Source organism: Sphingobium agrisoli, from assembly GCF_041877245.1.
Taxonomy (GTDB): domain Bacteria; phylum Pseudomonadota; class Alphaproteobacteria; order Sphingomonadales; family Sphingomonadaceae; genus Sphingobium.
Genome location: NZ_JBHDJI010000012.1, coordinates 1 through 53,857 on the forward strand (window position 1 = coordinate 1; position 53,857 = coordinate 53,857).

Annotated in this window: 64 protein-coding genes, 1 tRNA gene and 1 pseudogene (1 of these 66 cut by a window edge); 43 read left to right on the plus strand and 23 right to left on the minus strand. The window is 62.4% G+C overall.

Features of this window, described 5'->3' with window-relative positions:
• Positions 1 to 133: 133 nt before the first annotated feature.
• A complete protein-coding gene (locus tag ACETPF_RS17020; RefSeq protein WP_373935749.1) occupies positions 134 to 895 on the minus strand; it encodes an SDR family oxidoreductase in 762 nt (253 codons plus the stop codon).
• 162 nt (positions 896 to 1,057) lie between these two features.
• The gene (locus tag ACETPF_RS17025; RefSeq protein ID WP_373935750.1) at positions 1,058 to 2,077 is read right to left on the minus strand and encodes an AraC family transcriptional regulator; all 1,020 of its coding nucleotides are present in this window, start codon (positions 2,075 to 2,077) and stop codon (positions 1,058 to 1,060) included.
• Positions 2,078 to 2,100: 23 nt separating this feature from the next.
• On the opposite strand from ACETPF_RS17025, the gene ACETPF_RS17030 reads away from it, so the two are divergent.
• A complete protein-coding gene (locus ACETPF_RS17030; RefSeq protein WP_373935751.1) occupies positions 2,101 to 3,099 on the plus strand; it encodes an oxidoreductase in 999 nt (332 codons plus the stop codon).
• 190 nt (positions 3,100 to 3,289) lie between these two features.
• Here the strand turns inward: ACETPF_RS17030 and ACETPF_RS17035 are convergent, their stop codons facing one another.
• Positions 3,290 to 3,736 (minus strand): carboxymuconolactone decarboxylase family protein, encoded by a 447-nt coding sequence (locus tag ACETPF_RS17035; RefSeq protein ID WP_373935752.1) that lies wholly within the window; start codon positions 3,734 to 3,736, stop codon positions 3,290 to 3,292.
• A gap of 502 nt (positions 3,737 to 4,238) precedes the next feature.
• Between ACETPF_RS17035 and ACETPF_RS17040 the strand changes: the two genes are divergently transcribed.
• Positions 4,239 to 7,277, plus strand: a complete 3,039-nt coding sequence (locus ACETPF_RS17040; protein WP_373935754.1) for a sensor histidine kinase — start codon at positions 4,239 to 4,241, stop codon at positions 7,275 to 7,277.
• On the opposite strand, the gene ACETPF_RS17045 is transcribed toward ACETPF_RS17040, so the two are convergent.
• Positions 7,257 to 7,913, minus strand: coding sequence for a response regulator (locus tag ACETPF_RS17045; protein ID WP_373935755.1), 657 nt, complete (start codon positions 7,911 to 7,913; stop codon positions 7,257 to 7,259). The two genes, ACETPF_RS17040 and ACETPF_RS17045, sit on opposite strands and share 21 nt — an antisense overlap.
• A gap of 185 nt (positions 7,914 to 8,098) precedes the next feature.
• Between ACETPF_RS17045 and ACETPF_RS17050 the strand changes: the two genes are divergently transcribed.
• Complete coding sequence (locus ACETPF_RS17050; RefSeq protein ID WP_373935757.1) at positions 8,099 to 8,272, plus strand: hypothetical protein; 174 nt, start codon at positions 8,099 to 8,101, stop codon at positions 8,270 to 8,272.
• 59 nt (positions 8,273 to 8,331) lie between these two features.
• Complete coding sequence (locus ACETPF_RS17055) at positions 8,332 to 8,490, plus strand: hypothetical protein (RefSeq protein ID WP_373935758.1); 159 nt, start codon at positions 8,332 to 8,334, stop codon at positions 8,488 to 8,490.
• Between the two features lie 122 nt (positions 8,491 to 8,612).
• On the opposite strand, the gene ACETPF_RS17060 is transcribed toward ACETPF_RS17055, so the two are convergent.
• Positions 8,613 to 8,876, minus strand: coding sequence for a LysR family transcriptional regulator (locus ACETPF_RS17060; RefSeq protein ID WP_373935759.1), 264 nt, complete (start codon positions 8,874 to 8,876; stop codon positions 8,613 to 8,615).
• A gap of 159 nt (positions 8,877 to 9,035) precedes the next feature.
• Positions 9,036 to 9,788, minus strand: coding sequence for an SDR family NAD(P)-dependent oxidoreductase (locus tag ACETPF_RS17065; protein ID WP_373935760.1), 753 nt, complete (start codon positions 9,786 to 9,788; stop codon positions 9,036 to 9,038).
• Between the two features lie 225 nt (positions 9,789 to 10,013).
• On the opposite strand from ACETPF_RS17065, the gene ACETPF_RS17070 reads away from it, so the two are divergent.
• From ACETPF_RS17070 to ACETPF_RS17080, 3 genes are read left to right on the plus strand one after another with little or no spacing between them, the layout of a single operon-like run.
• Entirely contained in the window at positions 10,014 to 10,655 is a 642-nt protein-coding gene (locus ACETPF_RS17070; protein WP_373935761.1) for a glutathione S-transferase family protein, read from the plus strand.
• Positions 10,656 to 10,696: 41 nt separating this feature from the next.
• A complete protein-coding gene (locus ACETPF_RS17075) occupies positions 10,697 to 11,140 on the plus strand; it encodes a DUF423 domain-containing protein (RefSeq protein WP_373935915.1) in 444 nt (147 codons plus the stop codon).
• Positions 11,137 to 12,273 (plus strand): alkene reductase, encoded by a 1,137-nt coding sequence (locus tag ACETPF_RS17080; RefSeq protein ID WP_373935762.1) that lies wholly within the window; start codon positions 11,137 to 11,139, stop codon positions 12,271 to 12,273. The genes ACETPF_RS17075 and ACETPF_RS17080 overlap by 4 nt, the downstream gene beginning before the upstream one ends.
• 63 nt (positions 12,274 to 12,336) lie before the next feature.
• Here ACETPF_RS17080 and ACETPF_RS17085 read toward each other — a convergent pair whose 3' ends face one another.
• The 3 genes from ACETPF_RS17085 to ACETPF_RS17095 are packed head-to-tail and all read right to left on the minus strand — an operon-like array spanning position 12,337 to position 14,358.
• Positions 12,337 to 13,089: an SDR family NAD(P)-dependent oxidoreductase gene (locus ACETPF_RS17085; protein ID WP_373935763.1), complete on the minus strand. Its 753-nt coding sequence runs from the start codon at positions 13,087 to 13,089 to the stop codon at positions 12,337 to 12,339.
• Between the two features lie 47 nt (positions 13,090 to 13,136).
• Positions 13,137 to 13,574, minus strand: coding sequence for a nuclear transport factor 2 family protein (locus ACETPF_RS17090; RefSeq protein WP_373935764.1), 438 nt, complete (start codon positions 13,572 to 13,574; stop codon positions 13,137 to 13,139).
• Positions 13,575 to 13,605: 31 nt separating this feature from the next.
• Entirely contained in the window at positions 13,606 to 14,358 is a 753-nt protein-coding gene (locus ACETPF_RS17095; protein WP_373935765.1) for an SDR family NAD(P)-dependent oxidoreductase, read from the minus strand.
• A 316-nt stretch (positions 14,359 to 14,674) separates the two neighbouring features.
• On the opposite strand from ACETPF_RS17095, the gene ACETPF_RS17100 reads away from it, so the two are divergent.
• The 8 genes from ACETPF_RS17100 (at position 14,675) to ACETPF_RS17135 (ending at position 23,315) form a co-directional block, all read left to right on the plus strand.
• A complete protein-coding gene (locus ACETPF_RS17100; protein WP_373935767.1) occupies positions 14,675 to 17,134 on the plus strand; it encodes a TonB-dependent receptor in 2,460 nt (819 codons plus the stop codon).
• Positions 17,135 to 17,276: 142 nt separating this feature from the next.
• Positions 17,277 to 18,059, plus strand: coding sequence for a coniferyl-alcohol dehydrogenase (locus ACETPF_RS17105; protein WP_373935768.1), 783 nt, complete (start codon positions 17,277 to 17,279; stop codon positions 18,057 to 18,059).
• Positions 18,056 to 18,913 carry an MBL fold metallo-hydrolase gene (locus ACETPF_RS17110; protein WP_373935770.1) on the plus strand — a complete coding sequence of 286 codons (858 nt, stop codon included), beginning with the start codon at positions 18,056 to 18,058 and terminating at the stop codon, positions 18,911 to 18,913. The genes ACETPF_RS17105 and ACETPF_RS17110 overlap by 4 nt, the downstream gene beginning before the upstream one ends.
• Before the next feature lie 17 nt (positions 18,914 to 18,930).
• On the plus strand, positions 18,931 to 19,671 hold the full coding sequence (locus ACETPF_RS17115) for a 2-oxo acid dehydrogenase subunit E2 (protein ID WP_373935771.1): 741 nt from the start codon (positions 18,931 to 18,933) through the stop codon (positions 19,669 to 19,671).
• Between the two features lie 25 nt (positions 19,672 to 19,696).
• Positions 19,697 to 20,905 (plus strand): FAD-dependent oxidoreductase, encoded by a 1,209-nt coding sequence (locus ACETPF_RS17120; protein WP_373935772.1) that lies wholly within the window; start codon positions 19,697 to 19,699, stop codon positions 20,903 to 20,905.
• A 34-nt stretch (positions 20,906 to 20,939) separates the two neighbouring features.
• The gene (locus tag ACETPF_RS17125) at positions 20,940 to 21,689 is read left to right on the plus strand and encodes an SDR family NAD(P)-dependent oxidoreductase (protein ID WP_373935773.1); all 750 of its coding nucleotides are present in this window, start codon (positions 20,940 to 20,942) and stop codon (positions 21,687 to 21,689) included.
• A 66-nt stretch (positions 21,690 to 21,755) separates the two neighbouring features.
• Positions 21,756 to 22,121, plus strand: coding sequence for a DUF1330 domain-containing protein (locus tag ACETPF_RS17130; protein ID WP_373935774.1), 366 nt, complete (start codon positions 21,756 to 21,758; stop codon positions 22,119 to 22,121).
• A 33-nt stretch (positions 22,122 to 22,154) separates the two neighbouring features.
• Positions 22,155 to 23,315: an epoxide hydrolase family protein gene (locus ACETPF_RS17135; RefSeq protein WP_373935775.1), complete on the plus strand. Its 1,161-nt coding sequence runs from the start codon at positions 22,155 to 22,157 to the stop codon at positions 23,313 to 23,315.
• Between the two features lie 43 nt (positions 23,316 to 23,358).
• Here the strand turns inward: ACETPF_RS17135 and ACETPF_RS17140 are convergent, their stop codons facing one another.
• Complete coding sequence (locus ACETPF_RS17140; protein WP_373935777.1) at positions 23,359 to 24,267, minus strand: LysR family transcriptional regulator; 909 nt, start codon at positions 24,265 to 24,267, stop codon at positions 23,359 to 23,361.
• Between the two features lie 129 nt (positions 24,268 to 24,396).
• Here ACETPF_RS17140 and ACETPF_RS17145 point away from each other — a divergent pair, with 129 nt between their 5' ends.
• The 4 genes from ACETPF_RS17145 to ACETPF_RS17160 all read left to right on the plus strand — a co-directional run bounded on the left by ACETPF_RS17145 (position 24,397) and on the right by ACETPF_RS17160 (position 28,363).
• On the plus strand, positions 24,397 to 25,275 hold the full coding sequence (locus ACETPF_RS17145) for a sugar phosphate isomerase/epimerase family protein (RefSeq protein WP_373935778.1): 879 nt from the start codon (positions 24,397 to 24,399) through the stop codon (positions 25,273 to 25,275).
• Positions 25,276 to 25,322: 47 nt separating this feature from the next.
• Complete coding sequence (locus tag ACETPF_RS17150) at positions 25,323 to 26,387, plus strand: maleylacetate reductase (RefSeq protein WP_373935780.1); 1,065 nt, start codon at positions 25,323 to 25,325, stop codon at positions 26,385 to 26,387.
• A gap of 20 nt (positions 26,388 to 26,407) precedes the next feature.
• Positions 26,408 to 27,289 carry a dioxygenase family protein gene (locus tag ACETPF_RS17155; protein WP_373935781.1) on the plus strand — a complete coding sequence of 294 codons (882 nt, stop codon included), beginning with the start codon at positions 26,408 to 26,410 and terminating at the stop codon, positions 27,287 to 27,289.
• Between the two features lie 69 nt (positions 27,290 to 27,358).
• Positions 27,359 to 28,363 carry a helix-turn-helix domain-containing protein gene (locus ACETPF_RS17160; protein WP_373935783.1) on the plus strand — a complete coding sequence of 335 codons (1,005 nt, stop codon included), beginning with the start codon at positions 27,359 to 27,361 and terminating at the stop codon, positions 28,361 to 28,363.
• Between the two features lie 152 nt (positions 28,364 to 28,515).
• Here ACETPF_RS17160 and pcaF read toward each other — a convergent pair whose 3' ends face one another.
• The 3 genes from pcaF to ACETPF_RS17175 are packed head-to-tail and all read right to left on the minus strand — an operon-like array spanning position 28,516 to position 31,101.
• A complete protein-coding gene (pcaF, locus tag ACETPF_RS17165; protein WP_373935784.1) occupies positions 28,516 to 29,724 on the minus strand; it encodes a 3-oxoadipyl-CoA thiolase in 1,209 nt (402 codons plus the stop codon).
• 4 nt (positions 29,725 to 29,728) lie between these two features.
• Entirely contained in the window at positions 29,729 to 30,397 is a 669-nt protein-coding gene (locus tag ACETPF_RS17170; RefSeq protein ID WP_373935785.1) for a 3-oxoacid CoA-transferase subunit B, read from the minus strand.
• A gap of 14 nt (positions 30,398 to 30,411) precedes the next feature.
• Positions 30,412 to 31,101, minus strand: a complete 690-nt coding sequence (locus ACETPF_RS17175) for a 3-oxoacid CoA-transferase subunit A (protein WP_483475729.1) — start codon at positions 31,099 to 31,101, stop codon at positions 30,412 to 30,414.
• A gap of 120 nt (positions 31,102 to 31,221) precedes the next feature.
• On the opposite strand from ACETPF_RS17175, the gene ACETPF_RS17180 reads away from it, so the two are divergent.
• The 20 genes and pseudogenes from ACETPF_RS17180 (at position 31,222) to ACETPF_RS17275 (ending at position 44,295) form a co-directional block, all read left to right on the plus strand.
• On the plus strand, positions 31,222 to 31,980 hold the full coding sequence (locus ACETPF_RS17180) for an IclR family transcriptional regulator domain-containing protein (RefSeq protein WP_373935786.1): 759 nt from the start codon (positions 31,222 to 31,224) through the stop codon (positions 31,978 to 31,980).
• 408 nt (positions 31,981 to 32,388) lie between these two features.
• Positions 32,389 to 33,618 (plus strand): tyrosine-type recombinase/integrase, encoded by a 1,230-nt coding sequence (locus ACETPF_RS17185; protein WP_373935787.1) that lies wholly within the window; start codon positions 32,389 to 32,391, stop codon positions 33,616 to 33,618.
• Positions 33,611 to 34,111, plus strand: a complete 501-nt coding sequence (locus tag ACETPF_RS17190; RefSeq protein ID WP_373935788.1) for a hypothetical protein — start codon at positions 33,611 to 33,613, stop codon at positions 34,109 to 34,111. The genes ACETPF_RS17185 and ACETPF_RS17190 overlap by 8 nt, the downstream gene beginning before the upstream one ends.
• Positions 34,112 to 34,178: 67 nt before the next feature.
• Entirely contained in the window at positions 34,179 to 34,367 is a 189-nt protein-coding gene (locus ACETPF_RS17195; protein WP_373935789.1) for a helix-turn-helix transcriptional regulator, read from the plus strand.
• Between the two features lie 4 nt (positions 34,368 to 34,371).
• The gene (locus tag ACETPF_RS17200) at positions 34,372 to 34,548 is read left to right on the plus strand and encodes a hypothetical protein (protein ID WP_373935791.1); all 177 of its coding nucleotides are present in this window, start codon (positions 34,372 to 34,374) and stop codon (positions 34,546 to 34,548) included.
• Positions 34,541 to 34,729: a hypothetical protein gene (locus tag ACETPF_RS17205; protein ID WP_373935792.1), complete on the plus strand. Its 189-nt coding sequence runs from the start codon at positions 34,541 to 34,543 to the stop codon at positions 34,727 to 34,729. Before ACETPF_RS17200 ends, ACETPF_RS17205 begins: the two co-directional genes overlap by 8 nt.
• Positions 34,722 to 34,952 (plus strand): hypothetical protein, encoded by a 231-nt coding sequence (locus ACETPF_RS17210; RefSeq protein ID WP_373935793.1) that lies wholly within the window; start codon positions 34,722 to 34,724, stop codon positions 34,950 to 34,952. Before ACETPF_RS17205 ends, ACETPF_RS17210 begins: the two co-directional genes overlap by 8 nt.
• Complete coding sequence (locus tag ACETPF_RS17215) at positions 34,949 to 37,033, plus strand: AAA family ATPase (protein WP_373935794.1); 2,085 nt, start codon at positions 34,949 to 34,951, stop codon at positions 37,031 to 37,033. The genes ACETPF_RS17210 and ACETPF_RS17215 overlap by 4 nt, the downstream gene beginning before the upstream one ends.
• Complete coding sequence (locus ACETPF_RS17220) at positions 37,030 to 37,332, plus strand: HNH endonuclease (protein ID WP_373935795.1); 303 nt, start codon at positions 37,030 to 37,032, stop codon at positions 37,330 to 37,332. The genes ACETPF_RS17215 and ACETPF_RS17220 overlap by 4 nt, the downstream gene beginning before the upstream one ends.
• A gap of 113 nt (positions 37,333 to 37,445) precedes the next feature.
• Positions 37,446 to 37,808 carry a P27 family phage terminase small subunit gene (locus tag ACETPF_RS17225; RefSeq protein ID WP_373935796.1) on the plus strand — a complete coding sequence of 121 codons (363 nt, stop codon included), beginning with the start codon at positions 37,446 to 37,448 and terminating at the stop codon, positions 37,806 to 37,808.
• Positions 37,798 to 38,043: a hypothetical protein gene (locus ACETPF_RS17230; RefSeq protein WP_373935798.1), complete on the plus strand. Its 246-nt coding sequence runs from the start codon at positions 37,798 to 37,800 to the stop codon at positions 38,041 to 38,043. The genes ACETPF_RS17225 and ACETPF_RS17230 overlap by 11 nt, the downstream gene beginning before the upstream one ends.
• The gene (locus ACETPF_RS17235; protein WP_373935799.1) at positions 38,033 to 38,353 is read left to right on the plus strand and encodes a hypothetical protein; all 321 of its coding nucleotides are present in this window, start codon (positions 38,033 to 38,035) and stop codon (positions 38,351 to 38,353) included. Before ACETPF_RS17230 ends, ACETPF_RS17235 begins: the two co-directional genes overlap by 11 nt.
• 2 nt (positions 38,354 to 38,355) lie before the next feature.
• Positions 38,356 to 38,859, plus strand: a complete 504-nt coding sequence (locus tag ACETPF_RS17240) for a hypothetical protein (RefSeq protein ID WP_373935800.1) — start codon at positions 38,356 to 38,358, stop codon at positions 38,857 to 38,859.
• On the plus strand, positions 38,825 to 39,394 hold the full coding sequence (locus ACETPF_RS17245) for a hypothetical protein (RefSeq protein ID WP_373935801.1): 570 nt from the start codon (positions 38,825 to 38,827) through the stop codon (positions 39,392 to 39,394). The genes ACETPF_RS17240 and ACETPF_RS17245 overlap by 35 nt, the downstream gene beginning before the upstream one ends.
• Entirely contained in the window at positions 39,391 to 40,041 is a 651-nt protein-coding gene (locus tag ACETPF_RS17250; protein ID WP_373935802.1) for an HK97 family phage prohead protease, read from the plus strand. Before ACETPF_RS17245 ends, ACETPF_RS17250 begins: the two co-directional genes overlap by 4 nt.
• Positions 40,042 to 40,055: 14 nt before the next feature.
• The gene (locus tag ACETPF_RS17255; RefSeq protein WP_373935803.1) at positions 40,056 to 40,463 is read left to right on the plus strand and encodes a hypothetical protein; all 408 of its coding nucleotides are present in this window, start codon (positions 40,056 to 40,058) and stop codon (positions 40,461 to 40,463) included.
• Positions 40,460 to 40,912 carry an HK97-gp10 family putative phage morphogenesis protein gene (locus ACETPF_RS17260; protein ID WP_373935804.1) on the plus strand — a complete coding sequence of 151 codons (453 nt, stop codon included), beginning with the start codon at positions 40,460 to 40,462 and terminating at the stop codon, positions 40,910 to 40,912. Before ACETPF_RS17255 ends, ACETPF_RS17260 begins: the two co-directional genes overlap by 4 nt.
• 1 nt (position 40,913) lies before the next feature.
• Positions 40,914 to 43,043: a phage tail tape measure protein gene (locus ACETPF_RS17265; protein ID WP_373935806.1), complete on the plus strand. Its 2,130-nt coding sequence runs from the start codon at positions 40,914 to 40,916 to the stop codon at positions 43,041 to 43,043.
• Positions 43,044 to 43,327: 284 nt separating this feature from the next.
• A pseudogene (locus ACETPF_RS17270) lies at positions 43,328 to 43,501 on the plus strand (IS1595 family transposase); the annotation flags it as partial.
• Between the two features lie 185 nt (positions 43,502 to 43,686).
• The gene (locus tag ACETPF_RS17275; protein WP_373935807.1) at positions 43,687 to 44,295 is read left to right on the plus strand and encodes a hypothetical protein; all 609 of its coding nucleotides are present in this window, start codon (positions 43,687 to 43,689) and stop codon (positions 44,293 to 44,295) included.
• A 208-nt stretch (positions 44,296 to 44,503) separates the two neighbouring features.
• Here ACETPF_RS17275 and ACETPF_RS17280 read toward each other — a convergent pair whose 3' ends face one another.
• Positions 44,504 to 44,764, minus strand: coding sequence for a hypothetical protein (locus ACETPF_RS17280; protein WP_373935808.1), 261 nt, complete (start codon positions 44,762 to 44,764; stop codon positions 44,504 to 44,506).
• A 124-nt stretch (positions 44,765 to 44,888) separates the two neighbouring features.
• On the opposite strand from ACETPF_RS17280, the gene ACETPF_RS17285 reads away from it, so the two are divergent.
• From ACETPF_RS17285 to ACETPF_RS17295, 3 genes are read left to right on the plus strand one after another with little or no spacing between them, the layout of a single operon-like run.
• On the plus strand, positions 44,889 to 45,515 hold the full coding sequence (locus tag ACETPF_RS17285) for a hypothetical protein (RefSeq protein WP_373935809.1): 627 nt from the start codon (positions 44,889 to 44,891) through the stop codon (positions 45,513 to 45,515).
• A complete protein-coding gene (locus ACETPF_RS17290) occupies positions 45,512 to 45,889 on the plus strand; it encodes a hypothetical protein (RefSeq protein ID WP_373935810.1) in 378 nt (125 codons plus the stop codon). The genes ACETPF_RS17285 and ACETPF_RS17290 overlap by 4 nt, the downstream gene beginning before the upstream one ends.
• Entirely contained in the window at positions 45,886 to 46,479 is a 594-nt protein-coding gene (locus ACETPF_RS17295; protein WP_373935811.1) for a hypothetical protein, read from the plus strand. Before ACETPF_RS17290 ends, ACETPF_RS17295 begins: the two co-directional genes overlap by 4 nt.
• A 147-nt stretch (positions 46,480 to 46,626) precedes the next feature.
• Here ACETPF_RS17295 and ACETPF_RS17300 read toward each other — a convergent pair.
• Positions 46,627 to 46,702 (minus strand) — tRNA-Lys (locus tag ACETPF_RS17300).
• A gap of 43 nt (positions 46,703 to 46,745) precedes the next feature.
• The gene (folK, locus tag ACETPF_RS17305) at positions 46,746 to 47,240 is read right to left on the minus strand and encodes a 2-amino-4-hydroxy-6-hydroxymethyldihydropteridine diphosphokinase (RefSeq protein WP_373935812.1); all 495 of its coding nucleotides are present in this window, start codon (positions 47,238 to 47,240) and stop codon (positions 46,746 to 46,748) included.
• Between the two features lie 104 nt (positions 47,241 to 47,344).
• Here folK and ACETPF_RS17310 point away from each other — a divergent pair, with 104 nt between their 5' ends.
• Positions 47,345 to 47,947, plus strand: a complete 603-nt coding sequence (locus tag ACETPF_RS17310) for a uracil-DNA glycosylase (protein ID WP_373935918.1) — start codon at positions 47,345 to 47,347, stop codon at positions 47,945 to 47,947.
• Positions 47,948 to 47,993: 46 nt separating this feature from the next.
• Here ACETPF_RS17310 and mazG read toward each other — a convergent pair whose 3' ends face one another.
• From mazG to tmk, 7 genes are all read right to left on the minus strand, one after another.
• Entirely contained in the window at positions 47,994 to 48,782 is a 789-nt protein-coding gene (mazG, locus tag ACETPF_RS17315; RefSeq protein WP_373935813.1) for a nucleoside triphosphate pyrophosphohydrolase, read from the minus strand.
• Between the two features lie 164 nt (positions 48,783 to 48,946).
• Complete coding sequence (locus ACETPF_RS17320; protein WP_373935814.1) at positions 48,947 to 49,576, minus strand: retropepsin-like aspartic protease family protein; 630 nt, start codon at positions 49,574 to 49,576, stop codon at positions 48,947 to 48,949.
• Complete coding sequence (locus tag ACETPF_RS17325; protein WP_373935815.1) at positions 49,576 to 50,358, minus strand: MBL fold metallo-hydrolase; 783 nt, start codon at positions 50,356 to 50,358, stop codon at positions 49,576 to 49,578. Before ACETPF_RS17325 ends, ACETPF_RS17320 begins: the two co-directional genes overlap by 1 nt.
• Entirely contained in the window at positions 50,355 to 51,128 is a 774-nt protein-coding gene (locus ACETPF_RS17330) for a TatD family hydrolase (RefSeq protein WP_373935816.1), read from the minus strand. Before ACETPF_RS17330 ends, ACETPF_RS17325 begins: the two co-directional genes overlap by 4 nt.
• A 3-nt stretch (positions 51,129 to 51,131) precedes the next feature.
• A complete protein-coding gene (gene metG, locus ACETPF_RS17335) occupies positions 51,132 to 52,700 on the minus strand; it encodes a methionine--tRNA ligase (RefSeq protein ID WP_373935818.1) in 1,569 nt (522 codons plus the stop codon).
• A 43-nt stretch (positions 52,701 to 52,743) separates the two neighbouring features.
• Positions 52,744 to 53,715 carry a DNA polymerase III delta subunit-related protein gene (locus tag ACETPF_RS17340; RefSeq protein ID WP_373935819.1) on the minus strand — a complete coding sequence of 324 codons (972 nt, stop codon included), beginning with the start codon at positions 53,713 to 53,715 and terminating at the stop codon, positions 52,744 to 52,746.
• A protein-coding gene (tmk, locus tag ACETPF_RS17345; protein WP_373935821.1) for a dTMP kinase crosses the window boundary here: on the minus strand, positions 53,712 to 53,857 show its end. 481 nt of this gene lie beyond the right edge of the window; the window shows 146 of its 627 coding nt (coding positions 482–627); its start codon lies beyond the right edge, outside the window — the gene reads right to left on this strand; its stop codon occupies positions 53,712 to 53,714. The genes ACETPF_RS17340 and tmk overlap by 4 nt, the downstream gene beginning before the upstream one ends.

Below are 53,857 nucleotides of genomic sequence, written 5' to 3' on the forward strand. Positions count from 1 at the left end.
TTGAACTCTTCACTATGCTTGATCATCTCGTCGGTCTCCTTGAACGAGCCTTAAACTCTCAAGTGACCGGCACAAAACCGTTACAAGTCCAACTCTCCTTTACGATGTTGTCGAAGCGGCTGGGCGGGGATGATCAGGCCCTTGTCGAATTCGGCTGGCTTGCGAGCCACTGCTCAAAGGTCGTCGTCCCTACGTGGACATCGTGACCTGGCAGCAACGTCTCGTCCTCAAGTGGTGCGCCGAAGTAGGTGCCGTCCGGATCCATTTCGATCCTTGCGGCGCTTCCAGTCTCGCGAGCCCATCGTTCCGCGAGCTCGTCGATGCGATACACCTCCGGCCCCGCGATTTCGTACGACCCGTTGATCGGTCCGGCTAGCACGCGCTCGATCAACGTCTGGGCTACATCCGCTGCGGCGATCGGCTGGAACTTAACCCCGGTCAACCTAGTGACGCCATCGACCGCACCGGCCTGGACCATCATCGGCACGAGCTCGAAGAATTGTGCGGCCCGAACCAGCGTATAAGGCACGGGCCCCTTCTCGACTTGCCGCTCCTGGGTAACCTTCCCGGCGATGTAGCCGCTTGCCGCAAGACGATCGCTCCGAAGAACGGACAGGGCGACATGGTGCTTCACACCCGCTGCGACTTCTGCCTCAACAATGTTTCGGGCGGCTGTCTCAAAGAAGGCGATGGCCGCTCCGCGTTCCATCGTGATCTTGTTGGTCACATCGACGACCACGTCGGCGCCGTCGACGGCGTCCCGCAAGCCGTTGCCGGATATGATGTCGACGCCAGACTCTTGAGACGCCGACACGGTATCGTGACCCTGGCCGGCCAGCCCCTGCACGACTTTCGAACCTACCTGTCCGGTGCCACCTATGACCACTATCCGCATGTGCTGTCTCCCGGCGTTCGGTCTGCGTCAAGTTTGGTGATAGCCGGTCGGCCCCGATGCGTGGATCATCGCTTGGTCCCACTCCGATCATACGAAGGTAGGGGGCAGCGGGAAGGTTACGCCTAACACCCGGCGGATGGGCCGTTTCGCCGGGGGTGTTTCTTATCCGTCGCCGCCGGGGATCAGGATCCGCGCGACCGCTCCTGCACCCTGCACGTTCTCGGGTTCGGTGGCCAGCGCTTGTCGAACGTCCTGGAGTTGTTCCGAGGCGGCTGCTCTGCGATATTGTCCGGGCGACACACCATAGCGTCGCTTGAACGCAGCCCCGAATGCGCTGTCGGACAGGAAGCCGAGCGTCCCGGCAATCGATGACGCCGATTCCGTGCCAGCGCGAAGGCGCGCTGCGGCAATCGTCAATCGCCAACCGGAGGCATACTCGATGGGGGTCGTGCCCACCTTCTCCCGAAAGCGGGAAGCGAATGTGGATCGGGACTGGTGTGCGATGTCTGCCAACTCCTCCAGACGCCAGGGGTGAGATGGCCGCTCGTGGATGGCGCGTATGGCGGCCGCGATTGGTGGGTCGGACAGGGCTCCGATCCAACCGGGGGCTTCGCTGCCGATCTTGTCGAGGTGGGCACGCAGCGCGTGGACGAACATGAGCCGCAGGATGTCGTCGCAGGCGGCACGAGAACCCGCGAGCCCGCTTCGCCACTCCGCATCCAGCTGGTCGAGCAGCCATGCGATAGGGCGCGCTCGTGCGTCGCCTGCATCGATGACTAGGGTCGAGGGAAGGAGATCGAGGATCTGAGCCGCGTCGTCAGCGCCGAAGGTGACGCTGCCACCGAGGACTTCGACATCGGCGCCGACGCCGTAGTGCCCGGCAAACGTATCGTCGGCGAACGCGATCGCCGCATCGACAGGTTCGAGGTCCGGATCGCTTGCCAGCACGAATTCGGCATGGTGCTTGATCACTATGCAGTCGCCCGGGCCCAGGCGGCGCCTCTCGTGCCCAATCACAAGCCAGCACTCTCCGCGTCGGACGACGTTGAATTTGCATGTCTGCGGATGGAACCTAAGCGACCACGCCCCTCCCGCTTCGAGCCGGACGGAGCACATTGGCCGCGATTGAACCAGCGCGAGCAGGTCGGAGAGCGGGTCGATGGGCGCATTTTGGATTATCAAGACAGAATTTCCGACGATTTGCGATGTTTCGTCCCAACAATATGGTCCATGATTGCTTCATGACAACACCACAGACCCCAATCCATTCCGGCTTCGGCCCTGCTTCCACCGCAACCGATGTCACGGAGGGTGTTGACCTCTCCGGCAAGACGGCAATCGTGACCGGTGGCTACTCCGGCATCGGGCTCGCCACCACACGCGCTCTTGCAAAGGCGGGAGCCGAGGTCGTCATACCCGCACGTGACCTTGAAAAGGCAAAAGCCGCGCTCGATGGCCTTGACCGCATCGAAGTGGTAGAGATGAATCTCATCGATGCAAAATCTGTCGGTGCTTTTGCGACTCGCTTTTTGGAAAGCGGTCGTCATCTGCCAATCCTCATCAACAGTGCGGGGGTGATGGCTAGCCCCCCGTTTCGGGACGCGGACGGTCACGAAGGTCAGTTTGCGACCAATCATCTTGGCCATTATCGACTAGTCTGTTCCCTATGGCCCGCGCTTGCAGCGAGCGGCGCGCGCGTCGTGTGCGTTTCCTCCAGAGGGCATCAAATTGCACCGGTGGACTTCAGCGACGTTGATTTCCGCAACCGCGAATATGACAAATGGACGGCATATGGGCAATCGAAGACAGCCAACGCCCTGTTTGCGCGTGAACTCGACCGACGCGGGCAGGGGCACGGTGTCCGCGCTTTCTCCCTCCACCCAGGGCAGATCATCACCGATCTGGCGCGTCATCTTTCCAAGGAGGAGTTGAATGGCTTCGACGCCTTTGATGCCGACGGGAAGCCGAAGATCGATCCGGAGGCTGGCATGAAGACCGTGGAGCAGGGGGCCGCGACGAGCCTCTGGTGCGCGACCAGTCCTGCCTTGGAAGGCCTTGGAGGTGTCTATTGCGAGGATTGCAACATCGCGGAGGTCAATAAGCACCAGCTCGGCCGAAAAGGCGTGGCACCATGGGCCATGGATGACGAGGCAGCGGACCGCCTATGGGCGCTGTCGGAGGATTGGACTGGCCGGTCGATCTGATCGCCGCGACGCGAAAGGATAAAATCCTTGATTGTCTCGGCGATCATATAAAGCAAAACCCCAAGCCCTGAATGTCGTGACTTTGCCCAGCCGTCGGCGCGACCTCGAGAGGGCGGCCCTCGGCGTCGCATCGTTTTGCCTTCCCGCCTTGGCCCAAGGCAAGGCGCGGCTGCGCCGCGCCCAGGGTCGATCAGGGCTTGGCGGCGACTGGCAGGCGGAAGGGCGCACCCAGGCGGTTGAAGGCGTTCATCGCGGCGATGGTGATGGTCAGATCAACAAGATCCTTGGGCCCGAACGCCTCTGCGGCAGCGGCGTAGGCTTCGTCGGAAGCATGCGTCTCGCTGACGTTGGTGACTTCCTCGGCCCACGCGAGTGCAGCCCGGTACTGGTCGGAAAACAGGTGCGGCACTTCCTCCCATACCGGCACGAGGGCGACCTTGTCGATCGACATGGTCTTGAGCAGATCGCGCGTGTGGATGTCGATGCAGTGCGCGCAGCCATTGATCTGCGAGACACGCAGGAAGATGAGATGGATCAGTTCCTCGGGAAGGTTCGTCCCGGTCATGATGTAATGGTGCATCCCATAGAGAGCTTTGGCGCCGGCGGGCGCTACCTCCGGCCAATTCAGTCGATTCATGGCGTGTTCCTTTCCTCTGGAATCCGTGATTCATCTTTCGCCTTCGCGATGGTCTTCACTTGATGCAGCCACGGCTGATGCCGCAGGCCATCGCGACCCGCGATCAGGTGTAGGGCGAAGCCTTTTCATACGGTCGTCTAGGTTCAGGGTCGGACGTGTCGTCTGCTGATCCCTTTGAATATGAAGTGCAGATATGCGGGCATTCGCATCGAGCGCCCGTGAAATGCGGATGGCCGCAAGGCCATACCCATCTGGGTATGTCGCTGCACAAAAGAAGGCGTCACTTGGGGTCGCGGGTTCCTCCATGGGCGCAAGCGGGTGGGTGCGACCCGATAAGGACGGGCGGAAAGGTCGCCCCTACGTTGTCGGGCTGAGGGCCTGAGTGTAGGTCGACTTTGACGATTTCGGTGAATGTGCAGGCTCGCCGCGTCGCAGATGAAGAATGGGCAAGTGCGGCATGTGCTGGGGGTTGGTCAGGCGATTGGTGAGGTTCGTGCCGCCGATGCTGGCGCTCGCCCTGCTGATCGCGTCGCCCACTGGCGGTCGGACACCGGTTTGGTCGCCATCTGCGGCCTTCGCGACCTATACCCATCAGAAGTGGGGCCGTGAGCGCGATGCCCCCAAGCAGGTCTATTCGCTTGCCCAGGGCCGGGACGGCTACCTCTGGTTGGCGACGGTGCAGGGGCTCTACCGGTTCGATGGCGCGCGGTTCGAGCACATCCAGCCCCCGCGACCAAGTGTCGAAGGCCATCCGTCCGCGGTGCTCGTCGCCCGAAATGGAGACGTCTGGGTCAATTTTGCCGGTTCTCATCGCTTTGCCATCTATCGAAACGGCGTCCTCAAGCTGCTTCCCCCGTCTCCGGTCACACATCGTGTCTCGACGATGAGGGAGGGACCGGACGGTGCGATCTGGGTGCTGAGCGATGCCGAGGACGATCCCCTGTTTCGTTACAGGGATGGCAGGTGGAAGCGGTACGGCCGGCGCGATGGAATTCCATCGGGCAATCCATTCGACATGGTGGTGGACGCTGCTGGCGCCGTCTGGCTGACCCACGCGAGTGCGATCCTCAGGTTGGACGTGGCTCGTGATCGATTTTCACCCCGCCAGCCGTGGAACGCTACTGTGGCGCGCATGGCCATCGATCCGGTGGGAAGGGTGTGGCTCAGCACCGATCGGGGCAGCTATCCCATAACGGGGGAGCAGGGGCGGGGGGCTTCCCCAAAGACCCTGTTCCCCTACATGACGGACCGTCCGCAGATCAGGGGCTTCACCATCTTCGATCGGGATGGAAATCTGTGGGTCGCGACGGAATATCGCGGTGTCCAGCGGGTGCAGCGTCCCAGTCCCCGAGGCGCCTCCAGCCGGTCCGAGGCATCAGCGGTCGTGGAGCGCTTCACGGAACAGAACGGCCTTACATCCAATGTGACGGAGCGCCTTCTTCAGGACGTTGAGGGCAATATCTGGGTCGGCACGGAGAAGGGCATCGATCGCTTCCGCCGTGCGTCGGTGGTGGCCGTGCCGAAACTTCGCGATCCGCACGTCTTTGGTGATCAGCTTCTTGCAGCGCGCGACGGAAGCGTCTTCATCGCCGAGGCGAGCCGTATCTATCGTGTCACCCCGGGCGACGATCCCAAATCAGTGATGGTCGCCGATCAGCGCCCTAGCACCATCTGCGAGGCTCCCAACCGGGACGTCTGGGTTACGCTGTACCGAACGGTGTATGTGTTGAGGAACGGGCGGCTAGTCGGCACAAGGCCCAATTTGCCCACGGACATTACCGTATATGATTGCGCGTTCGATGCTCGTGGCGACTATTGGATCAGCGTTGCAAGAGGGGGGCTGTATCGGCTTCGGGGCCAGCGCTGGGAGCGGATGTTCGGGACAACCGGGCCCGACTTCCGCCCGCGATCCATGATCGCGGATCGGCATGGGCGGGTGCTGGCACAGTGGAGCTACAGGACGCTGAGATATGTCGCGTCTCCGGATGTCGGAGCGATGGCGGTGCCGTTCAGCATCCAGGATCCTCAGCCGGTGACACTCTACACGCCTCCCAGGGGCGTTGGGAGGGTCGATCTCTATGTCGGTGGACCCGATGGCGTCGCGCGGCTCCTCGGTGGACGCTGGCAGCAGCTGCGTAAAGACAGGCTCCCCAGCCTCGTCAACATCAATGGGATCGTTGTCACGCGCGAGGGGGATCACTGGATCGCGGGAAGCGCCGGCATCATAAAAATCCCGCGCGCGGAGGCTGAGGCGGCGTTCTCGAAGCCGGCCTATCGGCCGAGATATGAATTGTTCAACGAGGATTCCGGGCTTTCGAGCCTGCCCCATGATCATAGCAGGAGATCGATCGTCCAAGGCGGCGACGGCAGGATCTGGATCGCGACCCAATCAGGCGTAGCCTGGATCGATCCGACCAGGCTCGCTCGCAACATGCATCCGCCCAAGCTGTGGGTGTCGGGCGTCAGGGTCGGCAACCGTTCATACCGTGACCCCAAAGCGATCAGGCTGAAGGCCGGCGAATCCGATATCGAGATCGACTTCTCCGTGCTGAGCCTTTCCAATCCGGATCGCACCGAAGCGATGTACATGCTCGAGGGTCAGGATGACGGTTGGACATCGAGCGGCCGGCGTCGCGAGGCATTCTACACAAATCTGGTTCCGGGGCGATATCGCTTCAGGGTCGTCGGCATGAATGAGGACGGCATCGAGAACCGGGACGGCGCCTGGGTGGACATTGAAGTCGTGCCCACCTTTGTGCAGTCCATCTGGTTTCCCATAGTGTTGGCCGTTGCCGCAGTTCTGATCTTATGGTTCCTCCTTCGGCTGCGATCTGCCCAGGTTGCGGCCCAGATGCGTGGCAGGCTCGAGCAGCGCCTCATGGAGCGTGAAACCATCGCCCGCGATCTGCACGATACGCTCTTGCAGGGCGTGCAGGGCTTCATGTTCCGCATCCAGGCGATAGCCAATCGCCTCGCTGCGGGAAGCGAGGAGCGCCGCTCGCTTGAGGAAGCGCTTGATCGCGCGGACGATCTGGTGATGCAGGGGCGCGACAGCGTACGCGACCTGCGGGTCAGCGACATGGAAGGTGATCTGCGTCGCACTCTCCAGGATGCCGTCGACGATGCGCTCTTGGGCGACGCAATCGACATCCAGATAGTCGAACTAGGCTCTCCGCGGGAGATCCATCCCCTGGCCTTGGCCGAAATAAAGGCGATCGTGGGAGAGGCTCTTTTCAACATAGGACGACATGCGGGAGCGGCGGAGGTTGAATTGGTGGCTTCTTATGGCCGTCGTTCACTCAGGTTGCGTGTGCATGACGATGGCCGTGGCATTCCCAAGGCTATCCTCGACAGCGGGCGCCGCGAAGGCCACTTCGGTCTTGTGGGCATGCGCGAGCGTGCACAGGTCATAGGCGGTTCCGTCTTGGTCAGGAGCCAGGCGGGAGAGGGCACGGAGGTCGTGCTCGACGTTCCTGCCGGCGTCGCCTATCGCAAAGTCAACAAACCCGCGGGCTTCTTCTCACGCCTCTGGCCGCTCTAAGGTCGACAGGTCGAGAAAGCCCCGGCGCGCCGCGGTGATAGCCGCCTGCGTACGGTCGTTCGCGTCGAGCTTGAAGAAGACATTCTTCAGGGCGACCTTCACCGTCTCGGTGGAGACGCCGATGCCCCTCGCGATCTCCTTGTTGGTAAGTCCCCGCGCCACCATTCTCATGATTGCGATCTCGCGTCTGCTCAGGTGCTCGCTGACGGGATGCTGTTCGAAATCCTCCAGTATCTCGCTCTGCACGTAGGTGCCGCCGTCGTGAACCTTGCGGATCGCGTCGAGCAACTGCCCCCGCACGCCACTTTTGAGCAGATACCCGCTGGCCCCCGACCGCAGCAGCGCTCTTGCGGGGACATCTCCCCTGTAGTTGGTGAGGACGATTATGCGAGCATCGGCAAACTCGGTCCGGATCGCCACCAGCGCGTCGAAGCCGTTCATGCCGGGCATTTGTAAATCCATAAGCGTGACGTCGGGCATGAGCTCGCGGTAAAGCTCCAGCGCGTCGGCACCGCTGGATGCTTCGCCGCACAGCGCGATGTCACCCTGACCTCCGATCAGCGCGGAAATGCCGTCGCGAAGAAGGGGATGGTCATCCACGACCAGGACTTTGATGGGGGCTTTGAGGACAGCCATGATAGTTGCCCACCTTTCGTTCGGGCGTCGCTCCTTTACCCTGAATCGGACTACCGTGCGACAGATTTATAATTGTCCGACCTACCCACATGGGTATTCTCAAGCGCCCGTCCCCAGCCGACGCTCTGCCGATGGCATAGGGCCTTTTACGCGCATCTGCGTTTGCGGGGGGAGGGAATGCGCTGATGAATGCCAGGCCGACCGATAGGGGACGGCGCATCGATCCGCTTTCGACGGCGGTAAGCGATGCGCTTCAACTGCTCGGACGTCTTGCGATATCGCTCGTATTTCTGTTGGGCGGGATCGCAAAGATTGAGAACCCGGTCATGGTAAAGGCCTCGATCGGATCTGCAGCCTGATCGAGACGATCGGTGGTGCACTCATCGCAATCGGATACAAGACGCGGGCCATTGCCGCCATGCTGGCACTTTTCACGCTGGCGACCGGAGCGATGTCTGGCGGAGCGTTGCCCGAACAGATGCAATGGGTTCTGCTCGGCAAGAATATCGCGATCGCTGGTGGGCTCCTTCAGCTTGCCGCGCTGGGCGCAGGGCGCTGGAGCATCGATTTCAGTTAGTCGTCTCCCTCCAGAGTGGTGCCCGCTCAGCCATCGGAGGCAGGGACGGCGATCATGAAGGAGGCCGTTCGGATCGGCGACACCTTCTACCAAGTATCTGCCCCTCATTCTCTCGATCGGCTCTAAGAGGGGGCGTCCATGCTTTGTATGTCGGCCTCGATCGCCTCAATCTCTCGCAAGATAGGGCAGACCCGCTGAAAATAGATCTTGCCTGCCGGGGTAAGGTCGATCGAGCGGGTCGAACGTTGGAAAAGGCGCGTTGACAGCCGCTTTTCCAGCCGGGCGATACTTCGGGAAATGGCGGAAGGCGTTATCTGCAACATCCGCGCGGCGTTGCTGAACGACCCTGTTTCCACCACGCGGACGAATATGGTCAGGCTTTCCACACGCGGTTGATGGGACATGGCTTACTCCCGTCGCATAGGAAGCGAGCTTCCTTACGCGATGCTGCGCAACGTGCCGCCCCGGCTGCCCGGTCAGGCAGGGTTGCGGAAGGAGCGCGTCTGGCGGGCCGGCCGCCCAGCGCGCTCCATCCGTTCACAAGTCTAGAGTATCTGCAACCCGCCATCGACGGCGATCACCTGACCCGTCATCCATTCCAGCCTTGGGCGGGCGATGGCCGCCACCCATTCACCGACATCGGCCGGCACGCCGCGGCGTCCCAGCGGGATGGTGTTGCGTTCATGTTCCTTGATCGCTTCGATCATGTCGGCGGGCAGGCCCATCTGGTTGGACATGAAGCCGGTTTCCACCGGTCCCGATGCAATGGCGTTGACGCGAATCTTCTTCGGCGCGAACTCCAGCGCCCAGCAACGGGTGAGATGTTCGATGGCAGCCTTGCTGGCGGCATAGTGGGAAAGCGGCGCGCCTGCCTTCGTGCCATAGGTGCTGGACATGTTGACGATCAGGCCGGCTGTGGCTTCCAGATGCGGCAGGGCTGCCGCCACCAGCATGCTGGGGTAGATGACGTTGACGTTGAAGATGGCGGCGATACGTTCTGCCGACATCTGTTCCATCGGGCCTACCGCGCCATCGCCGACATTGTTGACGATCACGTCCAGCCGCCCGGCGCGATCGATGATCTGGGCGATAACCTGCGCCGCGCTGTCGGGCGCGCTCGCGTCGGCGACGATGCCGTGCAATCCCGTCGTTCCCGCTATAGCTTCCTCCAGCGCCTGTGCGCGGCGGCCGGTTACGAACACCTGCGCGCCGTCACGGGCAAAGGCCTGCGCCGCGGCCAGCCCGATGCCGGCGCCACCGCCGGTCACCAGGGCCACCTTGCCATCAAAGTCGCTCATATAGTCTCCTGTGCATGGATTGCAGGGCGGGGGACGCCCCGTTGGCAAGCCTTGTGTCAAGCGACCGGGAATAGGCCAAGCGTGCTTGGCCGGCTGCGCCGTAAGCGTCCATCTTTTGTGCCGGGCGGGCAAAGACAGCAGGGGTGAGGGGTGCGATCCCGGACACAGGGGCATGCTGGCCACGGCGTGGCGCTTTGCGGGAACTGCTCCGGCATATCATTTCAATTGGATCAGATCGTGATTCTTTGCCACTCCCCCCGGTCCTGTTCCACTGCGGCGCTGATCGCGCTGGCGGAAAGCGGGCTGCCTTACGATGTGCGGAACGTCGATGTTCCATCGGGGCAGGCGGGACACGCCGCGCATCTCTCGGTCAATCCCTGGGGCAAGGTGCCTGCGTTGATCCTGGACGATGGGCAGGTGATCGTCGAAACCGCAGCCATTCTTGCCTTTATCGCGACGCTTGCGCCGGACCGGCAATTATTGCCGGCTGCCGGATCAGTCGCATGGGCGCAGGCCGTCGCCTTCATGGCGACGCTGACGGGCACCGTTCATATCGCGTTTCGTCCGTTGCTGCGCCCCGACCGGCTGGCGCAGACGCTGGCCGGCCGGGAGGATGTGACCGCGACGGGACAGGGCGCTCTGAATGCCGTCCTCCAACAACTGGAACAGGCCGTGCAGGGACCGGCGAGCATATTGGCTGGCGGGTTTTCGCTGTGCGATGCCTATGCATTCGTCTTCGCGCAGTGGAAACGGCGGCCGCAGGTTGCGCCATATGTTGTGGAAACGCCCCGGCTCGATGCTGTCGCGCGGGCTGTCGCGGCGCGGCCTCTGGCGAGTGCTGTCCTGCGCGATCTGCCAGCGATATGACGCGCAGGCGGACCATCTTCCGCTGGACGCGGCGCTTGTGGATGCGCTGTGCCGCATTGAGTTGCGCTGGCGCCGTCCCGTTCTGGATATGGGCCAATCTGGGGGATGCGGGGCGTTATGCCGCGCAATTTCGGATCGGGGCGCAAATCCAGTTCGTCCATGCCATGGCCAGTTTCGCTTGCGCCACCTTCATGAACCTGGGCGCTGCGGATGCCAGGCGTGCGCCTGCCTTTTTCCTGTCCGGCGCGCTGCTCCTCAGCGGATCTCTCTATTTGACGCCGTTCATGCCGCTGGACCTGTTGGTCGTGCCGGGCATTGCCGGCGTCGGCGCGCTGGTCGCGGGCTGGTGCATTCTCATCATCGCTTCGGGGCAGGTGGACCGTCTGTCGGCCGCCCCATCAACGCCATGGCAGTCCGTAGGTGCGGCCCCTGTCCTGTGCGATCATTCAGGGCCGTGCATCGATCATGGAAAGGAAGTTGGATGACCTTCGACGCGACGCCGTTGCTGGGCCGCTTTACGCTGGGCGGGCATGACCTGCCCAACCGAATGGTGCTGGCGCCGATGAGCCGCCACCGGGCTGGCCTGAACGGCGTGCCCACGGACCTGAATGTGGAATTCTACCGGCAACGCGCGTCGGCAGGGCTGATGATCAGCGAAGGCACCTCACCTTCGCCGATGGGCCGGGCCTATCTGTTCACGCCCAGCCTGTATTCGGCGGAACATGCGGCGGGATGGCGCCGTGTTGCCGATGCGGTTCATGGCGCAGGCGGACGACTGTTCGTGCAATTGATGCACGCCGGCCGGATTTCCGATCCGCTGTTGCTGGATGGCGAAACGCCGCTTGCACCGTCGGCCGTCGCGCCGCCGATGACCGAACCCTATAATTCTCCATGGCCAAAGCCCAAGCGGGCCTATGTGACGCCGCGCGCCATGACGCATCAGGATGTCTTGCGCACGATCGATGAATATAAGGCAAGTGCGCTTCTGGCCCGCGAAAGCGGCATCGATGGCGTGGAAATCCATGCCGCTTCGGGCTACCTGCCGATGCAGTTCCTCTCGACCAACGTCAATCTGCGGACTGACGAATGGGGCGGCGATGTGGAGCGGCGCGCGGCGTTCCTGCTTGCGGTCGTCGATGCGATTTCCGACGCGGCCGGGCCGGGCTTCGTCGGGGTCAAACTGTCGCCCGGCTGGGCTTTCAATCAGGTAGAAGACAGCGATCCACTGGCTACCTACAGCTACCTGGCCAAATCGCTGTCGAAACGGTCGATCGCCTATCTTCATGTCGGCAACTACGGCATCGAATGGGATGTGTTCGGCACCATGCGGTCGAATTATGACGGTCCGCTGATCCTGAATGTCGGCTTCAGCCGGTCGCGCGCGGTAGAGGCGATCAGCAGCGGCGCCGCCGACCTGATCGCTTTTGGCCAGCATTTCATCGCCAATCCCGATCTGGTCGATCGTTATCGTCACGGACAGGATGTCAGCCGCCCGCATGTCGCGACTTATTATACACAGGGCAGCGACGGCTATACCGACTATCCCGTCTTTGCGGACAGCGATCCGGCGGAGCGGCAGGACGCCGATCTGCCCGTCACGCCCATCATGCCGGAATAGAGGGAAAGGCCGGGCGCTCCATGGAGCGCCCGGCCATTTATCGGCCATGCCGTCCGGATTGTGTCAGGCGCTCGCCGACCAGCCGCCGTCCACGACGATCTCCGTCCCGGTCACATATTTCGATTCATCGGACAGCAGATAGACCGCCGCATAGGCGATGTCTTCCGGATCGCCCAGAGCGCCCATCGGAATTTTCGCCGTCTGTGCCTTCAATATATCTGGCGGGACGTTGGCGGTGATGGGGGTATTCATCGGGCCGGGGATGATCGTGTTCACCCTTATGCCCTTGCCCACATATTCCATCGCCGCGATCCGGGTCATCATGCGAACCGCGCTTTTCGTCGCGCCATAGGCGATGGAAGCGGGCGCAGCCAGCATGGCGATCAACGAACTGACGTTGACGATCGCGCTGCCCCGGCCATGTTTCACCAACTCGGGCAGGGCGGCCTGCATACCGAACAGGACGCCGGTCTGATTGACCGATATGACCCTGTTCCATCCCTCCACGCTTTCATCTTCGATGCCTGCATAATGAATGATGCCCGCAGTGTTGGACAGCGATGTCAGTTTCCCGAACCGTTCGACGGTCTTGGCGACCACCTGCTTCCAATTATCCGCATTGCTGACGTCAAGGCGGCAAAAATCCGCCTGGCCGCCTGCTTCCTTGATAGCGTCGGCGATGGCAGCGCCCGCATCGGATATGTCGGCGAGCATGACCGCCGCGCCTTCCTGCGCCAATATTTTCGCCTGTGCCGCGCCCAGTCCGCTTGCCGCGCCGGTGACGATCGCGACCTTGCCATTCAATCTGCCCGTCATGTCACTCTCCAGATATATATCGTAAAAATGGGAATTTTTTTCTCGCGTCAGCCACCGGGGGGCGAAAGCGACTGGTCCTTCAGCAGGTTGAAGGCGCGCTGGTTGACGAAGCGTCGCTTGATGCGCCAAGCGCCCTCGCGCCGTTCGAAATCGTCATAATAGCTGGCGACGACATGCGCGCCCTCGCCATTGGCAAGATTGCCGATGCAATAGACGTCGCAGACGCCCTTCGCGCTGTCGGGGCCGTCCGCCGTGAAACGATGATTGGCGCAATAATGGGTCGTGTTCTGCCACATCGGCCAGACGATATTTTCGACCGCGCCCGTGATGGCGTCTATGCCCTCGAACGCCTGAACGAATTCGATGTCCCATATGGCGTCGGGCCACCAAATATCCTGAAATCGCGACAATTCCTTCTTGTCGACGCCCAGGCAATAATCCGAAACCAGATCGGTCAATGCAAAACGGGTGACCGGGTCAATCATAGTAGCTCTCCATCTCAATCTGGATTGCGGGTCATGTCGTGACGGACCAGCCGCCATCGATGATCAGTTCGGTCCCGGTCACATATTTGGCCTGGTCCGATGCGAGGTACAGCGCGCCATATGCGATGTCCTCGGGCTCCCCCAGATCGCCCATGGGGATGCGCGATCGTTGCCATGCGTCCACCTCTGGCGGGATATTGGCCTGGATCGGGGTCTTCATGGGGCCGGGGATGATCGCGTTGATCCGGACGCCCTGCTTGACCGCTTCCATCGCGGCAGCCTTCGTCATGATGCGGATCGCGCCTTTCGTTGCGCTATAGGCGATCATCCCGGAAAAGCCGATCAGGCCCAGCAGCGAGCTGACGTTTACAATCGCGCCGCCGCCCTGCGCGGTCATTTGCGGAATGACGGCCCGCATCCCCAGGAACACGCCGGTCTGGTTGACCGCGAGGATTCGATTCCATCCTTCGACGCTTTCGTCGACGGTTCCGGCCGGATGGATGATTCCCGCCGTATTGGACAGGATATGCAAAGCGCCGTGGCGTCCGACAACATCCGCCACCATCGTCGCCCAACTCGTTTCATCGGTGACGTCCAGCATCGCATATTCGGCGCTGCCGCCGCTGGCGGCTATGCTGGCGGCCAAGGACTCGCCGGCTTCGCGATCGCGATCGGCGATGATCGTTCTGGCCCCTTCGCGGGCGAACAGCATGACCTGCGCAGCGCCCAATCCGCTCGCGCCGCCGGTGATGACTGCAACCTTGCCGTCCAGTCGCCCTGACATCGTGCATCCCTCCTTGTGCTTATGGCTGGTACGGTCTGCGCCGCTGCCATGGGGCGATTGCTAGGAAAGGATGGCCGGCCCGAACAACCGCAAAATCGGTTTTCGGGCGCCTGTCGCCGCTACTGCATATTTTTTGCCCCGTCGCTGCGAAGATGATTGATCCGGAGCGGCGCATTTATCGAGGGCGCTCACTTCCACTGGTCACATCGAGTCGAATGAAACGCGAATACCTTCTCAATAGGAAGTTATCCTATTGAGATTAGGGATAATAATGATTGTTCGCCATGCCGCGGGCATATTATTGGGGAGAGGGATCATGAAATCGTATGAAATTGCCATCGGCTTTCTGTTGGCATCTGTATCGGGCCTGGGATTTGTCACGGCCGCCGCTGCGCAGGATGCCATTCCGCAATCGGCGGAGCAGGACAGTAACGATGGCGGAGGCGCCTCCGTCGGTGAAATCATTGTCACCGCGACCAAGCGGTCGGAATCCATCAACAAGGTCGGCCTGTCGATCGCGGCCGTCGGCGGCGATGAGTTGCGCAGTCAGGGTATCAGCAATGTCGCTGACCTGACGAAAGTCGTGCCAGGGCTTACCTTTGCGCGGTCCGCCTTCAACACGCCTGTATTCACGTTGCGCGGCGTCGGCTACTTCGATTCCGCCTTGTCCGGCGCACCCGCCGTCAGCGTTTATATGGACCAGGTGCCTTACAGCTTTACCGCGCTGACGACCCTCGCTGTCGGTCTGGACGTCGAACGGGTCGAAGTGCTGAAGGGCCCGCAGGGCATTCTTTTTGGCCAGAATTCGACCGGCGGGGCGATCAACTATATCGCCAACAAACCTACCGATACGCCCGAAAGCGGGATCGACCTGTCTTACGGCCGCTTCAACGAGGTGGAAGCGACCGCCCTTATCAGCGGTCCGATCACCTCGAACCTCAAGGGCCGCGTGGCTCTCCGCACCAGCTATATGGATGGCTGGCAGAAAAACTATTATTCGCGGCCTGGCGACACAATGGGTCGCCGCCGGGAATATGTCGGCCGCATGATCCTGGACTGGACGCCGACGGACCGGCTCCGCATGCAGCTCAACGTCAATGGCTGGGCCGATCGCGGCCAGCCGCAGGCGGGGCAGTTCATCTTTTTCCGTCCCAATCTGACGTCGGGTCCGGACGGTTTGGGCTTCACGCCGCCAGAACTGGTCGCGACCCCATATGCGCCCAATAACGCCCGCGCTGCGGACTGGACCACGGTGCTTCAGGATGGCAGCAATCAGGACATCACGCCGCGCAAGCATGACACCATGTACCAAGGGTCGTTGCGCGCAGACTATAATCTGACCGACGATCTGACGCTTACGTCCATCTCCGCCTATGCCCATCTGAAACGGAACGGCATCGCGGGTGACGACGGTGTCGCGATCAACAATTACGACATCGTCGCGAACATCGGCAAGATCCGGGATTTCTCTCAGGAAATTCGACTGGCGAACGGTGGCGATAACCCGTTGCGCTTCACGCTGGGCGGCAATTATCAGAACAGCAAGGTCGTGGAACGCAATCTTCTGGCCTATGGTGCAAGCACGGCATCCTTCGGCGTCCATTTCTCCCGTGCCGGCGATTTCAGCGATCAGCGAATAGAAAACTGGGCATTGTTCGGCAATGTCGATTACGATGTCATGGATATCGTCACGCTGAAGGCCGGCGCGCGCTACACCAAGTCGGACCGCCGTTTCATCGGCTGCACCTATGACAATGACTTCGATCCGGTGTGGGGCAACGATGCCCAGCGCGTTCTGTTCAATGGCATCATTGGCGCGTTGCGCAGTTCCGTGGGCCTTCCTGCCGCGCCGCCGTTGCAGCCGGGCGCCTGCACGCTGATCAAGGCGCCTGAACTCGACGACAACGGCGCCCCCATCATCACCCCCGACACATATCTTCCAGGTTTGCTGGACACGCACCTGCGTGAAGACAATCTGTCATGGAAAGTCGGCGCGGACATCAAGCATTCGGTCGATGGGCTTCTCTATGTCAACGTGATGAAGGGCTATAAATCGGGCGGCTATCCATCGATTTCGGCATCGACCACCAATCAGGTCCGCCCGGTGAAGCAAGAATCCGTGCTCGCTTATGAAATCGGGTTCAAACAAAAGCTGCTGAACCGCGCGGTGCTGCTGACGGGCGCTGCCTTCTATTACGACTATCGCAACAAGCAGCTCAAAAGCGGCTTTAACGAGCCGGTTTTCGGCACCGTGTTCGCGTTGACCAATATTCCCAAGTCGCGAATCAAGGGCGCTGAAATCACGGCGGCGGTCCAGCCGGTTGAGGGGCTGAACCTCAATGCGTCCGCCACCTACCTCGACGGAAAGATCAAGCGCTTCTCGGGCATCAACCTGTTCGGCGATGCCGGCGACTTTTCGGGCGATCTTCTGCCCTATACGCCCAAGTGGAACGTATCGACGGCGGCCGACTATACGGTTCCGCTGACCAGTTCGATCAACCTGAACCTAGGTGCCAGCATGGCTTACAACAGCAGGGCGCAGGCGGTGATCGGCCACGACCCGGTCACGCTGGCGGTCGGCAGGCTGAAGGCCTTCACCACGGTCGATGCTCGCGTCGGTCTGGCTGCGCCCGATGGCAGCTGGTCCGTGCAGGGGTGGGTCAAGAACCTGACCAACGAATATTACTGGAACAACGTGGCGCTGCTTTACGACACCACGGTGCGTTATGCAGCCATGCCGCGCACGTACGGCGTGCGGACCAGCTTCCGTTTCTGACCGGCATCGGGCGGCGTCGACCAAGGGTGCGACGCCGCCCGTATGTCTTCCGCCCAGCCGCCAATGTCCAGTTTTTGTGCCGCACGCGCAAAGACGAAAGTCCAGCCTGGCTGCACTATCCCTGACAACAAGGGAACGGAATATGTTGGATCTCAAAGGCAAAACCATCGTCGTGACCGGCAGCGCATCGGGCATCGGTGCCGCTACGGTAGAATGTCTCCAGGCACTGGGTTGCCATGTCGTCGGCATGGACATCCGGGAAGATGATCGCTCCGACCGCTTCGTTCAGGTCGATCTGGGCTCGCGCAAGTCGATCGATGAGGCGGTGGCTCGGCTGCCGGAAAAGCTCGATGGGCTGGCGAACGTCGCGGGGCTCGCCCCCACGGTTCCGGCCGCGGACGTCATCCGCGTCAATCTGGTCGGAACGCTGCACCTTACCAATGGCGTGTTGCCCCGGCTGACCGACGGATCCGGCATCGTGATGCTCTCGTCCATCGCCGCCTATCACTGGCGCCAGTCGGTCGATCAGATCCGGGAAGCGCTCGATCTGACCTTCGGGAAGGTCGATGACTTTGTCGCCAAATATGACATCGATGCACAGCCGGGGCGATCCTATTTCGTGACCAAGGAAGCGCTGCTCGCCTGGTGTATAACGCATCGGCGCACCTGGATCGATCGTCGCATCCGCGCCAACAGCATCGCGCCTGCGGCGGTGTCGACCCCGCTTCTCGATGCATTTTCCAGCATCATGGGCGACCGTGCGCAGGACGACGCGCGCGTGGTCGAACGCTCGGGCGCTCCGGCCGACATTGCGCCTGTCGTCGCCTTCCTTCTGAGCGCCGACTCCGCCTGGATCAGGGGCGCAAACATTCCCGTCGATGGCGGCGTTGCCGCCCATTATTTGGCACAGGAGAACGGACTTTGACCGACCTTCCCAACATCGTGACGCGTCCCGGCACCAAGCTGGAACTTCAGATCGTCACCACACGGGCCAGCAGCCTCCATACCAACCATGCCCTGATCAAGGGCGAAAAGGCGATGATCCTCGTCGACGCGCCCTTTTCCCGCGCCGACACCCATCGCCTGATCGGCGACATATTGGAAACCGGCAAGGATCTCGAAACGATCATCATCACCCACGACCACCCCGATCATTTCTTCGGGCTGGACCTGCTGCTCGATACATTCCCCAATGCAGTGGCAATCGCGCACCCGTCGGTGGTGAACGACATTTTGATCGACGCGCCGCGCGGACTGGAACGGTGGCAGGAAAAGATCGGCAAGCTCGCACCGCGCTACACCGCCATCCCCAAGCCTTGGGACAAGGACCATGTCATGCTGGAAGGGGAGCGGATCGAACTGATCGGGCCGGTTCCGGGCGACGCCAACCGGATCGTCATGGTCTGGGTGCCTCAGCTCAAGGCGCTGATGGCCAGCGACGTCCTGTTCAACGAAGTCCATCTGTGGGTCGGCGAACATTTCGAGGAACATCGCGGCGCCTGGCTGAAGGCACTGGATCAGATCAAGCAACTGGACCCCGAAGTCATCGTCGCGGGCCACAAGCGGCCGCACCTGCCCGACGACATCACGTCATGGAATTACACCCGTGACTATCTGATCCGGTTCGAAAAGCACCTGGCGGAAGCGAAGGATTCGATCGAACTCGCCGGCCGGATCGAAAAGGACTACCCCGAAACGGTCGATGTGCTGGGCGGCTTCCTGCTCGGCAATTCCACCAAGGTCGCCATGCGGGAAATCCCGCCGGTCAATGAACCATGAGCGGCGGAGTCATCGGTATGACGGACGATCCCGCCATGCGCGGCGAACGCTATGAAATCACCGGCATCCAAAAGGCGGTAGGCGATGTCTTCGCGGCAAACTGGCGCGAAACTCCGGTTGTTCATGTGGGCATCGCCATCAACATGGCTCCGGCGGAAACATTCCGCCGCACTCACGGTGCGCAGCATGGCCAGTCCATCTCGATCATGAACATCATCCAGCGGGCTACGGCGCTGGCGGCGCGCGATCACCCCATGATCGCCGCCATGTTCGAACCGGACTCGCGCACCAGCCTGATCGTGCCGCATGTCGACGACATTGCGGTGCAGGGGCCGGTCATGGTCGACGGGTCGGCATTTCCCCTGATCATCGAAGGGGCAAGCGCCAAATCGCTGGTGACGATCGCGAAGGAAATGCAGGACGCCGTCGCCACCGTGCGCGCGGGCAAGTTCACGCAGGAAGATTCCCTCGCGACCTTCGCCCGGATGGCGCGAACGCCCAATATTGGCATTTCGAATATCGGGATGATCGCACCGGTGAACCTATTCACTGCCATGAGCATCCTGCCGGCCGTGGCCCACTTCTTCGTGGCGGCCGCGATCGAAACGCCGATGGTCAATGAAGACGGCGTCGTGGTCAGCGCGCCTATGGCGAACTTCTGCCTCGCCTTCGATCACCGGGCGCTCTCCGCCGGGCCGGTGGCTGCCTATCTGGGACAGTTCAAGCAACTCATGGAACATCCTGAACGACTGATCTGACGGTCGCAACCGACTGGAAAACATCGTGGAAAAGACAAAGAGAGTCATCATCAGCGGGGCTGGCCCGGTCGGCATGATCACGGCGCTGGGCCTATGTCGGCAGGGCATACCGGTCACCGTGTATGAAGCAGGCGCGACCGTTTGTCAGGACTTGCGCGCCACTTTCTATCACCCGCCCTCGGTCGATATGCTCGAAGAAATCGGCTATCTCGACAAATTGCTGGAAGGCGGCACGCGCGACCGTATTTTCCGCTTCACCGATGTCGGACTTGGCCGGTTCGTGGACATTGAAATGGACGTGCTTTCGCGCGCCTATCGCAATCCCTATGCCGTATCTGCGGCGCAAAACTGGTTTACGAAGGTCGGTTACGATCTGCTTCAGCAGGAAGATTGCGAATTTCATTTCAATCATCGCGTGACCGGCGTCAAACAGGATGCCGATGGCGTGAACATCACCGTGGAGGCCAATGGCGATCCGATGACGGTGCGTGCCGACTGGCTGATCGGCTGCGATGGCGGCAGCAGCGCGACGCGGATCAGCCAGGACATCGGGTTCAACGGCTACACCTTTCCCGACCGGTTCCTGCTGATCAACACGCGGCATGATTTCGAACCGACCAACGGCCGGCTCGATTATCGCGCCAACGGGGCGGACTGGCGGCTGGTGGTGCGTGTACCCTATGGTCCGGGCAAGGACGACTGGCTGTACCGCGTCGTCAGCCGTGTCGAACCCGATCAATCGGTGGAGGAGGTTACCGCGCCCGACATCGTGCAACGCCGCCTTCAGGCGATCCATCCGTCCGACACGCCGTATGACGTCGCCAATGTGGCGGTTTACAATGTGCATCAGCGCGTTGCCGATACCTATCGCAAGGGGCGTGTCCTGCTGGCTGGCGACGCCGCGCATCTCAATAACCCGATCGGGGGGCAGGGGCTGAATTGCGGCGTCCATGACGCTTTCAACCTGATCGAGAAATTCACCGCCGTCTGGCGCGACGGCGCCGATGATGCTCTGCTCGACCGATATGACCGTCAGCGCCGCCGCACCAACTGGGAATGGGTGCAGCGCGTTTCGGTGGAAAACAAGGAACGTAACGAAGAGCCCGATCTGGCCAAGCGCGCGGCCGCGATGGATCAGCTCGAAAAGGTGGCGGCCAATGATGACATGCGCTTCGGCTTCTTGCGGCGCTGGAGCATGGGCGAAAGTCTGGATTTCGCGGCCAGCATCGACTGATGCTGACTGACCGCGGCAGGAAAAGGATAAATTGATGGACAGGATGAAGGGCAAGATTGCGCTGATCTCGGGATCGGCGACCGGGCTGGGCGCGGCGCAGGCGATCCGCTTCGCGCAGGAAGGCGCGCAGGTGATGATCGCGGACATCGACGCCGATTTGGCCAAGGAAACCGTGGCCGAAATCGAAAACGCCGGCGGGTCGGTCGCGTTTGTCCGGCTTGACGCCACGGATGCCGCCAGCTGGCAGGCGGCCGTGGCCGCGACGGTGGATCGCTTCGGCGGCCTTACCACCCTGTGCAATAATGTCGGGGTGACGCCGCTTTCCTCGATCGAGGCGCAGTCGATCGAGGGCTGGAACAAGGTGATCGCCATCAACCAGACCAGCGTGTTCCTGGGCATGCAGGCCGCACGCGCGCCCCTCGTCGCGGCGGGGAGCAGCGCGGTAGTGAATATCGGATCGTTGACGGCGCTGCGCGGCATGCCCGGCACTTTGGGCTACACCGCGACGAAGGGCGCGATCAGCGCCATGACCCGCGTCGCTGCGATGGAATGGGTGGGCGATGGCGTGCGCGTCAACACCATCATTCCCGGCCCCATGCGTACGCGCACGCAAGCTGGCATTACCCAAGAGCAGGAAAGGCTGCAACGCGCCCGCATTCCCATGGGAGATCTTGGCTTGCCGATCGACATCGCCAATGGCGCCCTGTTCCTTGCGTCCGATGAGGCACGCTACATCACCGGCACCGAACTGGTGATCGACGGGGGCTGGGCGGCGTCTGCCTGACCTGATCCAACACCTGCCTGAAATGCATATGCCCGTTCGGGGCGCGAACCGAGAGGAATGACGGAAATGGCTATCGATCCCACCGAAGCAGCAATCGCCGCGCTTGCCGAAATCGATCATGATGGGCCGATCTATATGCTCAACCTGCTGCGCTTTCGCGAAGGCGGCATGGATGAATATGAAGATTATGTGCGTCATTGCCGCCTGCACGGCCCGCGTCACGGTGCGGAATTCATGTATCTTGGCAAGGGCGGCCATGTGCTGGTTGGGGAAGAAGGTCAGACATGGGACGCGGTCTGGCTGGTCCGTTATCCCAGCAAGGCGGGCTTCTTCGCCATTTTGCACGACCCTGATTTCAAGTCAGGCTTCCACCTGCGCAGCGATACGCTGGTCGAAGCGGTGCTTCAGGTCACGACCCCTTGGGAAATCTGATCCCCTCAAAGCATGGATGACGGAGGGATGACGGTGCAAGTTACACCTTTCAAGATAGCGGTGCCCGACACGGTGCTGGACGATCTGGGGCAGCGGCTGGAACGGACCCGCTTCGCGGCGGACTTTGCCAACGACGACTGGCGATACGGTTTCAATGGCGATTATCTGCGGGAACTGGTCGAATATTGGCGCACCGACTATGACTGGCGCGCGCAGGAAGCAGCCATCAATGCTTGGCCGCATTTCAAGACGGAAATCGACGGCATCCCGATCCACTTCATCCATGTGAAGGGGAAGGGGCCGAACCCTACGCCACTGATCCTCAGCCATGGCTGGCCTTGGACCTTCTGGGACTATCGCGACATGATCGGCCCGCTGTCCGATCCCGCGGCCTATGGCGGTGATGCGGCCGATGCGTTCGACCTGGTGATCCCGTCCCTGCCGGGATATGTTTTTTCCACGCCGCTGGACAAGACCGGGGTCAATTTCTGGAACACGGCCGACCTCTGGGTCAAGCTGATGGCCGGCCTTGGCTATGACCGTTTCGCCGCGCATGGCGAGGACTGGGGCGCGTTCCTGACCGCGCAGCTTGGGCATAAATATCCCGACAAGCTGATCGGCGTGCATTTCACCACCATGTTCCCGCTCGACATGTTCGGCGGCGGCCAGGTCGAACCCTTGTGGGGAGAGGGCGAGGAAAGTTGGGAGCAGAAGAATGCCGACTTCTTCCTGCATGAATCGGGCTATTTCCAGATCCAGACGACGAAACCGCAAACACTGAGTTACGCGATGCAGGATTCCCCTGCGGGACTGTGCGCATGGCTGGTGGAAAAACGCCGTACCTGGGGCCACACGCGTGGCGATGTGGAAAGCCGCTTTTCCAAGGACGACATGCTGACGACGGTGATGCTCTACTGGATCACCGACTGCTTCGGCACGTCGGCGCGCTATTATTACGAGGCGGCCCACAATCTGTGGCAGCCTTCGCATGAAGGATTGCCGGTGGTGAAGGCGCCCACGGCCGTGGCTGCCTTTCTCAACGAACTGGTGCTACAGCCCAAGAGATGGGCGGAAAAATATTATAACCTTCAGCAATGGACGATCTACGACGATGGCGGTCATTTCGCCGCGTTCGAAGCACCCGACGCGGTGACGGACGACATTCGCCGTTTCTTCCGGTCGCTCAAGGGCTGACGTCGATCGCTGATCCGCGCCCGTTGTATCCGGCCCGCGCGGATCAGCCCAGCCTTCCGGCGCGCGCGGCCGTGACCAGCGCGTCGACCACAAAGCGGATTTTCGGCATCAACGTCCGCGCGGCGGGCCATACCGCATAGAGCGATCCGCGGGTTTGCGCGCCTTCCAGAACCGGCACCAGCTCGCCTGCCTCTATGCTCGGCCGCACCAGGGCTTCGGGCATGTGCAACAGGCCGCAACCTGCAATCGTCGCGGCCAACATGGCATCCCCATCGCCCATTTCGTGCGTGCTGGGCGGCAGGAAGCGAATGACCTCGCCCTGTTCCGTCATCAGCGACCATGTATGCGGATTGCCCGACCGGTGACTGACGACGCAATCATGATGCCGCAGATCGTCCACTGATGTAGGCGCTCCCCGCCGCGCAAGGTAATCCGGCGCTGCGCACAGGATCATTCGCTGTTCGATCAGCTTGCGGGAAATCAGTCCCGTCGCGCCTTGCAGTTCTCCAAACCGGATGACGAGATCGACGCCTTCCTCCACCGGGTTGATCAGCCAGTCCCGGAACGTCGTCGACAGGTGCAGCTCAGGATTGTCCTTCGCGATTTCCAGCAGAAGCGGCAGGACGATCTTGCGACCATACATGGCGGGCATATCGATCCTCAACCGGCCACGCGGTGCCACGCGCAGGGCCGACAGCGTCTTTTCGGCATCGGCTATTTCCTCCAGGGCAACCGAGCATCGCCCGAAGAAAGCCTCGCCATCGCTGGTGAGACTCAAGGATCGGGTGCTACGATGCAGCAGCGTGACGCCGAGCCGCTCTTCCAGCCGCTTGACGCTTTTGCCCACGGCCGACTTGGTCAGGCCCAACCGGTGGCCCGCCGCCGTGAAGCTGCGGGCGCGGGCCACCTCCACAAACACCGCTATGCCGCCCAGATCATCGCCTAAAGACATTGTGGAACCTGCTTCTACTCTCATCGGAACAATGCGCGATTGGCGCAACTGCTACGCCACAGTAACTTTCTGTCTAACAAAAGCCAGTTGTTCTTTTCGAGAAGAGCAGCGGACAGAGAGAGGTTTTCAATGTCTGAGCCAGAATTGCTTGCGGCCTATTTCACCCTTTCCGGCGACGTATATCCCTATGGTCCTAACCATATCAGCCCGTTTTCTTTCAAGGATCGTGTAGAGGCTGCTGCCAAGGCAGGCTATGCCGGCATCGGTTTCTTCACGGACGATGTCTATGCTGTGGCCGACAAGATCGGCTTCGCTGAAATGCGTAATATTCTGTCAATGAACGGCATTCGTCATGTCGAACTGGAGTTTCTGATCGACTGGTTCCTCGACGGGGAACGGCGCGCCTTCAGCGACCATGTCCGCAAGCTGATGCTGGATGCGGCCGAAGGTCTGGGCGCCCGTGCGATCAAGATCGGGCCCGGCGTTGGTGCGGACATCAACAATCCGACGGAAGCGGAATTGACGCCCGACATCCCGCTCATGCAGGACCAGTTCGCGCTTCTGTGCCAGGATGCGGCGAAAGTCGGCACGTCGATCGCGATGGAACTGATGCCCTTCGGTAATGTCCGCACGGTTGATGTCGGCCTTGCGGTCGTGGAGGGCGCTGATCAGCCCAATGGCGGGCTGGACATCGACGTGTGGCACGTCACGCGCGGTGGCAATGACTATTCGGAAATCGCGAAGATACCCGCGCGCTACATGGTGTGCGTCGAACTGAACGATGCCATGCACGAAGTGCAGGAAACGCTGTGGACCGACACCGCGCATCATCGCCAGCTTTGCGGCGAGGGTGAATGGGATCTGCCCTCCTTCGTGGAAAACGTCCGCAAGACCGGCTTCGAAGGGCCCTGGGGCGTCGAGATCATCTCCCAGGTTCATCGCAAGCGTCCGCTGGAGGAAGCGGCCCGCCTGTCGTTCCAGACGGCGCGGGCGCAGCTGGGCAGCTGATCGTCGACGGGAAAGGGCGCGCTTCGGCGCGCCCACGGAGACCGGACATGCAGGATTTTACCTATAACGGCATTGCCACAAGGGTCGTTTTCGGCAGCGGCGCCAAAGTGGGGCTGGGCACGGAAATCGATCGGCTCGGCTGTCGCCGCGCGCTGATCCTTTCGACGCCTGAACAGGCTGGACAGGCCGCACAGCTGGCGGAATCGCTCGAAGGCCGGTCTGTGGCGCTTTTCTCACGGGCCACGATGCACACGCCCGTTGCGGTCACCGACGACGCGATGACGGTCGTGACCGCGAATGCGGTGGACCTGATCGTGTCCATCGGGGGTGGCTCCACGATCGGGCTCGGCAAGGCGATTGCCCTGCGTACCGACCTGCCGCAGATCGTCTTGCCGACGACCTATGCCGGATCGGAAATGACGTCGATCATCGGGCAGACCGAAAATGGCCGCAAGACGACGCAGGTGACGCCCAAGGTGCAGCCCGAGGTGGTCATCTACGACGTCGATCTGACCATGAGCCTTCCGGCGGGCCTGTCCGGCACGTCGGGCATCAATGCGCTCGCCCATGCCGTGGAGGCGCTTTATGCGCGTGATCGCAATCCGGTAATCGACCTGATGGCACAGGAAGCGGTGCGCGCTATGGCGCAATCCCTGCCGCGTATCGCGCAGGATCCGACAGACCGCGACGCCCGTGCCCAGGCCCTCTATGGGGCATGGCTGTGCGGCATATGCCTGGGGTCTACCGGCGTCGCCTTGCACCACAAACTTTGTCATGTCGTGGGTGGCACGTTCGATCTGCCGCATGCCGAAACGCACACCATCATTCTGCCCCATGCTCTGGCCTACAACGCGCCTGCCGTTCCTGACGCCATGGCCAAGCTGTCCGCCGCTCTCGGCCAGGATGATGCGCCGCTGGCGCTCTGGAATCTGGCATCGGCGGTCGGTGCCCCGCGCGCCTTGAGAGACCTTGGCCTGTCGCGGGAGGATGCGGCCCGTGTGCCCTGGCTGGCTCTGGAAAACCCCTACTGGAACCCGCGACCCCTGGAAGAATCCGGGCTGGACGGGTTGATGGCGCGGGCATGGGCCGGGGATCCGCCGGGTCAGGAATAACGATAGGCCGGAGAGGCAATATGCTGGAAGTAAATGAAAAAACTGTCACGGATGCGGTGCTGGAATCGCTGAAGGATACGCCGGACGATCGTTTGATGACGATCATGACAGCCCTGATCAAGCATCTTCATGGCTTTGTGCGGGACATCGAACCAACCGAAGCGGAATGGATGCAGGCGATCGAATTTCTCACTGCCACCGGCCAGATGTGCTCGAACATCCGGCAGGAATATATCTTACTGTCCGACACGCTGGGCGTCACCACGTTGGTCGATGCGATCAACCATCGTTATCCTTCGGGAGCAACCTCCAATTCCGTGCTTGGCCCCTTCTTTTTCGAAGGGCGTGAGACCATGGAAAATGGCGCGGACATCGGTGGAAAGGCGATCGGCCTGCCGCTCTATTTCCAGGGTCAGGTTCAGGATGTCGACGGTAATCCCGTCGCCGATGCGCAGGTCGACATATGGCATTCGGACGCGGACGGCCATTATGACATGATGCTGCCTGGGTTTGAGGCGGGCGAGACCGCAATGCGCGCCATGTTGCGGACTGAGGCGGACGGCAGCTTCTGGTTTCGTTCCATCATGCCCACATCCTATCCCATCCCCGATGACGGCCCGGTGGGGGCGATGATGCGTGCAACGCGCCGGTCCAACATGCGGCCGGGCCATGTTCATTTCGTTATCAACGCGCCGGGGTACGAGCGGCTGACGACCATGGTTTTCGTGGACGGAGACGATCATCTGTCTGCCGATCCGGTCTTCGGGGTGAAGGCCGAACTGATACAGGATTTCGTCCATTGCGATTCCGGGACTCTGCCCGACGGCAGCCGCAGCGCCACGCCCTTCGCGCAGAGCGGTTTCACATTCACCATGGCGCCCGTCCAAAAGGCGAAGGGCTGACCGGCAGGCGAGATATGCGGGGTCGGCAACAGCCGACCCATCACTGATGGAGTGGAAAAGGTGAAAGGCATGACGCAAAATCTGGCCGTTCTGCAATCCACGGTGGACGGCAGCCGGTCAAATGATCCGACCGCTCGTGTCGTCCGCATGCCGCATTTCATGAAACGCAAGATGACGGACGTGTTTTACGAGGTCGAACAGGTCAATAGCGCCGATTTCGGCGGCGTGTTTCTGTGTTCCGAACTCGGTGAGGCGGACATTGTCTATTCGTCGAGTTGGGGCAGCCCGGCACGGATCGCCCGGACGGAATATGCCATCCGCAATTCACCGGCGAACGTGATCCTGCTGGTGCTGGGGGTTTCCGGCAATGCCGAACTCAGCCAGAGCGGCCGCACGACCATGTTGTCTCGTGGGTCGCTGGCCATCGTCGATAGCAGCAAACCCTATGAAATTTCGGTGCCTAAGGGCTGGAAGGCGATCTGGCTGAAAGTGCCGCGCGCAATGATGGAATCCCGGCTGTTCACCTATGCCGACTGGCTGGGCCGCAGCCTGGATACGCGCGAAGGACTGGCCTACGCCGCCAGTTGCATGATCCACGCCTGCCTCCATGCCAGCAAGATGGTGGAAGGATCACAGTCCCGCTTTCTCGCCGCGCAAGTGCTCGACCTTGCCTGCACCGCCTTCGCCAATGCCGACGATAGCGTCGGTGCGGGATCGCAGGGGCGCAGCCGCCATACGGAAGGCATCTTCAACCGGGTGGATCGCTTCATCGAAGGGAATATCCAGAACCCCCATCTCGGTCCCGCGCTGATTTCTCGTGCCTGCGGCGTGAGCGAACGCTATTTGCGCCAGTTGTTCGCCAGTCGTGGTACGACGATGACGACGCTGATCCGGTCCAAGCGATTGGAAGAATGTCGCCGATTGCTGAATGGATATGGCCGTTGCGTGCCGTCAGTAACCGAAGTGGCGTTCAGCCTCGGGTTCGAAAATATCAGCAGTTTCAACCGGGCGTTCAAAGCGCATTTCGGAATGACGCCGCGGCAGGTGCGGTCTCAAAACGCCTACACCGGCTGACCGACGCTTTCGGGTTTCGAGGCCGGACGCAGCGGCGGATCGGCTGGACGGGATAGGCGCTGGCTGGCCAAGGCGGGGTGGGGTGCCCGGTTCAGGAGTGTCATCGGCCCCTGAAAATAAGCGCATCGGCCTGCACACGAGCAGGCCGATGATCAAACCCGTTCGACGGCGAGGGCGAGGCCCATGCCAACCCCAATACAGAGCGTCGCCAGGCCCCTTTTGCCGCCGGTGCGTTCCAATTGGTGGACCAGGGTCAGGGCAAGACGCGCACCTGACATGCCGAGCGGATGACCCAGCGCAATGGCGCCCCCGTTCGGATTCACGTGCGGTGCATCGTCGGCCAGGCCCAGGCCGCGCATCACCGCAAGCGCTTGGCTGGCAAAGGCTTCGTTCAGTTCCAGCGCATCGAAATCGCCGATGGACAGGCCCAGTCGGGCGAGCAGTTTTTGCGTCGCGGGCAGCGGCCCTATCCCCATGACGCGCGGCTCCACGCCAGCAGAAGCCATGCCCAGGATGCGGGCGCGCGGGACAAGTCCGTGTGTTCTGACGGCTGCTTGGCTGGCGATGATGATCGCGGCCGCGCCGTCATTGATGCCTGACGCATTGCCGGCCGTTACCGTGCTGTCCGGCCCAAACAGCGGTTTCAGCTTCGCCAGCGTCTCGATCGTCGTATCCGCACGCGGATGCTCGTCCAGGCCGAACTCGCGCGTCTCGCCACGCTTGCCGGCGGGCACGGCGACCGGAACGATCTCCTCGGCGAAGAAGCCATTTGCCTGAGCGGCTGCGGCGCGTTGCTGGCTGCGCAGCGCGAATGCGTCCTGATCGGCGCGGCTGACGCCATGGTCTCGCGCGACATTCTCGCCGGTGCGGGGCATCGTCTCCGTGCCGTACAGGGCATCCAGGGCCGGGTTGACGAAGCGCCAACCCATCGTCGTATCTTCGATCTTCTGTTTGCGATCATGTGCACCGTCGGCTTTGCCCAGCACATATGGCGCACGCGTCATGCTTTCGATGCCGCCAGCGATGGCAAGGTCCATTTCGCCCGCACCGATCGCGCGCGCCGCCGCGCCGACGGCTTCAAGCCCCGACGCGCATAAGCGGTTGAGCGTGACGCCGGGCACCGAGCAGGGCAGGCCGGCCAGCAGAAGGCTCATGCGTGCGACGTTGCGATTGTCCTCGCCGGATTGGTTCGCGCAACCGTAAAAGACTTCATCGATCGCGGCGGGATCAAGCCCGGAATTGCGGTTGATAAGAGATTTGATCGGAAGCGCGCCGAGATCGTCGGCACGGACACCGGCAAGCGCGCCGCCATAGCGGCCGATCGGCGTGCGAACCGCGTCGCAAATGAAGGCAGCTGTCATCACCTCATCCTTCCTGTCCGACGGGGTCGCTTCCGCCGCTTGATTGCACCGCCACCCCGGTCAGATCGCGCAATTCGTCGATCGACAGGCCATCGACCATCTCGATCACCCGGGCGCCCTCGGGCCCGAGATCGAACACGGCAAGGTCGGTGTAGATGCGCGATACGCAGCGCAACCCCGTTATCGGATAGGTGCACGCATCCACCAGCTTGCTTGCGCCCTGCTTGGTCAGGAGGTCCATCATGACGAAGGTGCGCTTGGCGCCGATGGCCAGATCCATCGCACCCCCCACGGCCGGGATCGCATCGGGCTCGCCCGTGTGCCAGTTGGCAAGGTCGCCATGCACCGACACCTGAAAGGCGCCAAGAACGCAAATGTCGAGGTGCCCACCGCGCATCATCGCGAAACTGTCGGCGTGATGAAAGAAGCAGCCGCCCGTGAGCAACGTGACGGGCTGCTTGCCGGCGTTGATCAGTTCCCAGTCTTCTTCGCCCGGTGCCGGGGCCGGCCCCGTGCCCAGCAGTCCGTTCTCGCTTTGCAGAAAAATGTCGCGGTCCTGCGGCAGATAATTCGCCACCTTGGTCGGCATGCCGATACCCAGGTTTACATAGGCGCCTTCAGGAATATCGCGAGCGACGCGGGCCGCCATCTGGTCGTGGGTCAGTCGGTGCATCATATGCTCCCCTCTCAGGCCGCCTGCGCCTGGCCGGTGCCGGAGCCGACCTGGACGATGCGCTGAACGAAGATGCCCGGGCTTACGACCGCTTCCGGGTCCAGCCTGCCTAATTCCACGACTTCGTTCACCTGCGCGATGGTCGTGGTCGCCGCCATCGCCATGATCGGCCCGAAATTGCGCGCGGTCTTCCGATAGATCAGATTGCCCCACCGATCGCCCTTATGCGCCTTGATAAGGGCGAAATCGGCCTTGATTGGATATTCCAGGACATATTGCCTGCCATCGATCTCGCGTGTTTCCTTCCTGTCGGCGAGAAGCGTGCCATATCCGGTAGGCGTGAAGATGGCCCCAAGTCCGGCCCCGGCCGCCTGGATGCGCGCCGCCAGATTGCCTTGAGGAACCAGTTCGAGGTCTATCCGCCCGTCGCGATAGGCTGCCTCGAAATGATGCGCGTCGGCTTGCCGAGGGAAAGAGCAGATGATCTTTCGCACGCGCCCAGCCTTGATGAGCGCAGCGACACCGGTTTCGCCGTTGCCGGCATTGTTGTTGATGATCGTAAGGTCGCGGACACCTCGATCGATGAGCGCGTCGATCAACTGGTCCGGCATCCCCGCCGTCCCGAAACCACCGATCATGACCGATGCGCCGGATTGAATATCCGAAACCGCCTCTGTGGCGGACGCGACTTCCTTGTCGATCACGGCACGTCCTTCCTGTCGTCACCTTGCGCCAACCAATCGACGGCTCCGATATTGCCGTCAACCGATAAACGAACTATTGTGCGATTATCGGACGACGCAAAGCAGCGAGGAGACTGAAGGGTGAAGGATCCGGACTTTATGGAATCGCTCGCCAGAGGGTTGGCCGTGATGCGCTGCTTTGCTGACAGTCAACAGCCGATGACCATTGGAAAGGCCAGTCAGGAAACGGGTCTCAGCCGCGCATCCGTACGGCGGTGCCTCCATACCCTGGCGCAACTGGGATATGCCGCGCAGGACGGGGCGAATTACAGTCTGCGCCCCAAGACCCTGGCCTTGGGTTATGCCTATCTCTCTTCGACCACGCTGGTATCGAAGGCGCAGCCGATCCTGGATGAACTGCGCGACGCGCTTCAGGAATCCTGTTCGCTCGGCGTGCTTGAGGAGGACGAGGTCTATTATGTGGCCCGAGCCGAAGCGTCCCGGATCATCTCGATTGCCCTGCGCGCTGGTAGCCGTTTGCCACTTTACGCGACGTCGATGGGGCGCGTGTTGCTCGCGGCCATGTCGCCCGACGATCGACGCAGCTATTTCCGCAAGACAAGGCTTCTCCCGCTCACCCCCCACACCATCACCGATGTCGCGCGGCTGGAAGATGTGATCCAGCAGGTGGCCGAAGAAGGTTTCGCATTGGTCGATCAGGAGTTGGAGATAAACCTGCGATCCATTGCCGTTCCGGTCATCGGACGCAAAGGCGTCGTTGCAGCCATCAACATCGGGACGCAAGTCAGCCGCGTCACTATACCTCTGCTACGGACGCGCTTTTTGCCCAAGCTGAAACAAGCTGCGCGCAATATCTCTGCCATGGAGCGACATGTGTAAGGGCACCCGCCATCCGCCAGCAAGCAGGTGGCGCATCGCGATCATGCCAGATTTTGCCGAACGGACCCGGCCCGGCGCGCGATCCATCCCTCTCGATTGCCTTGCCAACCCACCGGAGATCAGGTGGCGCATTTGCATGCCGGTCGACTTGGAAACCAAGACGACGGGAGACGACGGTGCTGATCCGCACCAAGGCGCTGATATGTGGTGAGCCCTGCTGGATTCGAACCAGCGACCTACTGATTAAAAGTTATAGGCAGGGGTGTTCCGCAACGTCCAGCGCTATCCCATAACGCTTGCATTTCTGCCATTTCTATGTCCTGTATCATCCCGTGACATACGGGGGTATCCGGGCCAAACTGTTACCTAAGGTAACAGGCCGGACGACCCACTGAGCGGAGAACAGTGATGCAGGCCATCGTTTTGACCGACGCGAAAATTCAGGGGATGAAGCCGCCCGCGTCGGGGCAGGCGGAAGTGAGCGACGGCAAGGTTCCGGGCCTGCGCCTGCGGATTGGCACATCGGGCGCAAAGACATTCATTGTTCGCAAGCGGATCGGCGGGCGCATCCGCAATATCACCATTGGGCGCTATGGCCCCCGTTTCGGCCTTGCCGAGGCGCGCAAGAAGGCGCGCACGGTGCTGAACGACATAGAGGCGGGCCAAGACCCTACAACGACGCTGGCAACGCCCAGGCGGGGCGGGAAGGGGGCTGAGACCGTGCGGGGCATGTGGCCGGCCTACAAGGCTGCCAAGGCCAACCTGCGATCCATCGGTGAGGTTGAGCGCATATTCGACAAATATATTCTGCCGACAATCGGCGACCGCATGGCGGACGCGATCACGCGGGGCGACGTGACCCGGTTGATTGACGACATTGCGGCCGACGCGCCCGTCATGGCCCGCGCCGTCCACAGCCAGCTATCGGCCTTCTATTCTTGGGCGCTGCCCCGGCTGGACCGCTTGCCGTCAAACCCCTGCCGCGACGCCGGCCGGCCCGGCAAGCCAAAGTCCCGGGACCGCGTTCTTAGCGCGGAGGAATTGCGGGCGCTCTGGCAAGTGGCAGATGCACAGCCGTCACCATGGGGACCAAGCATCAAGCTGCTGATCCTGACCGGCGCACGACGCTCCGAAGTTTTTGAAGCGGAATGGTCCGAGTTCGACATCAAGGGGAAAGTCTGGACCATCCCCGCCGATCGGGCGAAGAACGGCCAGCCGCACGCGATCCCGCTGTCGCGCGACGCAATCGAGGTGGTGAAGGCCGTTCCGAAGATCGCGGGGAGCGACAAGCTATTCCCTGCGTCGGGCAACCCTGACAATGCTGCATCCGGCATCTCAAAGGCGGTGAATCGGCTGCGCGCGGCGGTGGCGGTGAAACTCAAGCGGGAGGTGGCCGACTGGTCCCTGCACGACATCCGGCGATCGGTGGCGACGAACATGCAGCGGCTGGGCATCCGCCTGGAGGTGACGGAAGCCGTCCTGAATCATGTGTCGGGATCGCGCGCCGGGATCGTAGGCGTTTACCAGCGCCACGACTTCGCGGCTGAAAAGCGGCACGCGCTGGATAAGTGGGCCGGCGAGCTGGCGGACATCGTGAAGGGCAAGGTCCGCGGTAATGTGGTGGCGCTCCATGGGTAATTATGACCCCACGCAATACGAAACCTGGCCTCAGGAACAGAAGGACTTCGCCGGGAAAGTGGCGGACGGCCTCGCGAATGGCGACATGAAGCCGCTCGCGGCATATATTCGAGCGGGCCATTACCTTGAGCCCGCCTTGGCTGCTGAAATAGCAGATATGCTTGACAGCAACGAAGGTTATACCCCGTTTCGCCTTCAAGCCATCGGCCGTTCAAATCGGCCAGGTGGATGGAAACAATGGTCCGAGCAGCATCATCGAATGGAAGTAATGGGGATTTGGGTTGAGCGGGAAATTAGGCGATCCCCCCGAGGGGCCTACGCTGGCATCATTGAGGACGCCTGTGAAATTTTCCAAGTCGGCAAAACGTCGGTCACCAAAGCACATAAGCTCATCCGTGAACAGCTCGATAGTGCCACATCAGCTCCGGGTTTCGACCTCTTCGCGCATCTAATTAATCTCTACTCCACAGAGTTGCCGAACTCTGCGGAGTAACCATTTGCTGACAATCCCATAGTCGTGCGTAAATTGCCGAGCCATCCCACGATGTTGGAGATGGTCAATGCAGAATTTGATAAGGCTTCCTGAGGTAATCCGCCGCACCGGTAAATCGCGAAGCCGCATCTATGAAGACATGGCACGGGGAGAGTTTCCCCTGCCGGTCAAGATAGGCGTCCGCGCCATTGCGTGGCCCGTTCACGACATTGATATGTGGATTGCCAGCCGCATAGCCGCGCGAGAGGCGGCGTAAGGCCATGAAGCGAAACGCCCCCGCCCGTAAGGGCGAAGGCGTCGAATGTCAGCCGGGCAGCGACATTGACGCACATAGCACGATCCCGCTTCAGGTCCAATACCTTGCGGCCCGTCTCTCCCTTCCGGCCAACAGGGCAGCGCTCATTGCGCCGCTCGCCTTCGGGGGTGGCAATGCCTGACACCATCGTCATGAGCGAATGCGTCTTCGGCGGGCGCTATGTCGTCACGTTCGAGCCGCGCAGCATCGCCTGGCCCTCGCTGGAGTTTCGTGCCTATCCCGACGCTTTGGCCTGCGCGCGTGCACGAAGCGCGGCACATGGCTGGCCGATCATCGACAAGGTGCAGGCCGCCCATGGGTAAGGTCATCCGCTTTCCCGTTGAGCGCACCCGGCCTCATGTCTCGCTGTCGTGGGATTGGGCGTTTGACGAATATCGCATCCAAGCACACGGCACTACCCTGCCGCTGTCGGATACCATCGAATATTGCGATTATCACGATGAGGCGTGGGACCGGTTCATTAGCATGGGAAATAGGCTGGGGTTGCCCTTGGTGAGCTGCCTCCCGGAAGGGAGGGTTGCATGACCCTCGCGCAGGACATCACCCGCCACTTCAAGGGCGAATGGCACGGCTCCTATGGATCGCTCCCGGCTCCCGGTCACAGCGCAGATGATCGCGGGGTGACGGTGAAGGATACCGATGGCGGGCGCGATGTTGTTTTCCACAGCTTCAACAATGCCGACTGGCGCGAACTGAAAGATGAGTGTCGGCGCGTCGGCCTATTGCCGGAGCGCGAGCGCGCGAACGACAACGTCTCTGCACCCCGCGAGACGGGCCACTATGAATATGCCGATGCCGATGGTGCGGTCCTCTATCGCACCGTCCGTATAGAGCAGGCTGGCAAGCGGAAGCGGTTCCAAGCGCAGCGGCCGAATGGTCGTGGCGGCTGGATCAACGGCATGGGTGATGCTCGCCGTGTCATCTACCGCCTGCCTGAAATCATAGCCACCAAGGCCGACCAGCCGGTCTATCTAGTCGAAGGCGAGCGGAAGGCTGACAAGCTGGCATCGTGGGGCTTCACGGCGACGGCAGTAGCGTTCGGTGCCAAGGGCTGGCGCAGAGACTATGCCGACGCCCTGGAGGGGCGCACGGTCATCATCCTGCCCGACAATGATGACGAGGGGCGGGGCTTTGCCGATCGAGCCGCAAAAGACTTGGCCGGCGCGGGATGCACGGCTCATGTCCTCAATCTTCCTGGCCTGCCGCCCAAGGGCGACATCATCGACTGGAGAGGCACGGCAGACGATTTGCGGGCGCTGGTCGAGCAGCAGCTAAACCCGCCCGCCGTCACCTTCCCGCTGGCCGATTTGGCGCTATGGGACACTATCCCCGCGACGCCCAAGGGCTTCATCATGCCCGGCTTCATCCCTGCCGATGAGGTAACGCTTGCGACCGGCGCGGGCGGCGGCAACAAGTCCACATTCGGGCAGCAGCTCGCCACATGCTGCGCCGCTGGCGTCCCGATGTTGGGGCAAGAGGTCCGCCAGTGCGCCACGCTCTACATCACGGCAGAAGATGACGACGACCGCCTTCATTGGATGCAGCAACATATCTGCCGCGCCTTGGGCGTGCGGATGGCCGACCTAACCGGGAAGCTGCACCTTGCCAGCCTTCGCGGGCGTCTGGGCAATGCGCTGGCGACTTTCGACGCGGAGGGGCGCTTGCGACCAGCGCCGGCCTTCAACGTGCTAAGGGCCACGATCGAGGCGGCAGGCGCTAAGCTGATCGTGCTCGACAATGCCGCGCACCTGTTCGCCGGCAACGAGAATGACCGGCAGCAGGTAACGGCATTCGTCAACCTGCTATACAGTCTGTGCCGCGACCTTGGCGCGTCGATCATCCTTGTCGCTCATACGAACAAGGCAGGCGACACCTATAGCGGCTCGACGGCCTGGCTTAATGCTGTCCGCTCACAAATCGTTCTCCAGCGGCCCGAGGGCAGCATTGACCCGGATGAGCGCGTCCTTACGCTGGGCAAGGCGAACTACGCGCGGCAGGGGCAAGAAATCCGCTTCCGCTGGCATGACTTCGCATTGGTGCGCGATGATGATCTTCCCGCTGACACACGGGCTGAGATCGCCGCGACCATTCAGGCCAATTATGACAACGACCTATTCCTGAATTGTCTCGACGTGCGGAATGGGCAGGAGCGCGCCGTTTCGGAAAATGGGGCGTCGGCCAAGACATATGCCCCCAAGGTGTTTGCGGACATGCCGGAGTCGAAGGGCGTCGGCATCAAGCGCCTCGAGGCTGCAATGGATCGCCTTTTCCGCATCGGTGAGATCGAGCGCGGGTTCCTGTGGAGGGAGGATCGCAAGGATAAATTCGGGTTGCGCCGAGCTTGCGCCGACCCCGCGCAGAGTGCGCCGACCCCCCGCGCTGACCCCGCGCCGACACGGTGCGCTGACCCCGCGCCAACGCCGCGCCAACCCCGCGCGCACACACACCCTATATATAAATATATACCGGGCGCGGCCCACGGGGCCGCCGCGCCCTCCCAAGAAAAGAATGGGGCGGCCATAGCGCGCCCGATCTTCCCGGCCCCGCATGATGACGATGGCCTGGACGCGGACGGCAATGTCATAGGCTGGAGCGACCGGCCATGACACGGCGCAAATCATGGGACCATGGCGGCAAGAGCGCAGCCGAGCGCGGCTATGGTCGCGAGCATCAACGCATACGCGAGCAACTCAAGCGCGAGGTTATCCTTTGCGAAGAGTGCACCCGCAATGGGCGCACGACCATAGGCTGCATCGCAGATCATATCATCCCGCTCGCCAAGGGAGGCAGCGGGGATCGGTCGAACTATCAGTGGTTATGCCGCGACTGCGCCGACGCGAAGGACGCGGCCGACCGAGGCGTGAGGTTCAAGCCGCGCATTGCTCTTGATGGATGGCCCGAATGACCGGGGCGGGGGGGGGCGTTCGGATATCTACAGACCTGCGCCCCCCGTACCGGAGTGGGCCCATTCTTAGCATGAACGGTGCCCCGAACAGTTCCGCGCGTGAAAGGATCGACATGAAACCTAAGTCCAACCTACCCCAACCCCCCGATCACCTGACCGCCGAGGCGCGGGAATGGTGGGCGGCGGTGGTGAAAGAGTTTTCCCTTGAGCCGCATCACCTGCGCCTGCTGCGCGCCGCCTGTGAGGCATGGGATCGGATGCAGCAGGCCCGCCAAGCGCTCAAGGACCATGGCGGCCTGACCTTCACCGACGAGCGGGGCGTTATCCGTGCACACCCTTGCGTCGCGATGGAGCGGGATGCCCGAACGGCCTTTGCCCGGCTGGTCCGCGAGCTGGACCTTGACGGGGGAGCGCCGAGTGAAGCGCCGCGCCCGCCTGCCCTTCAATCCAACCGGAGAAACCCACATGCCGATTAAGCGCCGGAAGGCGAAAGCAAACCCGCACGCGATCACGCCCGCCGTGGTGGCGGCATACATCGCTGGAGACCGGGAAGCGCTGCACCACGCGCTCAACCTGCGCCCTTGGACCGATTCACCGCTGGACGCCAAGGGCGATTGCCCATGGCCCGAAAACACGGCCGGGGCGGCGACCTGGCCGCTTGCGGTGCGCCTGAGAAACGAAATCGAGGAGGAACTACACCATGCCCATTAAGCGACGCCGCGACAAAAGCCGCACCCTGACCAGCGGACACCTTGAAGATTTGCTTTATGGGCCGGGGACGTGCCTTTTCAATGGCGAGGGCTATCTAGGCCCGTATGGCGATGGCTTCTGGCGCGACAAGTCGGAAGCGGTGCAGATGGCCGTCCTTGCCGAGATGGCGGACGATTGGGAGCGCCATAGCGCGCAGGTATTGGCGGCGTGGGACCAGCGCAGCGAGCATGAAATCCAGTGCGCCCGCGCGCATCACGGCGACCCGAAAGAGCCATGGGCGCTGCGCGAGTTCGGGACCATTGACTGCTAAGCATGTCGTCGCCGCTCGCCTTGGCCGATCTGCGCGAAGCAGCTATTGCGCTGGCAAGCATCCGGTCGCCTTCGGCGATGCGTGTGGCGGCGGGGCTTTCGGCGATCATGGCTGGTGCGGACCCCCGAGACATCTTCGTGTTCCCGGCATCCGCAGATAGGACCGCGCGGCGCGACGAACTGCTGCGAGCACTTCGCCAGCGACATTATCGACGCCTCTCCGACAATGATGCCGCGCAGCGCATCGCACGCGACTGGACGCGCTATGCCGCGACGCCCGCCTTTGAGCATGACCGTGCGCTGTCTCCAGCGGAAGCGGTGTCTCCGGGCACAATTCGGGAGTTTCTGGCTGCTATTGCGGCTGTTCCTGCAAAGGTGCCGAGCGCGAGACAGGTCCGCAGAATAGTTGGCCATGATCCTATGGAAATGGCCAACGTCATGCGCGAATCTTCCGGCAGCGAAGGAGATTTGCATGGCAACCGCACCCCACGACACGACCGAAATTGAACCTGTAGGAACACACCCCGCCCATGCCGAGGCGGAGGGGACGCTGCGCCGGCTCAAGGAAAGCCGCGACGCGATCGAGCGCGAGTTGTTCGACCTTGAGGCGGAAATCACCGCTGCCCTGATCGCTGAACGCGAGAGCGAGGATGCCGCCGCGCTGCGCCTTATCGACGGGGACGATGCACCCGACATTGGCGTTGAGGATATGCAGGCCCGCGCCACGAAGCTGCGGAACCGGCTGGGGGCGTTCAAGCGCGCCATCGCCATGCAGCGCGCCCGGCTTCGCGAGATACGCGCAGACGCCTCCAGCGCCGCCGCCTTCGCCCTGCTGCCTCGCCATCGGCTTGCAGTTGCCGGCATCGTCGCGGCCATGGAAGGGCTGCGCCGCGCGATCGACGCGGAGAGGGAGGTCCGGGCGCAGCTATCCGATGCCGGTTACGACCAGCGCTTACAGGACTTCACCCCGCCCATGGTGCTGAGCGACGCCGACCTTGGACAAGCGGCATGGCTGGCCCGCGCAAAGGGCTATGCCGGATGAGCGACTATATCCTCCACGGCTATGCCGCCCTGTTCAATGTCAGGGGAGACGCGCGCACCGGCTGCACGCTGCCCTACTATGTCCAGCCGGGCGCGTTCCGCCTGAGCGCCGCCACGACGCCGCTTATCTTCGCCCATGACCGGGGGCTGCAATATGCCAGCACTGGCCGCAAGACCCTGGCCCTATGGCAGGATGCACGCGGCCTTGCCTTCGAGGCGCGCCTACCCATGAACAATCATTCCGCCGGGCTGATCGCGGGCGTTCGCGATGGCTGTTATGACCAGTGCAGCGTCGAATTTCAGAATGAGGTTTCTCACTTCGCGACGATCGAGGGCGAGCGGGTCAAGGTTATCGAAAGCGCGCTTGTCGGGGAAATATCTGTCTGCCCGGAAGGCGCCTGTAACGCGACGGCGGTTTGGCTGGGCAACGTCCTTCATGATGACCTGCCGCACCGTATGCGCCCGCTGGCGCGTGATTGGGCAAAGGGCTGGGCAGCCGGGAACGCGCCTGCCGCCGTCAATGATCTACTTGAAAACCGCCCCGGCATTTGCGGCCCACGCGGCGGGGCCAACAACGGGAAGCGCGATCGGAGGGGCGGTCATGGTTTGAGTGCAACGGTCAATCGCGCAGCGCCGCAGCAATTTTAAAAGGAGATAAGGATATGGTCACGAAGAAGAATCCCGCGCCGGTCACGGTCAAAATCGGCGCGGAAACCTATACGATGCATCTGGGCATCGCCGCCCTGATCTATCTGGAAAAGGCCATTGGCGTTCCGGTCGCAGAGCTTAAGGACGTGCTGGACAAGCCAAAGCTGGAGCATGTGCGCGAGCTGGTCGCTGCGCTGCTGGTCGAGCATCATCCGCAATCCCGGATTGCCGACATTACCCTGGGTCTAAGTGCGGCGCTGGGCCGGGTTGCGAACGTCACGGCTGACCCTGCCGAACAGGCGCGGCTTGCCAACCGGCTTATCGATGCGATCGGCCTTGAGGCGACCATGGATATTGTCGGCAAGGCGATGGAGGCCAGCCCGCATTTCTTTGCCGATGGCACCGAGGCAGCGGCGGCGTGAAATTCACCTGCACCGGCTTTGGCGACATAGAGCGCGCGCTTGCGGACCTGAAACAGACGACCGGCAAGAGCGTGCTTCGCCGCGTCGGTCGCAAGGCGCTGGAGCCGGTGAAGAACAAGGCTTGGCAACTGGCTCCTGTCGATACCGGGGGGCTGGCGGACAGCATCACCATATCGGGGACACAAAAGGGCGGCATCCATGAGGGGAAGATCCCCGGCATCCCGAACAACCCGAAATCACAAGTGCGGCTGTTCGTCGGCCCGGATACCCGCTTTTCGCACCGGGGCGAGCTACAGGAATGGGGGACGTTCTCCAACCCGCCGCAACCGTTCATGCGGCCGGCATGGGAATCCGAGAAAATGGGCGTCCTGTCGACCATCACGAAAGAGCTTAAGGGCGAGATAGAGCGCACGGCCGCGAGAGCGGCGAAGCGCGGAAAGGGCAAGTGACATGGCAGGCGTGGGGTCTCTATTCGCCAATCTGACTTTCGAGTCGGCGAATTTCACCAAGGGCGTCGATCGGGCAACCGCCAAGCTACAGGGGATGCAAAAGACATTCTCCAGCGTGGGCGGCAAGATCAGCGGCATCGGCGCGAAAATGTCGATCGGCATCACGGCCCCCCTTGCCGGCATCACGGCCGCCTTTATCGGCAGCGCGCGCGACATCGCCGCCAGCGTCAAGGAAATCGAGCGGAGTGCCGCCCTGTCGGGCGCGACCTTTGAGGGGTTTCAGAAAATGGCGTTCGCGGCGAAGTCCGTAGGCGTCGAAAGCGACAAGCTGACCGACATTCTGAAGGACACGACCGAACGCTTCGGAGAGTTCGCCGCGACCGGGGGCGGGGAACTGAAGGACTTTTTCACCAATGTCGCGCCTAAGGTCGGGTTGACCGCCGACGCCTTCAAGAAGCTGTCCGGCCCGGAAGCGCTGCAAGCCTATTACAACGCGCTGTCGCAAGCCGGGCTGTCTCAGCAACAGATGACCTTCTACATGGAGGCGCTGGCGTCCGACGCGACCGAGTTGATCCCGCTGCTGGCGCAGAACGGCAAGCTGATGGGGGAGATGGGCGAGAAGGCGGCGATCATATCGCCCGACGACGCCAAGCGGCTGAAGGAATACAACAACGCCAATCTGGAGATGGAGCAGGCGTTCCAGAAACTCACTATCGCCGTAGTCAAGTCCGGGCTTCTGGAGAAGCTGACTAAACTGGTCGAGAAGGTCGCGGAGTGGGCCGGCAACCTGTCAAAGTCCAACCCCGAATTGGTGAAATGGTCGGTCGGCATTGCCGGGCTTGCCGCGGCGCTTGGCCCTACCCTCATTGGGCTGGGCAGCATGGTAGGCGTGGTAGGCAAGCTGTTGCCGCTCTTGCGCTTCATCCCCGGCCCTGTCGGCCTGATCGCGGCGGCAGTCGGCGCGGCCTGGCTGGTCTGGAAGAATTGGGACAAGATCGGCCCGATAATCCAGAGCCTCTATAATGGCGTCAAAAACTGGCTTGGCGACAAGATGGGCAAAATCCTCGACTGGGTCGGCGGCAAGGTTCGGGCGCTGGTCGAGCCGTTCAAATATCTATGGGATAAGGTCGTCGGCCATAGCTGGGTGCCTGATCTAGTTGACGGCATACAGGCGGAATTTGCCCGCCTCGATGCTGTCATGGTCAAGCCAGTGACCGACGCGACCAGCAAGGCGGAAGAAGCCTTTCGGGCGATGCAAGAGCGCGTCGCCGGGATCATGGATGGCCTATTCCCCGCCACCAAAGCCTACCGGGAAGAGCTGGAAAAGCTGGCCGCGCTGGAGGCCGACAAGAGCCTAAACCCGGACGTTCGCACGGCGGCGATTATCCGCCAGACGCAAAAGCTGGCGGAAGCGCGCGCAGCCATGGACGCCGAGAATTTCCCGACGCTGGATCGGCCGGATTCGACCATTCCGGGCGAGCTACAGCCCTTGCCGGGGGTGCCTATGCCGATCGACCGGCTGGAGCGCATACAGGGGCTTGCCGCGTCCCTTGGTGAGACGTTCGGGCGCATGGGGACAAAGACGGGCGACGCCTTCGCCACCATTGCCGACGCGATCGGCCGCGACATCATCCCGGCGCTGCAACAGACGCAGCAGCAGGCAATGAATACCGGCAACGCGATCATGCAGATGGGGCAAGGCATCACGTCCATCTTTCAGTCGATATTCGGGCGCAAGACGGGCGGCATCATCGGTGGCATTGTGAATCTTGGCCTGACCGCGTTCAAAGCGTTCGGCGGCTTCAGCGGCAGCGGAACGCCCGGTTTCGCCAATGGCGGGTCGATCCGTGTCGGCGGTAATCCAGGCATTGACCGCAACTTGCTGTCGATCAACGGGCTACCGGCTGCGCGCGTGAGCGCGGGCGAGATAGTGACCGTCAACCCGGCGAACGATATGGGCGCGCGCGGCGGCAATACCGTCATCATCAACGCGCAAGACGCGGTGCTGACTTCTACCGTGCGCCAGTGGGTTGCAGAGGGGATGGAGATAGCGGCGAACAAGGGGGCAAGCATGGGATCGACGGGCGCGCAGATCGCAATTCATCGGAAACAGGCAAAGGCGTTCCCGTAATCCAGACGCGACCAGACAGTGCGGGCGGCTAAGCTGATCGGCAATTTACACCACCGGCGGTGAAGGTGATGACCGCTTAAGGGTCGCCTTCTGCGGAAAATGCCTCGACGTAATCGGGACCAAGATCGTAATCGTTTCCAGCTACGCAGAGGTTCTGCGCGATATCCGCACGATGCTCGACGCCTTGGGAGATGACGCAGATTTGCGTCATGTCCATACCTTCGGATATCCCGCTCCAGACAGCCTATGCCACCTCTACCCCGCGCAGGGCATCGTTAAGCCGCGTCTGCCAGCATTGCGGAGAGCAGCATTTGCACCGCTATCTGGCTGAATTTGAATTCCGCCATAACAATCGCGTAGCGTTGGGCGGGAATGATCGTTAGCGCGCCGTCGAGGGTTTGAATGGGATCGTGAGCAAGCGCCTCACGTATCGGCGGACTGACAAACTCGCCGCCTAAGACGGCCCACATACCCCGCAAGTGCGGGGAGAAGCGAAAACGCTACTTCGATTGACTCGACTCTTTAGGCCGCTTCCCGCTAGACTTATGCGGCTTGTGGGGGGTGGTTAGCATGCGTTTCAGCGCCGCCTCTCGACGAGCCTCCGTCTCCGCTTCGGAGTAGGTTTCGGGATCGGGATTTAATATTGGACACTCCAGAAAAGTTGAGGCGCGAATATCAGGAACTCTGCCTGGCTATCGGGCACCTCTTTATCACGTTTGCACGACTGGAAGGAGCCTTGGCCGCAATTCTCAAACTGCACCTAGCGGACAAAATGGGCGACCTAGCCGATAGCGAGCGGTTGGCCCTATCGAGCGCCATTTACGGAGGTATGAGGTTTTCTCAGTCACGCGACACAATCAAGCGACTGGCGACGACCGAGCAAGTGGACAAGCGCACTTTCGATTTTGCCTCGGCAGTCTTCTCTCACATCGGCCACATCCAAGACCTACGGGATAAAATCGCCCATCAGCAATTAGTCCCTGCCTACGAGGGGTCCGGCGCAAGTTGGCAGCTAGTAGATACCATGACGACGCGCAATATCCGCGAACCCAAGGTCTATGTTTTCGAAATGGAATCCGTTGCGTACGCAGGCGATGACCTTAACACTGCCGCCCATCGCCTTGGCGGGCATCCTAATTGTGGCCACGTCCTTCAATCTCTAGAGCGCGACCTTTCGCCGATTTCATGGAAGTATAAACCATCGATGCTAAGGCTCGTGTCTCAAAGTGAGTTGCGTAAACCTCTAGAATAGCCTCCCCTGCGTCGATCATTTCGCGGGTTATTGCGCCTTCTAGGCCGGCCTATCGCTGATCGGATTCGCACATATATGATGCTCACTCAACAATATATTTGCCATTCGTTTCGGCTAAAAGCGGACCTTGATAAGTAAGTCGGAAACGCAACGAGACCTCCCGTTCTAAGTATTGTTCACTTGTCATGAATTCTTGCAACAGGCAAAATTAATCAAATTCAATTTGACCGACAACAGATCGATTCAGCCAAGTCTCTATTTCGTCCAAGTCCGCGCTGAAGGGGTATGGTTCGGCACCAACTAAGACCGAATTGCTGTCGCCTTCGACCAGCATGTAGCCGCCATAGTCGATCGCTCGAGGATCGCGAGTTCGAGATTTCTTCAAGAAAGCCCGCTGACGCTTAGCTGCTTCACGGAGACGATTTTCTCGAACCTTCAGGCTGTCGGAAAAAGGGCCTGCCATTTTCATCTACCATGCTGTTGACCGTGCTTGACACCATGCTGGAAGCCGTGCCAATAGTCAAGCGGCCCGACTAAGCGCGCCAACGCAAAGTCGGGCCTAACCGCAACCCTTGTATGAGAAGGGCACAGCTATGCACGAACTACACGGTTCGCGGCGCGACGCAATGCGCGCGCTCGCCATACTACCCATCATCATCGCAGCCCCTACCGCCGCCAGCGCGGCAACCGGGCTTGTCTGCGCCCCGTCTGCCGATGCCGCCGCATGGGACGCGGCGCTGGCCCACTATCAGGCGTTGAAGGGCGCTTTCGATCATTGGTATGAAACTGTCTGTGCGCCGGCAACCGAGGCGGCGAAGGGCCTTTGCCCGCCCTATCGGATCACCCACGTCGCTAAGAGCGGCCATGCCGCCGAATATGTCATCTGGCCCAAGGACTTCGCGGACTACGACGCCGAGCCGGTCGATATGTGGCTGTTCATCCGCCCGCAGATCGAAGAGGCTAAAGCGAAATACGCGGCATATATCGCTTCGCCGCTGCCCGACCAACTGTGCCAGATCAAAGAGAAGGCCGACCGCGACCTTGATGCAGTCACGGAAGCAGAGGACGCCTTGCTATGCCTCCCCGCTCCCGACCTTGCCGCCGTCGCATGGAAGCTGCGCCACTATCAGTGGCTCGCCGCCGACTGCGTTCTTGAACCCGGCCAGATCGCGAATGTCCTGTTCGATGTGCGCCGGCTCAATGGGGAGGACGTGGCATGACGACCGCGTTCATCGCGAAACTTCTTGCGCCGATCCCGGCCCATGAAGAGCAGGCCGACACGCCACAGTTTCGCAAGTGGCTGGTGCAGATAGACGTGGCGGTTTGGTGCCGCATGATGGAGCGGGTCGAGCGCGCGGCGGCGCTGCACAAGCTCATCGCCCTCAACCTGCGGGATGCAGGCCGACACGATCCCCGTCACACCGACTGTCTCGAAGCATATTGCGCCTATCGAGCGGCGGTAGAGGCTCAGTGCCTCATCCCCGCACCCACTGAAAAGGAAGCGCGCTGGAAACGGCGAGTGATGAAGGGGCATAAAATTCCCGCCCACGTTTCCGCTGCCATGAAAGCAGATGACGAAAGGCTAAGCGCATGACCAGCCGCCGCACCTTCATCACCGCCGCCGCGCTCGCGCCGGTCGCCATCGCAGCCCCGGCCGTTGCCGCCATCCCCGCAACCCAGCATCCCGACTGGCTGGCTCTGCTGGCCGAGGAACGCCGCCTGTCCGCCGCCTTCGACCTGATGGCGCTGGAGCAGGAACAAGCCGACGATCGCTTCTTTGCCGCATGTGAAGCAGCCGAAGCGGACTGGCAGCGCCGGTTTGATGCCCATCGCCGGCTTCCAACGATCCCTGATGTAGAAGGCGAAAGCGCCGACGAACTGGAGCGCCGCGCGCAAGCGGCAATCAGGACGTGGAATGCCGAAAATCAAGCTATGCGAGACGAGCGCGAGACCATCCGGGAGAGACTTCGCGAACAGACCGGCCTTGCCGATGTTGAGGCCCGCTATAGCGCCGCTTGCTCCGCTCACACGGCGAGCATCCGGGCTATCGTGGCCCATCCGTCTCGTGACCCCGACATCATCGCCCACAAGCTGCGGATGATCGTGAAGCGCCAGGGCGACAGCAGCGGGAGTATCGCGCCCGTCCTTGCTTCGATCAGCATGGAGGCGATTGGGGTCCTGTAGCAATTGCCATCATGGCAACACCCTGCGCCCCGTCTCGCTAGATTCGGGGCGCATGCTATTCCAAGGGTGCGTCAGAACAATCCGTTACCTTGCGCGTTACCTATTACGGCTATGCCTTGCCCAATCGAACGCTAAGTCATTGATTTTTGGTGAGCCCTGCTGGATTCGAACCAGCGACCTACTGATTAAAAGTCAGTTGCTCTACCGACTGAGCTAAGGGCCCGCAAACGGGGTGGTCGATCCCGTAGAGGGGGGCGGGGCGATGGTCAACCATTTGCGCGGGCTTTTTGCAGTCGGGCGCGCAGGTGGCGAACGGTCAGGCCCGTCACCGGGTCGCGCCAGCCCGGCATGATCGCGACAAGCGGATCGAGCACGAAGGTGCGGGCACGGAAAGCCGGGTGGGGCGCCACAAGCGTGCGGCTGCGCCAGACACCGCCCGACCAGAGGATGATGTCGATATCCATGCTACGCGCGCCCCAACGGCGATAGCGCCGGCGGCCGAGCCGCGCCTCGATCCCCTGCAGCCACGCCAGCATCGCCGGCGGGGGCAGGGCGCTCTCCACCAGCAACGCCGCATTGGCGAAGCGCCGCGCGGAAGGACCGATCGGCCGCGTCGCAAAAATAGGGGAGACGGCAATCAGCCGCGCCTTCGCGCCAATCAGCGCCGCCGCTTCCCCCAGCAGCCGCGCAGGGGTGCGGCGTGCGGACAGCGGCCGGTTCGATCCCAGCGCCAGCGCGTAGATGTGGCTTGTGTCGGTCACGCTCCCGCGCCTATCTGCCCGGCGTGACCTTGCAAAGCCCCCAAGACGTGTCGCCGCTTCCCGCCGGCGAACCGCCGCGCGACTGCCCGCTCTGCCCGCGCCTGATGGCGCTGCGAGAGCAATGCCGCGCCGAATATCCCGACTGGTGGAACGCGCCCGTCCCGGCCTTCGGCGATCCCGCCGCGCGCATCGCCATCATCGGCCTGGCGCCCGGCAAGCATGGCGCCAACCGGACCGGGCGGCCCTTGACCGGCGATCATGCCGGCGACCTGCTGTTCGCCACCCTGGCCAAATTCAGGCTGGCGGAGGGAACATATGAGGCGCGGCCCGACGACGGGCTGGCCCTGCGCGACATCATCATCGTCAATTCGGTCAAATGCCTGCCGCCGCAGAACAAGCCGGAACCGGCCGAAATCCATAATTGCCGGCCTTTTCTGGCCGCAGGGGTGGCGGCCCTGCCCAACGCGAGGGTGTTCGTGGCGCTGGGGCAGATCGCCCACCAGTCGGCGGTGAAGGTGCTGGGCGGCAAGCTGCCCAAGGCGCGCTTCGCCCATCTCGCCGAGCATCGGATGCCCGACGGCCGGATGCTGATCGATAGCTATCATTGTTCGCGCTACAACCAGAATACGGGGCGACTGACGGCGGCAATGTTCGAGGCGGTATTCGCGCGGGCGGTGGAACTGGCGCGGGGTGCGGCGGCCAGCTGAGCAACGCAAGAGTCTGTGACGGAGCGGGGAAGGGTTTCCCCACCGATCACGCCTTCAGGTCAGCCGGCGGCTCGCCCTTCACCCGCTGCCACAGCGCTTCCTTGCCCTCCAGCGGCAACCCAACGAAACTCTCTCCGGCCAGTGTCTCCATGCCTCGAAACCGCGCCTCGAACTTGGCATTGCCTTTTCGCAGCGCCGCTTCCGGGTCGATCTTCAGATGGCGTGCGAGGTTGACGACCGCGAACAGCAGGTCGCCCACTTCCTCTTCGCGCGCCGCATCGTCGGGGGCATCCTGCACCTCGGCCAGTTCTTCGGCGATCTTGTCGATCACACTGCTGAGTTCCGGCCAGTCGAACCCGGTGCGCGCCGCCCGCTTCTGGAGCTTCTCGGCGCGCAGCAGTGCGGGCAGGGCGGTCGCCACGCCGGCCATCGCGCTGGGGTCAGCTTCCTTCTCCGCGCGCTCGGCCGCCTTGATCGCCTCCCATTGCGCGTGTCCATCTTCGCGCCGCGTGCCTTCGCCAAAGACATGCGGATGCCGCCGGATCATCTTCGCGGTGATGCCGTCGATCACATCCTGCAATCCGAAATGCCCGGCTTGCTCCGCCATCCGGCTATGAAACGCCACCTGAAGCAGCAGGTCGCCCAGCTCGTCGCGCAACGCCGCCATGTCCTCACGGGCGATCGCGTCGGCGACCTCATAGGCTTCCTCGATCGTATAGCGGGCGATCGACGCGAAATCCTGCGCGATGTCCCACGGGCAGCCGGTCTCGGGATCGCGCAGCCGCGCCATGACCTCGGCAAGCGGCATGATATCGGCGGGACTGGCTTGGGGCATGATCGACCTGATGCGAGAGGGAGGAAGGACGGCGGTGTGATAGAGGGCGTGCGGCGCGCTGGCCAGTCTGGATTGGCGAAAGTCCGATAATATATATTATGTTAAATCACGCATTGTGAGAAACGCCAAACAACTGTCCAGCTCGCTGTACAAATTCCACGCCCTCATGGCCGCAGCACCATCTCGCCGCCCTCGACGCCCCAGCTTTTCAGCCGCGACAGCATGTTCATGCCGATGACGTTCATCTCGCCAAACGCCGGCGACACCACCACGGGCAGATCGCTCGCCCGGATCGGTCCGATCGCCAGCGTGCCGATGCTCGACCGCCGCGCCGCGACCTTGCCGTTGGCGGTGGTCATGACAACCCCCGGCTCGCCGACATCATAGTTGAGGCCCGCCGCCCGCGCCGTCGTCTCCGACAGCGCCGTGAAGGTTGCGCCGCTGTCGATCATGAAGCGCGCCGGCGTGCCATTGATCGTCGCTTCGACCCAATAATGGCCGTCCGCCGCCACCGGCACCCGCAGCATCTGACCTTCGGCGCGGGCGCGCGGCAGGCTCGGCGGCGCTTCGTCAGCGGCGCTATTCTCTTCCTGTTCCGCCCAACGCCCCGTCAGTAAACCCTGGCTCTGCGCCAGTTTCATAAGGCCCAGCAGCCCGGCGAAGATCGCCACCCACAGCAGCGCCATCCGCAGCACGCCGCCCCACGCCAGCCGCCGCCCGACCAGCGCCGATCCGACCAGCACCAGCGCCAGCACATACCAGATCGCCGAAGCCGCCTGATCCGGCCCGTCCATCAGCCCATCCGCTCCAGTTCTACCATAAGGCCATCATAGCCCGGTTCGACACCAGCCGGTAGCGTCCGCCGCAGCGTCGCATAATCCATGCTCTGATCCATATGCGTCAGGATAGCGCGCCCCGGCCGCACCGCCGCGATCGCGTCCAGCGTCATCCCCAGATGCGGATGAGTCGGATGCGGCTTCTCGCGCAACGCATCCACGACCCAGACGTCCAGCCCATCGTAGAGCGCCAGCATGTCCGGCGTAACCGCATGAAAATCCGTGGCATAGCCGATGGAGCGGCCATCATGGCTGAACCGGAAGCCGGTCGACCATATCTCCCCATGCGGCTGATCGACGCAGGCAATGTCGATATCCCCGATCCGCAAGCCGTCGGGCAGCACCCGCGCGTCGATCGTCGGATGATAGCCGTGCCGCCCCTCGAACGCATAGGCGAAGCGCGCCTTCAGCAGCTTCAACGTCTGCGCCCGTGCATAGCCCGGCACCGGCGTGCCGCGATGATGGTAGAGCTGCCGAACATCGTCCAGCCCATGGCTGTGATCGGCATGGTCGTGCGTCCACAGAATCGCGTCCACATGCACCACGTCCGCCGCCAGCAGCTGCGCCCGCATGTCGGGCGAGGTATCGATCAAAATACGGGTCGTCGCGCTTTCGACCAGGATCGACACCCGCGTCCGCCGGTTCCTTGGCTCGGCGGGGTCGCAGTCCCCCCAGTCATTGCCGATGCGCGGCACCCCCGAAGAGGTGCCGCTTCCCAGCATGACGAGCTTGAGGCTCATGCCGCCTTGCTGAAAAGGTTGCGGAAATTGGCCGAGGTCGCCTCGGCAAGCGTTTCGACGCTCTCACCCCTGAGGTTTGCCAGGAAAGCGGCGGTGTCCGCCACAAAGGCCGGCTCGCACGGCCTGCCCCGATGCGGCACCGGCGCCAGGAAGGGCGAGTCGGTCTCGATCAGCAGCCGCTCGATCGGCAGCCTTGCCGCCGTCTCCTGCAAGTCCTTGGCATTCTTGAAGGTCACGATCCCCGAAATGCTGATGTAGAAGCCCAGATCCATCGCCGCGTCGGCAAAGGCCCCGCTGGCGGTGAAGCAATGGATCACGCCACCATAGGCCCCCTCCTCCATCTCCTCCCGCATGATCCGCAGCGTATCCTCCTCCGCGTCGCGGGTATGGACGATCAGCGGCAGCCCGGTCTCGCGGCAGGCGGCGATGTGCGACCGAAAGCTGCGCTGCTGCCGGTCCCGGTCGCTATGGTCGTAATAATAGTCCAGCCCCGTCTCGCCGATGCCCACGACGCGCGGATGTGCCGCCCGCTCGATCAGCTTGGCGGTGTCGACATGCGGATGCTCGTCCGCCTCATGCGGGTGGATGCCGACCGTCGCCCACACGTCGGGCTCGCGCACCGCAGTCGCCAGCACCGCGTCCCATTCGCTTTCGCGCGTGGCGATGTTCAGCATCGTCCCCACGCCCCGCGCCCGCGCCCGTTCCAGCACATTGGCCTGATCCTCGATCAAGCCCTTGTAATTGAGGTGGCAATGGCTGTCGATCAGCATGGATCAGGCATCCTCCGCCGGCAGCTCCAGGCGCGGGAAGAGCGGGCTCGGCGGCGCAAGGACAAAGTCGCTTCCCGCCAGCGCCGAATACCAATGCGACCCGATGCCCTCATAATCCCGCTTGTCCGCCGGCACGCCCATATGGTCGAGCAGCGCCGTGGCGCTCGCCGGGATCACTGGCTGGATCGCGACCGCCAGTTGCGCGATGGCGATATAAAGCGTTGCCAGCACCGTCTCCATCCGCTCGGGATCGGTCTTGCGGAGTGCCCAAGGCGCCTGTGCGTCGATATATTGGTTGCAGGCGAAACAGGCGCGCAGCCACGCCTCGATCGCGATGCTCGGGGCAAGATCAGCAAAGGCCGCCGGCATGTCGGTGCGGATCGTCCGGTCGAGCAGCGCGAACAGGTCCTCGTCCGCCGCCTCATGCCCGCGGATTGCCGGCAGGCTTCCGCCCAAATTCTTTGCGATGAAGCTCAACGTCCGCTGCGCCAGATTGCCGAAGGCGTTGCCCAGGTCGCTGTTCGCCCGCTGGACGATCGCCTCGGCGCTATAGCTACCATCATTGCCAAATGTGACTTCGGACAGCAGGAAATAGCGCAGTTGATCCACCCCGAACCGCTCCGCCAGTTCCATCGGATCGGCGACATTGCCCAGCGATTTGGACATTTTCTCGCCCCGGTTCAGCAGAAAGCCATGGCCGAACACGCGGGCCGGCAAGGGCAGCTTAGCGCTCATCAGGAAGGCCGGCCAGTAAACTGCATGGAATCGCACGATATCCTTGCCGATGATATGCGTAATGTCACCGCCTTCCGCCCAGTATCGCGCCATCCGATCGGCATCGTCGGGATAGCCGCAGCCGGTCAGATAATTGGTGAGCGCGTCGACCCACACATACATGACATGCCCGTCCGATCCCGGCACCTTCACCCCCCAGTCGAAACTGGTGCGCGACACGCTGAGGTCGGACAGGCCACCCTCGACGAAGCGCATCACTTCGTTGCGGCGGCTTTCGGGCTGGATGAATTCGGGATGGTCGCGGTAATGCGCCAGCAGCCGGTCCTGATAGGCCGACAGGCGGAAGAACCAGCTCTCCTCGACCGTCCATTCGACCGGCGTCCCCTGCGGCGAGAGCTTGACGCCCCCTTCCCCCTCGACGATTTCCTTCTCGTCGTAAAAGGCTTCGTCACGCACCGAATACCAGCCCTCGTAGCGGCCGAGATACAGGTCGCCATTGGCCTCCATCGCCTGCCAGATCGCCTGGCTGGCATGATGATGCGCCGGCTCGCTCGTGCGGATGAAGCGATCATAGCTGATGTTCAGCCCGTCGTTCATCGCCTTGAAATAGGACGCCATTTCGTCCGCCAGCGCCTGCGCGGTCACGCCCCGGTCGCGCGCCGTCTGCGCCATTTTCAGACCATGCTCGTCGGTGCCGGTCTGGAAGAAGACGTCACGGCCCATCATCCGCTGAAACCGCGCGATCGCGTCGGTGGCGATCACTTCATAGGCATGGCCGATATGCGGCCGGCCATTGGGGTATGATATGGCGGTGGTGATGGTGAAAGGGCTCGACATGGCGCCTCCCTACCCGCAGTTCGCGCCGCCGCAAAGCCGCTTTTCAGGACGCGGGAGCAAGCGCCGCGACATGCCCCGCCAGCTCGAAAACCACCGCCGCGGGGTCGAGCGAGAGGATCACCGCCCCGCCCGCCAGTTGCCGCGCCTGCTCCCAATGGTCGAGCGCCGTGCCCAGCGCCGGCCCGCTCCGTCCCCGCGCCGCCTGCGCGATGAAGGCCGGCGCGCGCTCCAGAAACGCCTCATATCGGGGCTTGGAGGCCTTGAGTGCCAGCGCCTTCGCCAGCGCCAGCCGACGCCGGTTGCCGGGGTCGCCCTCGCTCGCCAGCGCGCCCAGCGTCTCCTCGATCTCCGCAAGGTTCAGGCCCGCATAGCGCAGCGCCTGCCCCGGCGAGCCCCGCCCCGCCCGCACCAGCGCATCAACCTCACGGGCGTTCAGCGTCTCGTCCACCCGCTTCAGCACCACCCGCATCGCGCCCTCGTCCAGCGCGTCGAAGCGCAGCGTGCGGCATCGCGATCGGATCGTCGGCAACAGCCGACCCGGCGCATGGCTCACCAGCAGGAAGAGCATGTCGGCGGGCGGCTCCTCCAGCGTCTTGAGCAGCGCGTTGGCCGCGCCCCGTTCCAGGTCGTCGGCGCTGTCGATCACCACGATCCGGCGCGGCGATAGCGACGGCGCCGACTGGATCAGCCGCCCCAGGCCGCGCACCTGGTCGACCGTGATGTTGCGAGCGACCCCGCCGCCTTCCCTCTCAAGCGGCGACAACTCGGCATAGTCGGGATGCGCGCCCGCCTCGATCAGCTTGCGGACGGGGTGGTCCTCCGGCGCGCCAAGCCCCTCGCCCCCGACCGCCGGACCGGCCGCATCCGCCAGTAGCCGTAGCGCCAGCGCGCGGGCGAAGCTGCCCTTGCCCACGCCCTGCGGCCCGGCCAGGATCCAGCCATGATGCATCCGCCCGCCTCGCGCCGCTCCAATCATCAGCCGCGCCTGCGCGTCATGGCCCAATATCGTCGTCATGGCAGCAGGTCGTCCAGCGCCGCCAGCAGCCGCTCCGTCACTGCTTCGGCTGTGCCGGACGCATCGATTCGGCGAAACCGCGCCGGCTCGGCCGCGGCAAAGCCGTCGAACGCCGCCGCCACCGCCCGATGAAAGACGCTGC

Excerpts from the sequence above, each read along its gene's own strand:
- ACETPF_RS17050 (WP_373935757.1), top strand. The coding sequence starts at position 8,099 with ATGAATGCCAGGCCGACCGATAGGGGACGGCGCATCGATCCGCTTTCG.
- ACETPF_RS17040 (WP_373935754.1), top strand. The coding sequence starts at position 4,239 with ATGCTGGCGCTCGCCCTGCTGATCGCGTCGCCCACTGGCGGTCGGACA.
- ACETPF_RS17255 (WP_373935803.1), top strand. The coding sequence starts at position 40,056 with ATGGTCACGAAGAAGAATCCCGCGCCGGTCACGGTCAAAATCGGCGCG.
- ACETPF_RS17030 (WP_373935751.1), top strand. The coding sequence starts at position 2,101 with ATGTTTCGTCCCAACAATATGGTCCATGATTGCTTCATGACAACACCA.
- ACETPF_RS17090 (WP_373935764.1), bottom strand. The coding sequence starts at position 13,574 with ATGATTGACCCGGTCACCCGTTTTGCATTGACCGATCTGGTTTCGGAT.
- metG (WP_373935818.1), bottom strand. The coding sequence starts at position 52,700 with ATGTCGAGCCCTTTCACCATCACCACCGCCATATCATACCCCAATGGC.
- ACETPF_RS17045 (WP_373935755.1), bottom strand. The coding sequence starts at position 7,913 with ATGGCTGTCCTCAAAGCCCCCATCAAAGTCCTGGTCGTGGATGACCAT.
- ACETPF_RS17105 (WP_373935768.1), top strand. The coding sequence starts at position 17,277 with ATGTTGGATCTCAAAGGCAAAACCATCGTCGTGACCGGCAGCGCATCG.
- ACETPF_RS17250 (WP_373935802.1), top strand. The coding sequence starts at position 39,391 with ATGAGCGACTATATCCTCCACGGCTATGCCGCCCTGTTCAATGTCAGG.
- ACETPF_RS17035 (WP_373935752.1), bottom strand. The coding sequence starts at position 3,736 with ATGAATCGACTGAATTGGCCGGAGGTAGCGCCCGCCGGCGCCAAAGCT.
- ACETPF_RS17020 (WP_373935749.1), bottom strand. The coding sequence starts at position 895 with ATGCGGATAGTGGTCATAGGTGGCACCGGACAGGTAGGTTCGAAAGTC.
- ACETPF_RS17220 (WP_373935795.1), top strand. The coding sequence starts at position 37,030 with ATGACACGGCGCAAATCATGGGACCATGGCGGCAAGAGCGCAGCCGAG.
- mazG (WP_373935813.1), bottom strand. The coding sequence starts at position 48,782 with ATGCCCCAAGCCAGTCCCGCCGATATCATGCCGCTTGCCGAGGTCATG.
- ACETPF_RS17240 (WP_373935800.1), top strand. The coding sequence starts at position 38,356 with ATGTCGTCGCCGCTCGCCTTGGCCGATCTGCGCGAAGCAGCTATTGCG.
- ACETPF_RS17295 (WP_373935811.1), top strand. The coding sequence starts at position 45,886 with ATGACCAGCCGCCGCACCTTCATCACCGCCGCCGCGCTCGCGCCGGTC.
- ACETPF_RS17230 (WP_373935798.1), top strand. The coding sequence starts at position 37,798 with ATGCCGATTAAGCGCCGGAAGGCGAAAGCAAACCCGCACGCGATCACG.
- ACETPF_RS17065 (WP_373935760.1), bottom strand. The coding sequence starts at position 9,788 with ATGAGCGACTTTGATGGCAAGGTGGCCCTGGTGACCGGCGGTGGCGCC.
- ACETPF_RS17285 (WP_373935809.1), top strand. The coding sequence starts at position 44,889 with ATGCACGAACTACACGGTTCGCGGCGCGACGCAATGCGCGCGCTCGCC.
- ACETPF_RS17075 (WP_373935915.1), top strand. The coding sequence starts at position 10,697 with ATGCGCTGTGCCGCATTGAGTTGCGCTGGCGCCGTCCCGTTCTGGATA.
- ACETPF_RS17085 (WP_373935763.1), bottom strand. The coding sequence starts at position 13,089 with ATGACGGGCAGATTGAATGGCAAGGTCGCGATCGTCACCGGCGCGGCA.
- ACETPF_RS17130 (WP_373935774.1), top strand. The coding sequence starts at position 21,756 with ATGGCTATCGATCCCACCGAAGCAGCAATCGCCGCGCTTGCCGAAATC.
- ACETPF_RS17170 (WP_373935785.1), bottom strand. The coding sequence starts at position 30,397 with ATGCACCGACTGACCCACGACCAGATGGCGGCCCGCGTCGCTCGCGAT.
- ACETPF_RS17215 (WP_373935794.1), top strand. The coding sequence starts at position 34,949 with ATGACCCTCGCGCAGGACATCACCCGCCACTTCAAGGGCGAATGGCAC.
- ACETPF_RS17155 (WP_373935781.1), top strand. The coding sequence starts at position 26,408 with ATGCTGGAAGTAAATGAAAAAACTGTCACGGATGCGGTGCTGGAATCG.
- ACETPF_RS17195 (WP_373935789.1), top strand. The coding sequence starts at position 34,179 with ATGCAGAATTTGATAAGGCTTCCTGAGGTAATCCGCCGCACCGGTAAA.
- ACETPF_RS17205 (WP_373935792.1), top strand. The coding sequence starts at position 34,541 with ATGCCTGACACCATCGTCATGAGCGAATGCGTCTTCGGCGGGCGCTAT.
- ACETPF_RS17325 (WP_373935815.1), bottom strand. The coding sequence starts at position 50,358 with ATGAGCCTCAAGCTCGTCATGCTGGGAAGCGGCACCTCTTCGGGGGTG.
- ACETPF_RS17235 (WP_373935799.1), top strand. The coding sequence starts at position 38,033 with ATGCCCATTAAGCGACGCCGCGACAAAAGCCGCACCCTGACCAGCGGA.
- ACETPF_RS17210 (WP_373935793.1), top strand. The coding sequence starts at position 34,722 with ATGGGTAAGGTCATCCGCTTTCCCGTTGAGCGCACCCGGCCTCATGTC.
- ACETPF_RS17055 (WP_373935758.1), top strand. The coding sequence starts at position 8,332 with ATGCTGGCACTTTTCACGCTGGCGACCGGAGCGATGTCTGGCGGAGCG.
- ACETPF_RS17095 (WP_373935765.1), bottom strand. The coding sequence starts at position 14,358 with ATGTCAGGGCGACTGGACGGCAAGGTTGCAGTCATCACCGGCGGCGCG.
- ACETPF_RS17225 (WP_373935796.1), top strand. The coding sequence starts at position 37,446 with ATGAAACCTAAGTCCAACCTACCCCAACCCCCCGATCACCTGACCGCC.
- ACETPF_RS17245 (WP_373935801.1), top strand. The coding sequence starts at position 38,825 with ATGGCAACCGCACCCCACGACACGACCGAAATTGAACCTGTAGGAACA.
- ACETPF_RS17340 (WP_373935819.1), bottom strand. The coding sequence starts at position 53,715 with ATGACGACGATATTGGGCCATGACGCGCAGGCGCGGCTGATGATTGGA.
- ACETPF_RS17145 (WP_373935778.1), top strand. The coding sequence starts at position 24,397 with ATGTCTGAGCCAGAATTGCTTGCGGCCTATTTCACCCTTTCCGGCGAC.
- ACETPF_RS17310 (WP_373935918.1), top strand. The coding sequence starts at position 47,345 with ATGGCGCTGCGAGAGCAATGCCGCGCCGAATATCCCGACTGGTGGAAC.
- ACETPF_RS17140 (WP_373935777.1), bottom strand. The coding sequence starts at position 24,267 with ATGTCTTTAGGCGATGATCTGGGCGGCATAGCGGTGTTTGTGGAGGTG.
- ACETPF_RS17190 (WP_373935788.1), top strand. The coding sequence starts at position 33,611 with ATGGGTAATTATGACCCCACGCAATACGAAACCTGGCCTCAGGAACAG.
- ACETPF_RS17160 (WP_373935783.1), top strand. The coding sequence starts at position 27,359 with ATGACGCAAAATCTGGCCGTTCTGCAATCCACGGTGGACGGCAGCCGG.
- ACETPF_RS17125 (WP_373935773.1), top strand. The coding sequence starts at position 20,940 with ATGGACAGGATGAAGGGCAAGATTGCGCTGATCTCGGGATCGGCGACC.
- ACETPF_RS17290 (WP_373935810.1), top strand. The coding sequence starts at position 45,512 with ATGACGACCGCGTTCATCGCGAAACTTCTTGCGCCGATCCCGGCCCAT.
- ACETPF_RS17080 (WP_373935762.1), top strand. The coding sequence starts at position 11,137 with ATGACCTTCGACGCGACGCCGTTGCTGGGCCGCTTTACGCTGGGCGGG.
- ACETPF_RS17320 (WP_373935814.1), bottom strand. The coding sequence starts at position 49,576 with ATGGACGGGCCGGATCAGGCGGCTTCGGCGATCTGGTATGTGCTGGCG.
- ACETPF_RS17115 (WP_373935771.1), top strand. The coding sequence starts at position 18,931 with ATGACGGACGATCCCGCCATGCGCGGCGAACGCTATGAAATCACCGGC.
- ACETPF_RS17150 (WP_373935780.1), top strand. The coding sequence starts at position 25,323 with ATGCAGGATTTTACCTATAACGGCATTGCCACAAGGGTCGTTTTCGGC.
- pcaF (WP_373935784.1), bottom strand. The coding sequence starts at position 29,724 with ATGACAGCTGCCTTCATTTGCGACGCGGTTCGCACGCCGATCGGCCGC.
- ACETPF_RS17185 (WP_373935787.1), top strand. The coding sequence starts at position 32,389 with ATGCAGGCCATCGTTTTGACCGACGCGAAAATTCAGGGGATGAAGCCG.
- ACETPF_RS17100 (WP_373935767.1), top strand. The coding sequence starts at position 14,675 with ATGAAATCGTATGAAATTGCCATCGGCTTTCTGTTGGCATCTGTATCG.
- ACETPF_RS17265 (WP_373935806.1), top strand. The coding sequence starts at position 40,914 with ATGGCAGGCGTGGGGTCTCTATTCGCCAATCTGACTTTCGAGTCGGCG.
- ACETPF_RS17330 (WP_373935816.1), bottom strand. The coding sequence starts at position 51,128 with ATGCTGATCGACAGCCATTGCCACCTCAATTACAAGGGCTTGATCGAG.
- ACETPF_RS17280 (WP_373935808.1), bottom strand. The coding sequence starts at position 44,764 with ATGAAAATGGCAGGCCCTTTTTCCGACAGCCTGAAGGTTCGAGAAAAT.
- ACETPF_RS17200 (WP_373935791.1), top strand. The coding sequence starts at position 34,372 with ATGAAGCGAAACGCCCCCGCCCGTAAGGGCGAAGGCGTCGAATGTCAG.